This is a genomic window from Gordonia sp. OPL2 (genome assembly GCF_003797825.1).
In the GTDB taxonomy this organism is placed as follows: Bacteria; Actinomycetota; Actinomycetes; order Mycobacteriales; family Mycobacteriaceae; genus Gordonia.
The window spans coordinates 115,343-171,036 of the sequence record NZ_RKME01000009.1 but is presented as its reverse complement, the minus strand read 5'-3'; the positions used below and the strand labels follow the sequence as shown (position 1 = coordinate 171,036).

The following is a 55,694-nucleotide window of genomic DNA, read 5'->3' as shown; positions in this document are numbered from 1 at the left end:
CGCAGACCCTCGCGGACGAGCGCCTGAGCCAGGACGGTTGCGGTGGTGGTGCCGTCGCCCGCGACGTCGTCGGTCTTCTTGGCGACCTCCTTGACGAGCTCGGCACCGATCTTCTCGTACGGGTCCTCCAGCTCGATCTCCTTGGCGATGGACACACCATCGTTGGTGATCGTGGGGGCGCCCCACTTCTTCTCCAGGACGACGTTGCGACCCTTGGGGCCCAACGTGACCTTGACTGCGTCGGCGAGGCTGTTCAGGCCCCGCTCGAGGCCGCGGCGGGCCTCTTCGTCGAACGCGATTTGCTTGGCCATGGGTAAGTGATCCTCCGATAGGGGGTGACACCAGGTATCTATGGCCGGAACTCGGTGCCCGCGACGGACGACCGGTGTGTCATTCGGTACCGGTCTCACCGTCCCGACCTGGCACTCACGGCTCGCGAGTGCCAAACACCGTTTTAGCACTCGGCCAGGTCGAGTGCAAGGTCGGGCGGTGCCCCGGGCAGCGGCCGACCGACCCGACGACCGCTGCCCGACGCACGCATTCCCCGCGCCGCGGGATCCGCGCGTCCGCGTCGGAACGCGCATCCGTCATTCACGGTGCCGACATCACGCCGTCAACGAGTAGGCCGGTGTCCGATTCAGGCGATAGGGTCGCCCGGTGGAGATCCTGCTGATCGTCATCGTCGCGCTGCTTCTCATCATCGCCGTCGTGGTCGTGTTCAACTTCCTGGGCAACCGCAAGCTGCGGCAGGCGGAGGAGGACGCGCTGCGCCATCGCGCCTACCGTCCCGGCGATCCGTTCTCCACCGCCGACGACGACGCGGTCCGTGGCGATCCCCGACAGCTCAAGCCCGGCGACCTGGTCGAGCTGCGCGGCGAGACGTTTGCGGTCCGCGGGACACTGCGGCTGACCCAGGGCGGATATGTGTGGACCGAGAACTTCCTCGACACCGGGACCGGCCGCAAGGCATGGATCTCGGTCGAGGACGACCCCGATCTCGAGGTCGTCCTCTGGCACGAGCTGACCGGGGTCACCCTGACCCCGGGCCCGCAGTCCCTCGAGCTCGACGGCCGACGCTATTCGTCCGACGAATCCGGTGGCGCCGACTACACGTCGGCCGGGACCACCGGCCTCGCTCCGCGCGCCTCGATGCGCTATCACGACTACGAGGCCGGCGACGAACGACTCTCCTTCGAGGACTTCGGTTCCGGATGGGAGTGCGCCCGCGGCGAGGTCGTCGAACGCAGCGAGTACCGCATCTATCCGACCGACCCCACGCCGGGACAGTGACCTCCGCGACGCGTCTGCAGGTCCCCTACGCCGACACGAGCGCACGCCAACTGGCGTTCTCCCTGACCGCGGATCTGCAGGAACCCCTCGCCCGGTGTGATCACCGCCGAGAGGGTCTCACGGTGTCCCTGCGGCTGTTGGGTGCGAGTCATCAGGTCGTCGTCGAGCTCGGTCCGGAAGGCGCCGAGCCTGCCGACCGCGCCCGCTGGTGTGAGACCGTCGCCTGTCTGCCCGGCGCCGACGACCCGCTGCCGTCGTCGGTCGCCGACGGGCCCTACCTGTTCACCTCCTCCGTCCGCGCCTGTGGTCTCGACGAGATGCGAGGCGTCGTCGCCGACGTCACCGCCCGGGGCGAACGACATCTCGCCGCCGGGAGGCCCGCGGTGCTCGGCCACTTTCCCGGGCGGCCGCTCGCGATGACCGCGGTTCTGGCGACCACCGACGACGACGTCATCTCGTGGGACACCTGGCACACGTACCCGCAGACCGCGGAGCTCGTGATCACCTCGACGGTGATCCGGCGTCGCGCGGAGGCCGGCTCATGACCCAGCCGCCCCCGCCACCTCCACCACCCGGCGGTTACGGCCCGCCGGCCGGCTTCGGGAACGATCCGCGGCGCCCCGATCCCCGTCGCGGACTGCACCGCACCCGCAACATCATCATCGGCGTCATCGCGGTCGTCGCACTGCTCGCGATCGTCGGTTCCTGCTCGGTGAAGGCGTTCCGCGGGATGTCCGGCGACGGCAGCAGCGCACGGAACTACATCACGTCGCACTATCAGCGCGACACCGGCAGCGACGAGGGTGACGTCGACGCCTACGTCGCGCAGGGATCGCCGTCGGACGTCGCTGCGCAACTGAGCGACGTCGAGCGGCCCACCGATCAACGCGACGGCGACACCTCGAACAGCGCCAACGTCGCCGGCAGCCGTTTCCTGCAGTATCCGGACTATCTGATCGGATTGTTCCCACTGGCGGCCGGCGCCACCAAGGTGATGCTCAGCCGCGATTACGAGTCCGGCTACCGGCACTATCACCCGTATGTCGGCGGATTCTGGGTGCCCACACCGGGTTACGGCGGGTCGGGCAGCAGCTATCGCGGAGGGGGCAGCGGTGGCGGTGGAAAGTAGTCGGTCCCCGTCATCAGTTCACATGGACATCACGTACACAGGCACCACTCACACGGGAGAGACACTGTGATCCGAGACATCTTCGAGAATGCTTACGCAGCAGGCGCATACAGCCTCGCGGGAGTCGTCCTAATGGCGATCTCCTTCCTCGTCCTCGACCTGCTCACACCGGGAAAGCTGCGCCAGCACCTGTGGGCCGACCGCAATCGCAACGCCGGCATCCTGGTCGCGTCGAATCTGGCGGGCATCGCGATCATCGTCACCGCCGCCATCGTCGCCAGCGAGGGTCGCCTCGTCGAGGGGCTGACCTATACGGCGGTCTACACGATCATCGGCATCGCGGTGATGGCGGTGACGTTCGCGCTCATCGACGTCGCGACACCGGGACGGTTGGGCGAGCTGATGCTGCACCCGGAACCCCACCCGGCGGTGTGGGTCCAGGCGGTGGCGCACGTCGGTGTCTCGCTGATCGTCGCCGCAGCGATCCTGTGATCCGGCGGCCGTCGCCTCCGCCGCGCCCGTCATGGTGACCCGACCCGAGACCGCGGCTCCTGTCCGATCGGACGAGGCGCCCGAATCCCGGTCGCGGCTGTCCCGCGCGGCTTTGCTCGCGGTCGTGTTCGTCTGTGCCGCGTGCGGTCTCGTCTACGAGCTGGCGTTGGTGTCGTTGGGGTCGTTCCTGATCGGGAACACGGCGACGCAGGCGTCGATCGTGCTGGCCGTCATGGTGTTCGCCATGGGCATCGGATCGCTGGCCGCCAAACCGCTGCAGGCACAGGCGGTCACCGCGTTCGCCGCGATCGAGTTGCTGCTCGCACTCGTCGGCGGGCTGTCGGTGATGGGCCTGTACGCCGCGTTCGCTTATCTGTCTCTCTACACGCCGGGACTCGTCGTGGTGGCGTTCGTGCTCGGCCTGCTAATCGGCGCCGAGATCCCGCTGCTGATGGTGTTGCTGCAACGCATCCGCCGTCAGGATGCGGGGACCGCGGTCGCCGACATGTTCGCGGTCGACTACATCGGTGCGCTCGTCGGCGGTCTCTGCTTCCCGTTCCTGTTGCTGCCGTTGTTCGGTCAGCTCGAGGGCGCCCTGATCGTGGGGCTCGTCAACGCGGCCGCGGGATGTTTTCTGGTGTTCGTGGTGTTCCGCCACGATCTGAGCCGCGCACGGCTGGCGGTGTTGGGCGTGTGTGCGGTCGCGGTCGTCGGGGTGCTCGTCGCCGGTCTTGCGCTGGCCGGCCGATTCGAGGTGACCGCGCGCCAGGCCCTGTTCCGCGATCCGATCGTCGCGGCCGAGCGAACGCCGTATCAGGACATCGTGATCACCGAACGCCGCACGCCCCTCGGACCGGACACCCGGCTGTTCCTGAACGGGGACCTGCAGTTCTCGTCGATCGACGAGTACCGGTATCACGAGTCGCTGGTGCATCCGGCGCTGTCCGGCGCCGGGAGCGGAGCGAGCGGGCCGAATGCGTCCGGAGATCGGGACCGCGTGTTGATCCTCGGGGGTGGCGACGGGCTGGCGTTGCGCGAGGTCCTCAGCTATCCGGACGTCGACTCGGCGACGCTGGTCGAACTCGATCCGGAGATGATCCGACTCGCCCGTGAGGACGCCCGGCTGACCCGCCTCAACGGAGGTTCGATGTCGGATCCGCGGAGCACGGTCGTGGCCGCCGACGCCTTCTCCTGGCTGCGCGAGAACCGAGACACCTTCGACGCGATCATCGTCGACATGCCGGACCCGGACGAATCGGCCACGGCGAAGCTGTATTCCACCGAGTTCTACGCGTTGGTGGCCGCGCATCTGGCACCGGGCGGGCGAATGGTTGTGCAGTCCGGTTCCCCCTACTTCGCCCCGAAGTCGTTCTGGTGTATCGGATCGACACTGGCAGCCGCGGGGCTGCAGACCGTGCCGTACCACGTCGACGTCCCGTCGTTCGGTGACTGGGGCTTCTTCCTCGGCGCCGGGAGCGAAGCGAGCGGGCCGAAGGAAACCGGCGCCGGGAGCGAAGCGAGCGGGCCGAATGCAACCAGCGCCGGGAGCGAAGCGAGCGGGCCGAAGGAAACCACGAGACCGGAACTGCGGCTGGAACTTCCACATCCGCTCCGATTCCTGAACGACGACGAGCTGGCGGCGGCCGCGGTGTTCCCGGCCGATCGGGCCCCGCTCGATCTGCCGCCGTCGACCCTCATGGACCCACGCATCCTGCGGTACGCGCAGTCGGAGTGGGCCGCCTACTGAGGTGCGGTGGGTCGCGCTCCCACCAGACCCTCCAGGAAGTCCCACATTTCCCGCTCCCGGTCGGGGTCATAGGATTCGTCCGACGACGCCACCATGCGGGCGCGGTCGACGTAGGCCCCGGACGCCGTCCGCGTCTGTCCGAGCACCACATCGGCCAGTTTCTTGCCGGCCGTGGATATCCGATCGATCGTCGGTGAGATGGCGAGCGCCGGGAGCAGCCAGCGGCTGATGAGTCGATCGCGCAGTCCGGCCGCTCTGACCAGACCGGTTCCGGGGACGAACGACGGGTTGTAGGCGACGATGTCGACCCCCTCGGGCAACCGACGCGCCCATTCGTGAACGAGGTGGATGGCGGCCAGTTTGCTGGTCGAGTAGGCGCGCCGTCCGGCGCGCACGGTGCCGGGCTCGTCGAACGCACGGGGACGGGACAGCACCGATGGTGACGACCAGCGTGGGGCGGGCACCATGCCGAGGTTGTGCCGGAGATCGCCGAAGTGGGTGTCGCTCACCGTGATCACGATTCGGGCGGGTGATGACAGGTGGTCGAGCAGACCTCTGAGGAGCAGATGGTTCGCGACGACATTCACCGCGAACGTACTCTCGAGCCCGTCGACCGTCTCGTGCAGGGCGTCGACGAACTGCAGCCCGGCGTTGCCGACGATGCCCACCAGCGGCGGGAGCGAGCCGTCGTCGAGTCGACGGGTGACCTCGTGGACAGCGGCCCGAATGCTGTCGATGTCCGCGAGATCGGTGTCGATCGTCGTCGTTCGTCCGATCCCCGAATCCAGTTGCCGGGCATCAGTTCCGGGGCTACCTGAGCGCGACATCGCCACGAGATGCAGTTCCGGGTCCGCACGGAGCATCTCGTGCGCGGCGGCGCGTCCGATACCCCGGGTCGCGCCGGTCATCACGATGGTGTGCATGGCCCCTCTTGGTTGAGTTGACACCGTCAACTCAGTCAACTCATTCGAGTGGACAATGTCAACTGATAGGTTGTCGGGATGGCGACCCGAGCGGAGAGTGCCGCGCAGACGCGGCAGGCGTTGCTCGAGGCGGCCGTCGTCCTGCTCGACCGCGGGGGTCCCGAGGCCGTCACCCTGCGGGAGGTCGGCGCAGGCGCAGGAGTCTCGCGGTCAGCCGCGTATCGCCACTTCGTCGACAAGGACGCCCTGCTGACCACGGTGGCGACCGACGCCTGGGCCGCCGTCGCGGTCGGCCTCGACGCCATCACCGGCGATGATTCGTTGTCACCGGAGCAGGCCCTTCGTATGGCTCTCGGCGCATTGTCCGACCTCGGCCACAGCCGGCCACACCTGTACCGACTGATGTTCGCGCAGAAGGCCGACGACTCGGCATCCGTCGCCGAGGCCGCCGGGCGCGCCCAGGACATGTTTCTGGAACTCGTCGGCAGACTCGTCGGCGACGAGCACGCCCGACCCTACGCCGGTGTGTTGATGGCGGCCGCCCACGGCGCGACCGACCTCGACCTCACCGGGCACCTGCCGCGCGAGAAGTGGAACGCCGACCGGCATCAACTCATCGACCTCGTCGTCGGAATGATCCCGACCCGGTCGGACCCTGCGTGAGCATGGGATCGTGGAATCCATGTCCGGTCAGTTGGCGGTCGCGCTGGTGGTGGTGGGCGTCCTCGTCGTCGTCGCCACTGTGGTGCTGATCCGGACACGTCGGGTCGTCACCACGCCGACCGAACGTGCCGTGCACTTCGCCCTGCAGACGGCGTCGCAGGCCGCGCGGTCGCTTCGGTCGGGCCTCTCGGCCGACTCCGCGCGCGACGCACTCCCCCACCTACGCGCGCTGACGACGGCCGAGGCACTCGCGCTGTACGACTCCGCTGGGGTGCTCCTGGCGAACGAACCCGCCGACGACACGAGCCCTACGTCCCTGTGGGACGCGGCGCTCACCACCGCATCCGCCGACGCCGCGGCCACCGCCGAAGCCGATCAGCGGCGAGTCCTCGTCAACGACCCGTGCGGCCCGGAATCGCCAGTGCGCACCCTGATCGCCCAGCCCCTGGTCGCCGACGACACGAGTGTCGGCGTCCTCGTCGTCGCGACCACGCACCGACCCGGCCCCGGCATGCTGGGAGCGGTCGGTGAGGTGGCGCGCTACGTGTCGAGTCAGATCGAGCTGGCCGATCTCGAGGCGTCCCGGGCCCGTCTCGACCGTGCCGAGGTGCTGGCGCTGCGTGCGCAGATCAGCCCGCACTTCATCTACAACGCGCTCAACACGATCGCGTCGTTCGTCCGCACCGATCCCGACCGAGCGCGCGAACTGATCCTGGACTTCGCCGACTTCACCCGCTATTCGTTCCGCGCCGCAGGCGAATACACGCTGCTCGCCGACGAACTGCGCAACATCGACCGCTACCTCACGCTCGAACGCGCGCGATTCGGCCCCGCGCTGAACGTCCGACTCCAGGTCGCGCCGGAGGTCCTCAATGTCGTCGTGCCGTTCCTGGCGCTGCAGCCGCTCGTCGAGAACGCGGTCCGCCACGGACTCGCCGGCAAGGGCGGCGGCACGATCACCATCATCGCCCGCGACGAGGGCACCGACTGCGTGATCACCGTCGAGGACGACGGTGTGGGCATGGACCCGGAACTGCTGCGCTCCGGCGACATCGACGCCCTCACCCCGGGCGAGAACGGCACCGGCAGCGACTCCGACGGCGCGCACGTCGGCCTCACGAATGTGGACCATCGGCTGCGGGCGGCGTTCGGCAACGATTACGGTCTAGTGGTCGACACGGGCGTCGACGCGGGCACCCGTGTCGGTATGCGGGTGCCCAAGTTCCGCGCCGGTATCCGTGCCTGAGCGGTCGCACGAGAGGGCAGGAGGAGTGCGGATGGCGCTGGTGGTCCTCGCCGTCGACGACGAACCCCCCGCCCTCGACGAACTCGCCTATCTCCTCGACCGGCAGGCCGACGTGGCCGAGGTGCACACCGCCGGCGACGCCACGAATGCGCTGCGGGAACTGAACGAACGCCGGATCGATGCGATCTTCCTCGACATCAACATGCCGGGACTGTCAGGCCTCGAACTCGCCGGAGTCCTCACCCGGTACGCCGAACCGCCCGCCGTGGTGTTCGTGACCGCGCACGAGGACAAGGCGGTCGACGCGTTCGAGGTCGGTGCCGTCGACTATCTGCTCAAACCGCTCCGCGAAGAGCGTCTTGCGCAAGCGATCTCACGGGTCATCACCGCAGGCGAGGGCTCACCACGAGCCGCAGAGGCGGCGACGACGCGGCCGACCGGGAGCGGAGACGAGGTCATCCCGGTCGAATTGTCGGGCGTGACCTCGCTCGTGCGGCGCGACAGCATCTCGTGGGTCGAGGCGGTCGGCGACTATGCCCGTCTGCACTCGGCCACCGGGTCGCACCTGGTCCGCATCCCGCTGTCCACGCTGGCCACCCGCTGGGTGGATCACGGATTCCACCGTGTGCACCGGTCCTATCTGGTGGCCCTGCCGATGGTGACCGGCCTGCGCACGAGCGGGTCGTCGACCCTCGTCTGCGTCCGCGCCAACGGCGCCTCAGAGGCCGTCGAACTGCCCGTCAGCCGACGCCAGCTCCGCGAACTGAAGGACCGTCTCGTCCGCGACCCGATGCGTGAGCTGAAGGCCAACACGGAAGACGCGCCCCAGCGGTGACAGGGCAACAGCCGCAACGGGAACGGGTCGTCCTCGCCCGGCGCCGAGGTGCACGGATGGTGCGCACCCGCGTCGAGGTGCAGGAGCAGACCGAGGTCGGCGATGCGCTGGTCCGCGGGCTGATGCGGGCCCAACTCGGCCTCGCCCTGCGACTCGCTGCGACGGTGGTCGCGATCATCGTCGCGATCCCCGTCGTCGGGACCATCTTCCCGTGGCTCACCACCGTGAGCGTGCTCGGCCTCCGGTTGAACTGGCTCGTCCTCGCGTTGGCCCTCTACCCGCTCCTGTACATGACCGGGCGACTCTACGTCCGATTCGCCGAGCAGGCCGAACGCGACTTCCTCGGCGTCGTCGACGACGACACCGAGCCACCGGAACGGGGCACACAAGGCGGGGACACACCGTGAGGCGGACACACCCGTGACGACCGACGTCGACGCACTCACCGCGGCAGCACTGGCACTCGCGGCCATCGCGACGGTCGCCGTCGGCGCCTACGGCGGCCGACTGTCCCGCACGACATCGGACTTCCTGGTCGCCTCACGCAGCGTCGGATCGCGGTGGAACGCGGCCGCCATCTCCGGCGAATATCTCTCGGCGGCTTCGTTTCTCGGTGTCGCCGGCCTGGTCGCGAAGTACGGCGCGGACGCGCTCTGGTACCCGGTCGGGTTCACCGCCGGCTACCTCGGGCTGCTGCTGTTCGTCGCCGCGCCGCTGCGCCGGTCCGGCGCCTACACCGTGCCCGACTTCGCCGAGTTCCGGCTGAACTCCCCGACCGCGCGACTCGCCGCGATGACGGTCGTCGTGGTCGTGTGCGTGCTGTATCTGATCCCGCAGTTCCAGGGCGCCGGCCTCACACTGCACATCCTGCTCGGCGCGCCGGTGTGGATCGGCGTCGTCGCCGTCGGGGCCATCGTCATCGTGAACGTCGTCGGCGGTGGCATGCGATCGATCACCTTCGTCCAGGCGTTCCAGTACTGGCTCAAGCTGACCGCGATCGCGATCCCCGCCCTGGTGTTGCTGGGCGTGTTCGCGACCGACCGTTCGGCTCTCGGCGAGCCGGCCCCGCCTCGCGTCGACGCCGCGACGACCGTCGACATCACCACCGACGTCACCGTCACCGTCGTCGAGACGAACGGACTCACCGTGACCGGCGTCCTCGACGGACGCACCGTCGACGACGCACCAATCCCGTCGACCGGTCCGCACGTCCTGGGTGCCGGCACGATCGTGCACCTCGACGCGGGCGCGGCGACACCCGTCGTCGAGGGAGCGCCGACGACAGGTTCGGACTGGATCGCGTCCGGCGGCGGCCTCGGCGGACGCCATCCGCTGTTCGAGGTGCTGTCGCTGATCGTCGCGACGTTCCTCGGCACCATGGGGCTGCCGCACGTGCTGGTGCGCTTCTACACCAATCCCGACGGACGCTCGGCGCGGCGAACCGCCCTGGCGGTCATCGCTCTGCTGTCGTTGTTCTACCTGTTCCCCACGGTGCTCGGCGTCTTCGCCCGCCTCTACGTCCCCCAGCTGCTCATCACCGGGACGTCGGACGCCGCGGTCCTGCTGCTGCCCAGCGCCGCCGTCGGGGGGATTCCCGGCCAGATCCTCGCCGCACTCGTCGCGGCGGGCGCGATCGCGGCGTTCCTGGCGACGTCGTCGGGCCTGCTCGTCAGCGTCGCGGGGGCGTTGTCGACGGACGTGCTGCGCGGGCGGGTCCGCGACTTCCGACTCGCGGCCGTCATCGGCGGACTGATCCCCATCGGACTGTCGCTGGCGGCAACATCGCTGGAGCTGTCGAGGACCGTCGGGCTGGTGTTCGCGGTCGCCGCATCCACCCTGTGTCCGCTGCTGGTGCTGGGCATCTGGTGGCGGGGGTTGACGGCTCCGGGCGCGGTGGCCGGTCTGCTCGTCGGCGGCCTGTCGTCGGGGGTGGCGACGAGTCTCGCGATCGCCGGTGTCGTCGACAACGACGCATTGGGCGGGTGGCCTGCGGTGATCATCGGCTACCCGGCCGCAGTCACCGTGCCGTTGGCGTTCGCGACGATGATCCTGATCAGCCTGGCCACCCGCGATCGGCTACCTGGCGATCTGTCGCGGACGTTCGCGCGGATGCATGTGCCCGAGCGGCTCGGCATGGGCATCGAGCGGCTGCCCAGCGACTGAGGCGTTCACCGGGTGACCGTTCGTCGGCCACGACCGACCGCCCGGCGCACAGTCGACCGGCTTCGGCGTGTGACCTGCGCCACCACATTCTCCTGTGACGTGCACCTCAATACGCTCAGCGTCAAAGAGGCATCACATCATTGATGGAGGTAGTCGTGTCCACGATCGAACAACCACCCGGTTCGGCGCCGCACCCGCCGACGGGTGAGCAGTTTCTCGAGGTGCAGGCGAGCCCGGAGTTCCAGGACCTGCGGCGGACGCTGCGCAAGTTCGTCTTCCCGATGACGGCGTTCTTCCTGCTCTGGTACGCGCTGTACGTGTTGCTCGGCGCGTTCGCGCACGACTTCATGGCGACCGAGGTCTGGGGCAACATCAACGTCGGCCTGATCCTCGGCCTGCTGCAGTTCGTCTCGACATTCGTCATCACCGGCCTCTATGTCCGGTTCGCCAACCGTGAGCTCGATCCGCGCGCATCGAAGATCCGTGAAGAGATGGAAGGGGAGGCGTGACCATGTCCTTCCAGCAGACCACCGACAGCTCGTATGTCCTCGCCGCCGCCGTCGGCAACCCGGCCGCCAACATCGCCATCTTCGCCGCGTTCGTCGCCGTCACGATGTACGTGGTGATCCGGGCCAGCAAGAACAACAAGTCCGCCGCCGACTTCTTCACCGGCGGTCGCGGCTTCTCCGGACCGCAGAACGGCATCGCCATCGCGGGTGACTATCTCTCGGCCGCGAGCTTCCTCGGTATCGCCGGCGCGATCGCCGTCTACGGCTACGACGGCTTCCTCTACTCCATCGGCTTCCTGGTCGCCTGGCTGGTGGCACTGCTGCTCGTCGCCGAGTTGTTGCGCAACACCGGCAAGTTCACCATGGCCGACGTGCTGAGCTTCCGGCTGCGGCAACGACCGGTCCGTCTGGCCGCCGCCATCTCCACCCTCGCGGTGTCGCTGTTCTACCTGCTGGCGCAGATGGCCGGTGCGGGCGGACTCGTCGCCCTCCTGCTCGACATCGAAGGCCGTGTCGGACAGTCGATCGTGATCGCCGTCGTCGGCGCGCTGATGATCGCCTACGTCCTCATCGGCGGCATGAAGGGCACCACCTGGGTGCAGATCATCAAGGCCGTGCTACTCATCGCGGGCGCCGCGATCATGACCTTCATCGTGCTGGCCAAGTTCGGCATGAACCTGTCGAGCATCCTCGGCTCGGCGCAGGACGCGATCTCCGGCTCGAGCGACGAGAAGATCGCCGCCCGTGACGTTCTCGCCCCCGGCGCACAGTACGGCGGTTCGCTGGAATCGCAGATCAACTTCGTCTCGCTGGCCATCGCACTGGTCCTCGGCACCGCCGGCCTGCCGCACGTACTGATGCGCTTCTACACCGTCCCGACGGCGAAAGAGGCCCGCAAATCGGTGGTCTGGGCGATCGCACTGATCGGCGCGTTCTACCTGTTCACGCTGGTCCTCGGCTACGGCGCCGCGGCGCTCGTCGGACCCGACAAGATCATGGCGGCGGCCGGCAAGCAGAACTCGGCGGCTCCGCTGCTGGCGTTCGAACTCGGCGGCGTGGTGCTCCTCGGCGTCATCTCGGCGGTGGCGTTCGCGACCATCCTCGCCGTCGTCGCCGGGCTCGCCATCACCGCCTCCGCGTCGTTCGCGCACGACATCTACGGCAGTGTCATCAAGCGCGGCAAGGCAAGTGAGGCCGATCAGGTCAAGGTGTCGCGCTACACCGTCGTCGTGCTCGGCATCATGGGCATCATCCTCGGCATCCTCGCGAACGGTCAGAACATCGCGTTCCTGGTGGCGCTGGCGTTCGCGATCGCCGCGGCGGCCAACCTGCCCACCATCGTGTACTCGCTGTACTGGAAGCGGTTCAACACCCGCGGCGCCCTGTGGAGCATCTACGGTGGTCTGATCTCCACCATCGTGTTGATCATCTTCTCCCCGGCCGTCTCCGGCTCGGAGACCGCGATGATCCCGGGTGCCGACTTCGCGTGGTTCCCGCTGGCCAACCCGGGCATCGTGTCCATCCCGATCGGATTCATCCTCGGCATCGTCGGCACGCTGACCTCGCCGCGGGACAACGGGACCCCGGAGCGCAACGCCGAGATGGAGGTCCGCTCCCTCACCGGCGTCGGCGCGGAAAAGGCTGTGTCGCACTAGGTTCGACGCACAACCGCCTGAACGAGGTTGCCGTATGGTCCGGGTTGCGGACCATACGGCAACCTCTGTCTGGTCAGTGCTCCCGAACGGCCTGATCCTGAATCCGCGCGAACGGCCGCGCCGCCTCCAGCTCGAACGCCAACTCCAGCAGGGTGCGTTCACGGCCGAGGTCGGCGGAGAAGTGGAGCCCGAGTGGCAGGCCCTCGGCGGTGCGGGCCAGCGGCAGGCTGATCGCCGGTGTGCCCGTCGCGTTGTTCGCCGGCGTGAACGCAACGTAATGGACCAGCCGCTCGAAGATCTCGTCGAAATCCCCACCGGGATCGAGGTATCCGATCCGGGGCGTCGTGTGCGCCAGCGTCGGCGTGAGGACGAGGTCGTGGCTGTCGAACACGGTACGGAACCTCGCCGTCGACCGTTTGAGTCCGATGATGGTCGACGGTGTGCGCCAGAAGGTCCGCAGGTAGCGACGCGACAGTCCGATGGTGAACGGGTCGAGCGCGTCTCGGTCGAAGTCCTTGCCCACCAACACTCGTCCCAGCCGGTGCATCGAGCAGGCCAGCATCGACCAGTAGTCGACGAACTGGCGGACGAACGCCTCGTCGAGCGGGATGGGGATCGTCTCGACGTCATGACCGAGATCGGTGAGCAGATCCGCGGCAGACGCGAGGGCCGCCGCGGTCTCCGCGTCGATCGGCTGTCCGGTGACCGTCGTGTCGACGAGCCCGATGCGGAGGCGACGTCGGCCCGGTCCCCCGACCAGTCCGACGCGTGGAAGACCCTCCGGCTCCCGGAATGTCTCCGCGTCGGAGATGAAATACGCTGTGTCACGCACGGTTCGGCTGAGGATGCCGTTCGAGATGATGTCGACCGGCAGGACCTGACCGGTCGGCGACGGCGCGACCCGTCCGCGCGTGGGTTTGAGGCCGACCAGACCGCATGCGGCGGCCGGGATCCGGATCGATCCTCCGCCGTCGTTGCCGTGCGCGACGGGAAGTGCACCGGCCGCGACCAGCGCCGCCGACCCGCCCGAGGAGGCGCCCGACGAATAGTCGGTGTCCCACGGATTGCGCGTCGGGTCGCGGTCGACGAACTCGGTGGTCGCGGTCAGACCGAACGCGGGCAGGGTCGAGGCGCCGACGATGTTGACCCCGGTCGAGAGGAACTGCTCGGTGAACGGTTCGTTGCCCTTCGCGGGCAGGTCCGGCATCGCGGCCGACCCGTTACCCACCGGCAATCCCTCGAACAGGGTGTTGTTCTTGATGATCGACGGCACGCCGGCGAACGAACCCGCGCCGAAGTCGGCGTCAGCCGCGCGGGTCAGCGCTCGTTCCCGGTCGTCGACCGCGATCGCATTCACCTGAGGATTGATCGCATCGATCCGGGCGATCGCCGCCAGCACGGCCTCGGTCGCGGAGAACTCACCGGCGCGGATCGCGGCTGCGATCCCCACCCCGTCGCGGTCACCGAGGACGTCGTCGCCGAACGCATGGACGTACTTCATGCGCCGACATTAGCCTGATCGGCCGCTCCGATCGGTCATGCGCATGACATCGGAGGCCAGGTCGTGGGCATACGTGTCGTCGAGGGCGAGCCCGAAGACCGCATGGTGATAGAGCGGCGCGATGACGTGATCGAGGATCTGCCGGACGGTCGGCGCTTCTTGTCCACGGGCGGCTGCGCGCCCGACCATCTCCTCGGCCTGCTCCCGGCGGATCTCCCAGCACGGGCATTCCTCGACGACGTCGTTGCGGGCGAACACCATGGCGCGCAGGTAGGCGCGACGCTTCGGACGGCCGATGTCGGCCGCGATGATGCGCGACCACTCCGCGAGGTCGTCGGCGAGTCCACCGGTGTCGGGCAGTGGCTCCCCTTGTGTCAGCGCCGCGACCGCCACCTCGCCGAGGAGTTGCTCGATGGTGCCCCACCGTCGGTAGATGCTCGTCGGGTTCACCCCCGCCACCTCGGCGACCTCGGGGATCGTCATCGTGTCGCGCTGTCCGGCACCCACCAGATGTCCGACCGCCGCATACACCGCCGATTGCACCCGTGCGCTGCGACCACCCGGGCGCTTCGCGCCGGGGGAATGAACGCTCGCTGACGCGGTTGAACCACTCATGCCGACCATTATTGCAAATCAGTTTGCTTTAGTGTGCGGACCTCGGATACGTTCAATCTAACGCAAACGGCTTTGCTTTAGGAGATGAGATGACCCGACTGCACCCGCATCGCGCGTTCTGGGTGATCACGGCGACGTTCGTCATGGTCCTCTTCGCCTCCGCCGCACCCTCGCCCCTGTATCCCGTGTATCAGGAACTGTGGGGGTTCTCCGCGTTCACGCTGACCGCCGTGTTCGCGATCTACGTCGCGACCATGCTCGTGAGTCTGTTGACCGTCGGCTCCCTCTCCGACCACATCGGCCGGCGCCCCGTGCTCGCGATCGCACTGGTCCTGCTGATCGCGAGCATGATCCTGTTCGTCGCGGCAGACGACGTCGGCCTGCTCATGGCGGCACGCGCGCTGCAAGGGCTGGCCACCGGCGCGGCGATGGGCACGCTGACGGCGACCGTCGTCGACCTGCAACCGACGAAGCGGCTCGGTTCGGCGATCACCGGAGCCGCACCGGCCATCGGCTTGGCCGGCGGTGTCGCCGTCGCCGGACTGTTCGTGCAGTACGCCCCAGCCCCGCGGTTCCTCATCTACGAGGTCATCCTCGGGCTGTTCGCGGTGCTGCTCATCGCGTTGCTGGTGGTCCCGGAGACCTCCGAACGTATCGGGTTCACCTCCCGCCGCCACCTCTTGCACACCATCGCACCGCAGGTACGGCTGCCGATCGAGGTGCGACGCGTGTTCGTGGCCGCCGTCCCGGCGCTCGTCGCCACCTGGTCCCTCGGCGGGCTGTACCTGTCCCTCGGCTCCTCTGTCGTCGCGCGCATCTTCGGCGTCGACAACCACGCCGAGGCCGGCGTCCTGCTGTTCGTGTTCTTCGCCTCCGCCGCGGCGACCTCACTGCTCATCACCGGACGGTCGGCGGCAACCAAGCTCGCATTCGGGTACCCGGCCCTCGCCGGCGGCGCGGTCATCTCGCTCGCCGGGGTACTCGGCGAGACTCTGCCGCTCTACGTCGCCGGCTCGATCATCGCCGGCGCCGGCTTCGCGGCGACCTTCCTGGGCGCGCTCGACAGCATCAGCGCCGCCACACCCCCGCAGCAGCGCGGCCAGGTGTTCTCGTCGGTGTTCGTCGCGAGCTACCTCGCATTCAGCCTGCCCGCCGTGGTGGCCGGAATCATCGTGTCCCACATCGGTTTGCGGGAGACGGTCGTCGGCTATGTGGCCTACGTGCTGGTGCTGGCGGTGGTCGGCGCGCTCACGAACGCACACCTCCGTCGGCGATCGGCGAGGAGCAGCGTCTCGGCACCGACCGTCGCGCCGGAGTCCGCGGATCCGATCTCGGCGCCGCGCTGACCTGTCAGCCCGCGCCGACGATACGCGCGGCCATCTCGGCCTGAAACGCACCTATCTGCTCCGGCGTCAGCGAGCCGGACTCCCGGTACCACCGTGCGACGTCGACACCCATCGAGAGCAACAACGTCGTGGTCGCCTTCGGGTCGTCGACATCGAAGACGCCTCCGGTGATGCCCGCATCGACGATCGCCCCGACACGACGGGCGACCTCTTTGCGCATCACTCCGATGGCCTCGCGATGTTCTGCCGAGAGGGAGTCCAGCTCGTAGTTCACCACTCTGGACCACACGTGATCACGGGCGTGATGGGAGGCCAACGCCCCGATCACCGCCCGCAGCCGCGCGCCGGGCGGTGATGCGGGGTCGTCGGCGTCGTCGATCAGTGTCAGGAACGACCGGTGTCCGGCGTCGGAGAGCTCGTAGAGCACCTCCTCCTTGGACCGGAAGTGCACGTACACAGCCGCCGGACTCATCTGCGCACCGGTTGCGATGTCACGGGTGGTGGTCGCGTCGAATCCCTTGGTCGCAAAAGCCTCCACCGCGGCCCGCAACAGCCGGGACCGCGCTGCGACGGCACGAGACTGCGGTTCCACGACTGACATGTCGCCGGCCTCCGTTTCCGCTGGACCCTGATGACCCCGCCTCTGATGACCCCGCCTCTGCTGACGTTGACATGCGCCGCCGGCAGCGGCATAGTGCACGGTATCACTAAGCAAGCGCTTAGTCAGCGGATGCTTCACTCGGCCCCGCCATGTTTCGCGTCTGCACCCCACGATCCCCTGACCAGGAGTAGGACAGAACTCATGCAGCTGACATTCAGTCCAGAAGAAGAGGCGTTCCGCGAAGAGTTGCGGGCCATCTTCGCGAAGGTCCCCGAGGACCTCCGTCGTCGCTCCGAGGCCGGCAAGCTGAACTACCCCGAAGACCTGATCACCACCACGCGCATCCTCAACGAGCACGGCGTCGCCACGCCGGGCTGGCCCGTCGAGGCGGGTGGCCGCGACTGGACCCCCATCCAGAGCCACATCTACCGCGAGGAGATGAGCCTGATGCACGTCCCGGACATGCTGCCGTTCAACGTCGGCATGATCGGTCCGGTCATCGCGCAGTTCGGTTCGCCCGAGATGAAGGAACGCTTCCTGGCCAAGACGGCCAACCTCGACATCTGGTGGTGCCAGGGCTTCTCCGAGCCCGAGGCGGGTTCGGATCTCGCGTCACTCAAGACCCGTGCGGTCCGCGACGGCGATCACTACGTCGTCAACGGCCAGAAGACGTGGACCACGCTCGGCCAGTTCGCCGACTGGATCTTCTGTCTCGTGCGCACCGATCCCGAGGCCAAGAAGCAGGCCGGCATCAGCATGCTGCTGTTCCCGATGGACACGCCCGGCGTGGAGCTGCGTCCGATCCAGCTCATCGACGGCAGCTTCGAGGTCAACGAGGTCTTCTTCAACGACGTCCGCGTGCCGGTCGAGAATCTCGTCGGCAAGGAGAACGAGGGCTGGACCCAGGCCAAGTTCCTGCTCGGCAACGAGCGCAGCGGCATCGCCCGCGTCGGGTACACCAAGACCAAGCTCGCCAAGGCGAAAGAACTTGCCCGCCAGACCACGACCGCATCCGGTGGCACGCTCCTGGAGGATCCGCTGTTCGCGGCCCGTCTCGCCGAGCTGGAGAACGATCTGCTCGCGCTCGAGATGACCCAGCTGCGCGTCGCCGCATCGTCGGCCGACGGCAAGCCGAACCCGGCGTCGTCGCTCCTCAAGCTTCGCGGTAGCCAGCTACAGCAGGACGCCATGGAGTTGCTCGCCGATATCGCGGGTCCCGATTCGCTGCCGGTCGCCGGCCTCGATGCGTCCGCCGCCAACGGCACCGCCGACGTCGCGTCGCCCGAGTGGGCACAGCTGTCCGCGCCGACCTACCTCAACTACCGCAAGGTGAGCATCTACGGCGGGTCGTCGGAGGTTCAGCGCCAGATCATCGACAAGGCCGTGTTGGGTCTCTGAGACACCGACCGCCTCAACTCTTTTCACGACTCACGAGAACCTGGGAACTGTCATGGATTTCGAACTTTCCGACGAACAGACGATGCTGCGCGACACCGTGCGCGAAGTGCTGACCCGCAAGTACGACGTCGAGACGCTGCGCGCGGTCACCGACACCGAACTCGGTTGGGACAAGGGGGTGTGGAAGTCGTTGGCCGACATCGGCATCCTCGGTCTCACCTTCCCTGAGGACGACGGCGGCATGGGCGCCGGACCGGTCGAGTTCACCAGCGTGATGACCGAGATCGGCCGTTCGCTCGCACCGGAGCCCTACCTCGACTCGGTCCTCGTGCCGGGGTCGCTCGTCGCCGCCACCGCCGATGACGACACCCGCGCCGAGATCCTCGGCGGTCTCGCCTCGGGCGAGCTCCTGGCCGCCTTCGCCCACCTCGAGGCCGGCGACCGCTGGCCTGCCGCCAAGGTCGCCACCACCGCGACCGACGGCAAGCTCAACGGCACCAAGGTCCTTGTCGGACATGGCGACTGCGCAGACAAGCTGGTCGTGTCGGCGCGCACCGACGACGGCATCGGCCTGTTCTTGATCGACGCCAACGCCGACGGCGTCACGCGGACCCCGTACCGCACGCACGACCGCCGTCGAGGTGCGCAGATCGAGTTCTCCGACGCCGCGGCCACCCGACTCGGCAGCGGCGACGCCTCCGAGGTCATCGCCAACGCCGAGGTCGGCATCCAGACCGCGCTGTGCGCCGAGGCGGTCGGAGCGATGGAACGCGCCCTCGACCTCACCGTCGATTACCTCAAGACGCGCAAGCAGTTCGGTGTCACGCTGTCGCAGTTCCAGACACTCACCCAGCGCGCCGCAGACATGTACACCCAGCTGGAGCTGGCACGCAGCATGAGCCTGTACGCCACGACCGCACTCGCCGACGGCATCTGCGATCCGATCATCGCGTCGCGGGCCAAGCTGCAGATCTGCCGGTCCGGGCGCCTCATCGGCCAGGAGGCCATCCAGATGCACGGCGGCATCGGCATGACCGCGGAATACCCTGTGGGCCACTACGCGAGCCGCCTGACGGCCATCAGCCACACGCTCGGCGACGCGCAGGATCATGTCGCGAAGCTGGCCGGGTCCATCAACGATTGGGACATGATCACCGTCGGGTGAGCCTGTGCTGAAAGAGGCTGAAAGAGAAAGCGCCGTCCCTCGGACTCTGAGGAGCGAAGCGTCCCACGGTCCCTGAGGAGCGAAGCGGCCCACGGTCCCTGAGGAACGAAGCGTCACGAAGGGTCGCCCTTCGTGACGCTCGCAAGCTCGCTCCTCAGGGACCGGGTGACGCTCGCAAGCTCGCTCCTCAGGGACCGGTTTACGCCCGCGAGCTCGCACCTCAGGGACCGGTTTACGCCCGCGAGCTCGCACCCCAGGGACCGATTGAAGCTCGCAAGCCCGCACCTCATGGACCGGGCTTCGGGCGCAGACCCCACTCCTGCGCCAGGAGCCGATGCGACTGCTTCCGGTCCTCGAAATCGTGGGTGACGCTGGTGATCACGAGTTCGTCGGCACCGGTCACGCGAGCCAGCGTCTCGAGGCGCTCGGCCACGGTGGCCGGCGATCCGACGAACTGGGTGCGCACGCGGTCGTCGACGACCCGCTTCTGCTGCTCCGTCAGCGGCTGCGCCGTCGCCGGATCCCGATACTCGGATGCACCATGCCCGCTGCGGATGTCGTACACCCAATGGCCGTAGGTGGAGGCGAGATGGGTTGCGGTCGCGTCGTCCTCGGCCACCACGACGTCGGCGGACACCACGACGTGTGGCTGCGTCAGCCGCGCTGTGGGCCGGAACGCCGACCGATAGGCCTCGACCGCTTCGAGCACCGTCGACGGACTCACGTGATAGTTCGCGACGAACGGCAGACCGTTCGCGCCTGCGACGGCCGCGCTCTGACCCTTGCTGCTGCCGAAGATCCACACCTCGATGTCGGCGTTCTCGCCCGGCACTGCACGCACGTCGAGGTCGTCGATCGCGTAGCGCCCGCCGAGCAGGTCGAGCACATCGTCGACGGCATCGGCGAAGTCTTGATGCCGGGCACCCTCGAACTCGAGTGCGCGGGTCATCGTCGCGAGCCGCGGTGACCCCAACAGCTGCTCGATCGGGAAGGGTTCCGGGATCAGCAGCCCGTCCACCCACTGCTCGGGCCGCGGTTCGGTGACCCGACCGCCGGACGCGACCACCGACAGCGCCTCCGCGCGCCGCTGCCCGGAACGTCCGAGACCGAGATCGAGGCGGCCCGGATACAGCGCATCGATCGTGCCGAACGCCTCGACCACCGACGCCGGCCGATGATGGCCCAATTGCACCGCGGCGCTGCCCACCCGGATGCGCTCGGTGGCCGCGGCCACCAGCGCGATGAGGGTCGGCGTCGACGAACTCGCGACCGCGACGAAGTGGTGTTCGGCGAGCCAGTAGCGGCGGTAGCCCCAGTCCTCGGCGGCGCGCGCGAGGTCGACCGCCCGGCGGATCGCCTCGGTCGCCGTCGATCCGTGGGTGATCGGCGCCAGGTCGAGCACCGACAGAGGAACCCGAGACGTCACGAGTCACTCCCGCAACGACATTCGGCTCCGGGACACAGGTCGGTGGCGAACTCGGCCTCGGGCGCGAGCCCCGAGACCGCCCGCAGCAGGTAGCGGTGCTGGGTGTCGAGCACCCGGATCAGCCATGCCATGGCCACACTCCTGGGGTCGGGCCGGTCGCGGTCGGGTCGGTCGCGGCGCCGACGGGACGGCGACGCGGCAAACACCCATTACGGCGGATCACCGGGCCGATGGCGAGGGTTGCGCCCACACTGATCGAGACTGTCCGGATCGGGCTGCGGGCGGGAGTCCCGCGCGTTGATCCGGGCATGACCACCACCGGCAGTCCACATCTGGCCGTCGCACTCAGCGGGGCGGGCTGGCATCCGCTCGCGTGGCGTGAACCCGACGCCAGACCCGCTGACCTGACCCGCCCTGCCTACTGGAGGGACATCGTCGGCGCCGTCGACCGGGCCGGCGTCGACCTCGTCACCATCGCCGACGGCTTTCGGCGCCGCCCACCGACCACCGATGACATCGACCGTCCGATCACGGACCTCGTGGCGGGGCGGCTCGACTCGGTGCTCATCGCCGCCCGCGTGGCGCCGACGACGACTCGCGTCGGGGTGCTGCCGACGCTCATCGCCACGCACACCGAACCCTTCCACGCCGCCAAGGCGATCGCCACCCTCGACTTCGTCGGACGTGGGCGCGCCGGCGCGGTCGTCGACGTCGCGGCCACCGACATCGATGCGCGACTCTTCGGCCGCCGCACACTCCCCGACGAACCGAGCCACCGGGACACCGAGTTGCATTCGGAGGCAACCGACTACGTCGAGGTGCTACGGCGTCTATGGGATTCGTGGGAGCACGACGCCGAGATCCGTGACGTCGCCACCGGGCGATTCATCGACCGGGACAAGCTGCATTACATCGACTTCGAGGGACGGTTCTTCTCCGTACGCGGGCCGTCGATCACCCCGCGCCCGCCGCAGGGACAACCGGTCGTCGCGGCGTCGGCACACGGCTCCGACGGTGCCGTCGACCTTGTCGGGTCCGCCGCCGACATAGGATTCGTCGCCGCCCACGACCGCGCGTCCACCTCGCATGCCGCCGGCGCCATCCGGGACGCCGCGCACCGCGCGGGCCGGGCGTCGGAGACCGTTCACGTGTTCGTCGACCTGCTCGTGTACCTCGACGACACCGACACGGCCGCCGCCGATCGTCGTGCGCGCCTCGACGACCTGCTCGGTACCCCGTACACCGGCGGCACCGCCGCCTTCGCCGGCACACCGGCATCGCTGGCCGATCTGATCGCCGACCTCACCGACCCGTCGACAGGCGCGACCGGAATCCGACTGCGGCCGGCGACCATTCCGCATGACCTGCATCGGATCACCGACGAAGTGGTGCCGGAACTGCGGCGACGCAACGCCTTCCGCGTCGTCGAGGAATCGTCGACGCTGCGCACCCGACTGGGCCTGACCCCGGCCGCGAATCGATACGCCCGCGCCACGGAGATCGTAGGAGCATCCCGATGACCAAATCCGTCCATCTGGCCGCGCACTTCCCGGGCGTCAACAACACCACGGTGTGGAGTGATCCGCAGGCGGGCAGCCACATCGAGTTCGATTCGTTCACGCGATTCGCGCAGACCGCCGAACGCGGTCTTTTCGACTTCCTCTTCCTCGCCGAAGGACTCAGGCTGCGCGAACAACACGGCGAGATCTACGAACTCGACGTCGTCGGTAGACCGGACACGTTCACCGTCCTGGCCGCGATCGCCGCGGTGACCGACCGGCTCGGTCTCGCCGGCACGATCAACTCCACCTTCAACGAACCCTTCGAGGTGGCTCGCCAATTCGCCTCCCTCGATCACCTCTCCGACGGGCGAGCCGCATGGAATGTGGTGACGTCGTGGGATGCGTTCACCGGAGAGAACTTCCGACGGGGCGGCTATCTGCCGGAGGATCAGCGCTATCAGCGCGCCCGTCAGTTCCTGGAAACCGCGCTCGAGCTGTGGGACTCGTGGCGCGACGACGACATCCTCGCCGACCAGAACAGCGGCAGGTTCCTGCGACGCGACGATGCGGGGGCCTTCTCCCACGTCGACGACCAGTTCACCATCTCCGGGCACTTCTCGGTACCCCGAAGCCCGCAGGGACGTCCGGTCATCTTTCAGGCCGGCGACTCCGAGGAGGGTCGCGAGTTCGCGGCCGCCCGCGCCGACGCCATCTTCTCGCGGCACGCCACCCTCGACGCGGGCCGGGCCTTCTACGCCGACGTCAAGGACCGGCTGCCTGCACACGGTCGACGGCCCGAGGACCTGCTGATCCTGCCCGCCGCGACCTTCGTGCTCGGCGACACCGACGCCGAGGCCGCCGACCTCGCTCACGACGTACGGCTGGCACAGGTGAGCGGCCAGACGGCGATCAAGTTCCTCGAACAACTGTGGAATCGCGATCTGTCCGACCACGATCCGGACGGACCGCTGCCGGACATCGATCCGCTGCCCGGCGAGAACACCGTGGCCCGCGGTCGCGCGAGCGTGCGGATCCACCGCGATCCGCGCGACGTCGCCCGTGAGTGGCGCGAGATCGCCGCGGCCAAGAACCTGTCCACGCGGGAACTGATCATCGAGGTGACCGGGCGGCAGTCGTTCGTGGGCGCCGCCGAGACGGTCGCCCGCGAGATCAACGAGCTGGTCCAGGCCGACGCGAGCGACGGATTCATCCTCGTCCCGCACATCACTCCGGGCGGGCTCGACCGTTTCGTCGACGAGGTGGTCCCGGTGCTGCAGGATCTCGGCGTCTACCGCAGCGCGTACTCGGGGACGACGCTGCGGGAGAATCTGGGACTCGGCACGCCACGTCCGGCAAACGCCGCGGTCGGCACCGCCTGATCGCTACTGTTTCTCCTGACAGCCGGCGGCCGACACGCCTCGCCGCGCCACGGACGGGAGATGCTCGATGGACCTTCTGCGCGACAACATCGGCGCTGCCGCCGCATACAGCATCGTGGGTGTGTTGCTGCTCGTCGTCGGGTTCCTCGCACTCGACCTGGTGACACCCGGCCGTCTGCGCAACCTGATCTGGCTCGACCACAACCGGAACGCGGTGATGCTCGCGACCGCGCAGGTGATCGGATTGTCGATCGTGCTCGTCGCAGGCATCCGCGACTCGCTGACGCTCGAACTCTGGCGCGGGATCGTCTACACGATCGCCTACGTGGTGCTGGCGATCGCGGTGATGATGTGGTCGTTCGTGCTGATCGACTGGCTGACCCCCGGCAAGCTGGGCACGCTGCTCCTCGACGACGACGAGCATCCCGCGGGATGGATCTGCGGGGCGGTCTTCATCGGTGTGGGCGCCGTGATCGGCGCCGCGCTGGGCCTGTAGACATCGGCGCAGACGCGGCATCCACTATTGACGGTCAGACAACAAGCCGCTTAGGGTCGTCAGCTAGCAGTCTCGACCTGCTGTTCGGCTGCTGTTCGACGCCGCTGTTTCGACCATCTGAGGGGAATCACCATGGCCGCGCCACTGATCGAGGAATCCGTCGAGATCAACGCCTCCGCGGAGGACGTCTGGGCGGTGATCTCCGACCTGCAGCGCATGGGCGAGTGGAGCCCGCAGTGCAAGAAGATGATCATCCGCGGCGGACCGGTCGGACTCGGGACCCGCACCATCAACATCAACCGTCGCGGCCCGCTCGTGTGGCCGACGACATCGAAGGTCATCCGGTTCTCGCCGAACCAGGAGCTGGCCTTCCGCGTCGCCGAGAACCGCACGGTGTGGAGCTACACCCTCGAGCCGGCGGGGGCCGGTGTGAAGGTGACCGAACGTCGAGAGGTCGCCAACGGCACCACCAAGGTGTCGTCGTTCCTGGTCGACAAGATGATGGGCGGGACCACGAACTTCGAGGCCGAACTCAAGCTCGGCATGGCCGAGACCCTCGCCGAGATCAAGCGGGCCGCAGAGAAGTAGGGGTTCGACGGCGGCTGGTCTGGATAGGCGGCCTGATCTCGATACACCCGGCTCGCTCCGCTCGCGCGGGCACTCGATCAGCGGATGACGGGATCGCCGGGATCAGCGGAACCCGGGATCAGCGGCGGCCTCAGGTCCGGTCCGACACCTTGCGCATGAGTGCGGGGACGTCGGCGAGGGAGTCGACGATGTGGTCGGGCACCGGGCCGAACTCGTCACGCTGCAGGGTCTCGAGCGCTTCCTCGCGGAACTTGCCGGTCCGCACCAGCACTCCGATGAGTGCCGCGGCCTGCGCACCGAGCACGTCGTTGTGCATGTCGTCGCCGACCATGACGACCTGCGTCGGCTCGAGCTGCATGAGGTCGACGGCGGCACGGAAGCCGAGCGGGGACGGCTTGCCGATCGCACGGATCTTGCGGTCGGCGGCCTTCTCCAGCCCTTCGAGGTAGACGCCGGTGTCGATGCTCAGGCCCTTCGCCGTCGACCACGTCATCGAGCGGTGCATCGCGATCACCGGGGTACCGCGCACCATCAGTTCGAGAACCTGAGACAGTGCGCGGTGGTCGAACACCGGTCCGGCACCGCCGAGGACCACCACCTCCGCCCGAGCAGGGTCGTCGGTGAGCTCGACACCGGTCATGTCCTCGGCGATGGGCCCCTCGTTGAGGACCCACACCCGCCTGCCCGGGTGATGAGCGGTCAGATATTCGGCGGTGAGTTTGGCGGCCGTGAGGATCTCATCCGGGGCGACGTCGAACCCGCAGTCGTTGAGCGCCTCAGCGATCTCACCGCGAGATCGGGAGGTCGTGTTGGTCAAGAACATCCGTGGATATCCCTGGTCCTCCAGTTCGGCGACCGCCTCCACGGCCCCCGGCAGCGCCTTCCACGAGGTGACCATCACCCCGTCGATGTCGAGCAGCAACCCCAGCGGCATGGGTGAAAATCTAGTCGCGTCGGCGGCGGCCCGCACGGCGCGCGGAGGCCGATGGCATGCTGAGCGGATGCGATCGGTGTCAGATCACCAGGACGTAGTCGCCGCTCTGTTCTCCGCACCGGAGTCCGAACGGATACCGGCGGCCGACGCGCTCGGGCGTGTCACGACCACCGATGTCGTCGCGTCGATCGCGCTCCCCGGTTTCGACAACTCGGCGATGGACGGATATGCGGTGCGCGCCGCCGACATCGCCTCCGCCACCGACGATTCGCCGGTGCGGCTGCCGGTCGCGCAAGACATCCCCGCCGGACGGACCGACCACCTCACGCTGGACCCGGGAACCGCGCACCGGATCATGACCGGCGCCCCGCTCCCCGACGGCGCGGATGCCGTCATCCCGGTCGAGCGGACCGACGCCGCCGTCGACGTGGTCACCGTCTTCGGTGCGGTCCCGGCCGGACGGCACATCCGGGCGGCCGGATCGGACATCGAGGCCGATCAGCCGGCCATCCCGGCCGGCACCCGGCTCGGCGCCCCGCAGGTGGGACTGCTGGCAGCCCTCGGGATCACCGAGGTGGACGTGACCCGCCGACTGCGGGTGGTGGTGCTCTCGACCGGGTACGAACTCGTCACGCCCGGGACGCCGCTGGAGTACGGCCAGATCTACGAGTCGAACGGACCCATGCTGACCGCCGCCGCCACCGAGGCCGGCGCCGACGCCACGCACCTGCACTACGTCACCGACGACGTCGACGTGTTCCGCGCACGCCTCGACGAGATCAGCGACGACGCCGACCTGATCATCACCTCCGGAGGCGTCAGTGCGGGTGCGTTCGAGGTGGTCAAGGATGCGCTGGGCGACACGGACACCGGGGACGTGCAATTCGTGAAGGTGGCGATGCAGCCGGGTATGCCGCAGGGGTGCGGGCACTACACCGGGCCGGCCGGCCGTCGTGTGCCAATCATCACGTTGCCGGGGAATCCGGTCAGCTCGCTGGTGTCGTTCGAGGTGTTCATCCGGCCACCGCTGCGGGCCGCCATGGGTCTCGGGCCGCACCGGTCGCGGGTGACGGCCCGCCTGCACGCCGACGTCCGCTCCCCCGCAGGCAAACGCCAATTCCTGCGGGGCGTGCTGAGCGAGACCGACGACGGTCTGGTCGTGGACCCGATCGGCCCGCCGGCGTCGCACCATCTGCGTTACCTGTCGCGCGCCGACAGTCTCATCGACATCGATGCGGACACCGAGTCGGTCGCCGCGGGGTCCCTCGTCGACGTGATCACACTCTAAGCTGGCGGGTGTGCCGGCAGACGTCGGCAATCCGTGACAGCAACAGGAGGTCGATGGTGGCCAGGCGCCCGCGTCCCGACGGAACGCGCAGCGGAGCAGGTCATCTCATCGACCTCGCACGCGAGACCATCCCGCCTGTCCACCGGGCGGGCCTGCCGTTCGTCGCCGCACCCGCCGCCGTCGCCCTACTCGGCCGCCGCCACCGGTGGATCGCGCGCCCCGCAGCGCTGACCGCGGGTGCGTGCGCCGCCTTCTTCCGGCATCCCACGCGCGTGCCGCCGACGACGACGGGTGCCGTGGTCGCGCCGGCCGACGGCACCATCGCCCTGGTCGACGAGGCCGTCCCACCACCGGAGGCCGGCCTGGGCGACGCCGTGCGGCCCCGGGTGTCGACGTTCCTGTCGATCTTCGACGTGCACGTCCAGCGCGTCCCCATCACCGGTTCGGTGATCGCGGTGACGCACACGCCGGGACAGTTCGTCTCCGCCGACCTCGCCGAGGCCAGCTCGGTCAACGAGCGCACCACGATGACGTTGCGCTGCCCGGTGGGCACCGCCGGGACCGGCGAGCCGAGCACGCACGACGTCGCGGTCGTCCAGATCGCCGGCCTCATCGCGCGCCGCATCGTCTGTGAACCGGCCGTCGGCGACGAGGTGAGCGTCGGCGACACCTACGGCCTGATCCGCTTCGGGTCCCGGGTGGACGTCTACCTCCCGGTCGGCACGGTTCCCCAGGTCCGAGTCGGCCAGCGGGCCGTCGGCGCCGAAACCCTCTTCGCGACCCTCGGCTGACCGATGACGACACCCCGCCGATCCGAACGGTCGACGTCTCACCGCACCCCGACGACCCACCCCACCCGCCGACCACGCAGCGCCCAAGCGCCCCGACCGGTCAGCCGGCCGTCGCCCGACCGCGCACGATTCTCCAAGCAGGCCGCCGCGGGACGACTGTTCGTGCCGTCGGCGCTGACGATCCTCGCCATCTGCGCCGGGCTGACCGCGGTCCGGGTCACGGGCACCGGCGACATCAACGCGGCGATGGGTCTGGTCGTCGCGGCCGCGCTGCTCGACGGCATCGACGGACGCGTCGCCCGCATGATGGGCGCGACAACCCGCATGGGCGCCGAGATCGACTCGCTGGCCGACGCCATCAACTTCGGCGTGGTACCCGCCCTCATCGTCTATCTGCATCTCATGTCCGATCAGGACCTCGGATGGATGCTCGCGCTCATCTACTGCTGCGCCATCGTGCTGCGGCTGGCCCGCTTCAACACCTTGCTCGACGACGACGGCGCACCCGGTTACACACGGGACTTCTTCGTCGGCGTACCCGCGCCCGCTGCGGCGATCATCGCCCTGCTGCCGATCGGACTGTCGCAACAGTTCGGCAACGGCTGGTGGACGTCGGTGCCCGTCGTCGGCGGCTGGCTGGTGTTCGTCGCGCTGCTCGCGGTGAGCCGGGTGCCCACCGCATCCCTGAAGACCGCGTCGGTGCCGCCGCGTGCGCTGGCCGGGCTGCTCATCGTCGTCGCGATCGGTGCCGCGCTGCTGCTGACCTTCCCGTATGTCCTGATGATGATCGCGATCGGCGGCTACCTGCTGCACATCCCATTCGCCTGGCGGAACAAGCGGTGGGTCGCCGAGCGTCCCGAGCACTGGGAGGATCATCCGTCGGAGCGGCGGGCGCAGCGCCGCGCGATCAACCGCTCGCAACCGCGTCGTCGGCGGCTCGCCACCGCGGCCAAGTCGCAGGCGCGACTCGGACTGCGCCGGCCGACGGGGATCTCGGCGCCAGCCGAACAACGCGCCGAGGTGCCGTCCGACACGGTGACCGATCTGCCGAGTGAGGAGGCCGGCCGATGACCGGGCCGATCCAGTTGACGCTGACCGCACGGGTGAATCCGTCGGCGGCCGAACCCCGCCGTGGGATCGTCCGCGTCCACTCGGAGGTGCTGGCCGCGCTGGGTCTGCGTGAATGGGATGCGGTCTCGATCACCGGTGCCCGAGTCACCGCCGCGGTGGTCGCCGAGGCAGGCCCGGACACTCCCACCGGCACCGCCCTCCTCGACGACATCACGTTCTCCAACGCCGGCGTACGGGAGAACGCGTCGGTGGTGCTCGCGCCGTGCGAGGTGCACGGCGCGGCGCGGGTCACGGTGTCGGGGTCGGCACTGGCCACCGCGTCGGTCGACGAGCCGACGCTGCGGCGGGCACTGCTCGGCAAGGTGCTCTCGGTCGGCGACGCGGTGTCGCTGCTGCCGCGTGACCTCGGCCCCGATCTGGCCGCGGGCGACGCGACCCGTGCGCTCGCCGTCTCGGTCGGCATCACCTGGACCAACGAATTGCTGACGGTCACGGCGACCGAACCCGCCGGCCCCGTCAGCGTGCAGACCAACACCGCGGTCCTGTGGGCCGACGCGAACGGACACGGCGTCACGCCGCGTGCTCGCAGGCAGGCGGGCACGTCGGCGCCGTCCTTCCCACCCCCGTCGACGGCGATGGGATTCGCCGCCACCGATCCGGCGAACCCGGTGTCGGCAGCCCCCGCGGCGCCGACACGGCCGACTCCGGCGCACTCGCCCGGGGTCACCACGAGCGCGTCGTCGGCGGTCGCGGTACGCCCGGTGTCGGCGCTGGTCGGCGTCGACACCCAGGTCGCCAAGCTGACCGAGTGGCTGTCGATCACCCTCGACGAACCCGAGGTGCTGCGCAGGCTGGGAGCGACGCCGCGACTGGGCGTGCTCGTCACCGGACCGGCCGGCGGCGGCAAGGCGACGCTGGTGCGGTCGGTGTGCGCGGACCGGCCGCTCACCGTGATCGACGGACCCACGGTCGGGGCACTCGAGGCGAGCGCTCGGCTCGGCGCGGTGTCGTCGGCGGTGGCCGGACTTCGATCCGGTGGCGGCGTCCTGCTCATCACCGATGTCGACGCACTCCTGCCGGCACCGCGCGAATCCGCTGCGCCGGAACCGGTCTCGGCACTGATCCTCGACGAGCTGCGGTCGGGTATCGCCGACGGTGCGATCGCACTGATCGCGACCACCGCCGAGGCCGTGCGCCTCGACAGCAGGCTGCGAGATCCGTCGCTGTGCGACCGCGAGCTGATCATCGGCCTGCCCGACGCCGCGACCCGCGCTCGCCTGCTGTCGGTGATCCTCACCGATGTCCCCACCGACGGACACCTCGATCTCGACGTGATCGCCTCCCGCACACCGGGTTTCGTCGCGGGAGATCTCGCGGCGCTGACGCGGGAGGCCGCGCTGCGGGCCGCCGCCCGCCTCACCCGGCGCACCGACGGCGACACGGATGCGGAGCGGCCCTCGACGGGACTGCGCACCGACGACCTCCTCGGCGCCCTCGAGGTGATCCGGCCCGTGTCACGGATGGACTCGCCGGAGGTGGCGCTCGGATCCATCACGCTCGACGAGGTCGGCGACATGGTCGAGACCAAGCAGGCGCTGACCGAGGCGGTGCTGTGGCCGCTGCAGCACCCCGACACGTTCACCCGCCTCGGTGTCGATCCTCCGCGGGGCGTGTTGCTGTTCGGTCCGCCCGGCTGCGGCAAGACGTTCGTCGTGCGCGCGCTCGCCGCGTCGGGCCAGTTGTCGGTGCACACGGTCAAGGGCGCCGAACTGATGGACAAATGGGTCGGGTCGTCGGAGAAGGCGGTGCGTGACCTCTTCGACCGCGCGCGGGAATCGGCGCCGTCGCTGATCTTCCTCGACGAGGTCGATGCGCTGGCCCCGCGGCGCGGGCAGTCCAGCGACTCGGGCGTCGCCGACCGCGTCGTCGCATCACTGTTGACCGAACTCGACGGCGTCGAACCCCTGCAGGACGTCGTCGTCCTGGGTGCCACGAACCGGCCCGACCTGATCGACCCGGCGCTGCTGCGTCCGGGGCGGCTCGAGCGACTGGTCTTCGTGCCGCCGCCCGACGCGGACGCCCGCGCCGATATCCTGCGCACGGCGTCGCGCAACGTGCCCCTTGCCGACGATGTCGACCTGCCGGCCCTGGCGGCCGACCTCGACGGCTACTCCGCGGCCGACTGCTCGGCGCTGCTGCGCGAGGCGGCGTTGTCGGCGATGCGCCGCGACATCGATGCGGCCACCGTCGGCCCCGAGGACATCGCCGAGGCCCGGCGACGCGTGCGACCGTCGCTGGACGCCGCGCAGGTGGAGAACCTGCGGGCGTACGCGGAGCGGCGGCTCGACTAGCGCTCGAGAGCGTCCCGGTCGCTTCGCTCGCCTGGCTCAGCCCGAGGGCTCCCGAGGCAGGACGCAGAACGGGTTGCCGTCCGGATCGGCGAGGACGACCCACGGTAGGTCTGTGTCGTCGGAGACGACGACCGCGCCCTCACCGACCAGTCGTCGCACCTCCTCGGACTGCGTCGAACCCGACGGACGCAGGTCGAGGTGAAGGTGTGCGATGTCGGGTGTCGCCTCGTCCGCCGACTGGAACAGCAGGATGCAGCGACCGTCCCGGCTGATCTCGATGAACGCGGTACCGCGGTCATCGGACCACCGGGTGGTCACCTCGACCTCGAGCGCCCGGCACCAGAACGCGGCCAGACGCTCGGGATCGCGACTGTTGACGACGGTGCACACCAGGTCCGAGCTCATCGCGTCGAACTACCCGCTGCGCACCGTCGCCGAAACGTCGCGCCCTCAGGCCCCCGCGCTCTGCCCGGACTGCGTGGACGATCCCGTTCCAGGGGCGGTCTGCCCCTCCTGCTGCCCGGGGGTCTGCCCCTGCTGGCCGGGCATCTGACCCTGCTGGCCGCCCGGCATCTGACCGTTCATCCCGCCCTGGCCGCCCGGCATCTGGCCCATACCGCCCTGGCCACCGGGCATCTGACCCATGCCCCCTTGGCCACCGGGCATCTGGCCGTTCATGCCACCGGGCATGTTCGAGCCGGGTCCCTGAGTCGTCGACGACGACGAGTCACCGACGACGTAGCCGGCACCGAAACCCAATCCGGCGGCCACCACCGCGACACCGATGCCGCCCGCGATGACGGCGTTGCGCATCTTGTCCGACGCCGCGGGCGCCGCGGATCGCGGGCCGGTGCCAGAACGTGGGATCTGATCGGTCGGATGATCGGACGGGTTGTCGTGGGCGACGGTCGCCTCGGTAGGTGTGGACATCGCTGTCTCGCTTTCTGCTGTGGACAAGTGAGGTCCACGGTCCCGACGACGACTGACGATGACCTGCCGCGCGACTGGCAGTTGGCTGTGAAGCCCTTCGTGACGCTCGTTCCTCGCGGCCTCCTCAGGGCCCAGGTGGGGAGGGAACCGTGTTCCGATCCCTGAGGAATCCCGGAGCCTGCGGAGGGATGTCACGAAGGGCGATCAGCCTGCGCTCACCTGATAGAACACCGACTGACCGCCCCCGGCGGCACCGGTGGCCGTGCCGACCTGCACCCAGTAGGTGGTGCCATCCTTGGTCGCGGAGAGGATCACGACGCGCTGTCCGCCGTCGGAGCTGCGCGAGGATTCGGTGAACCCGGCGTCGGTGAGCTGCTTCACAGCGGCGTCGAGGACGTTGCCCGCCTCTCGACTGCCCTGGACGGTCGCCGACCACCCGTCGGCGCGGGTGCCGTCGGCCGACAACACGGTCCCCTCGATGAGCGGGACCTGCGCGACGGGAAAGTCTTTCGGTAGCGCGGCACCGTCCTGGCGGTCCTCGTCACCGCCGCCGCAGCCGGCGAGCAGCGCGATCCCCGCGAGTACGGCCACGCAGAGCGTTGACAGCCTGACGAAGCGGTTCATGACCGCAACGGTAAGGTAGACACCGCGGGCGGTGCCCGTGACACCCCGCCCGAACTCCCGAAAGACGGTGTGCCCACTTGATCTCTGTGCTGGCTGCGCTCGCGCTCTGCGCGCTGTTCGCGCCCCCGGTGATCAGGTGGCTGGGAACTCGCGGATTCTATGTCCTGGCCTTGGCGCCGGCCGGCGCCCTCGTCTGGGTCATCGCGAACTGGCCGCAGGACGGCCAACCTCCTCTCGTCGAGACCGTCGAGTGGGTGCCGGTCCTGCAGATGGACATCGTCACGCGTTTCGACACCCTGAGCGCAATCCTGTCGGTGCTCATCCTCGGCGTCGGCTCGCTCGTGCTCTGTTACTGCGCCCACTATTTCGACGACGCGCGACCTCGTGTCGCCGTCTTCGGCGGCGAGATGATCGCCTTCGCCGCCGCCATGTTCGGCCTTGTCGTCAGCGACAACATGCTGGTCCTCTACGTGTTCTGGGAACTGACCACGGTGCTGTCGTTCATGCTGGTCGGCTTCTACGGCGTCCGCGCGACGGCCCGGCGCGCGGCCACCCAGGCGTTGCTGGTCACCACCGCGGGCGGACTGGCGATGCTGGTCGGCATCATCATGCTGGGCGAGCGGTCGGGCACCTATCTGCTCTCGGAGATCATCTCGAACCCGCCGTCGGCCGGCGTCTACGTCGACTGCGCGGTCGTGCTGCTCCTGATCGGCGCGCTCAGCAAATCAGCGATCGTCCCGTTCCACTTCTGGCTTCCCGGCGCGATGGCCGCACCGACCCCGGTCAGCGCCTACCTGCACGCCGCCGCCATGGTGAAGGCTGGCATCTATCTGATCGCACGTTTGGCACCGGCGTTCTCGACCACCCCGAGCTGGCACATCGCCGTGGTGGTGCTGGGCATGATCACGATGGTGATCGGCGGGTGGCGTTCGCTGCGGGAGCTGGATCTCAAACTCGTCCTGGCGTTCGGTACCGTCTCGCAACTCGGATTCATGGCGGTGCTCGTCGGCATCGGCGACGCCAACGTGGCGATGGCCGGCATCACGATGCTCGTCGCGCACGCCCTGTTCAAGGCCTGCCTGTTCATGGTCGTCGGCATCATCGACCACTCGACCGGTACTCGTGACATCCGCAAGCTGGCCCGCCTGGGCGAGCGGCTGCCGGTGCTCGCGCTGGTCGCCGCCGTTGCCGGTGCCAGCATGGCCGGGCTGCCGTTCACCATCGGGTTCGTCGGCAAGGAGACGGCATTCGGGTCGGTGTGGGACACCGGCGCCTACCGCCCGTGGCAGGCCGAGACGATCGACATCGTGCTGCTGATCGGATCGGTCATCACCTTCGCCTACACCTGCCGGTTCCTGTGGGGTGCGTTCGGACGCAAGGTCCGCTCGACCCCGAGTCCGGCGGTCGCGAAGATGCATCGGCCGTCGCCGCTGTTCCTGCTGTCGCCGATCCTGCTGGCGATCGGCGGGGTCGTGGCCGGCATCCTCAGTCCGCAGGTGGGCGACCTGTTCGAGCCGTACGCGGAGACCCTTCCCGACTACGGTCACGAACTCGAACATCTCGCGATGTGGCACGGGTTCGGCCTGCCGGTGGTGTTCTCGGTCATCGTCATCGTCGCCGGTGCGATCCTGTTCCTGGTGATCCGGCAGATGCGCGGCCGACTGTTCAACTACCGTCCGCTCCTCAACGCCGACCGCATCTACGACGCGACCCTGCGCGGTGCCGACACCCTGTCGCTGATGCTGACCCGCAACACCCAGCGCGGCTCGCTGCCGATCACGCAGGGCGTCATCCTGTCGACGGCGATCGTGGTGCCCATCGCGGCCCTCGCGTGGGGTTCGCGGAACCGGCTGGAGATCGCCGGGTTCGACACCGCCGTGCAACTCGTGATCGGCGGCATCATCACCGTCGCGGCGATGGCGGCGGTCGTGCTGCGCAACCGTCTGGCCGCGACACTCGTGGTCGGCCTCACCGGTTATGGCTCGGGCATGTTGTTCGCGCTCTACGGCGCCCCTGACCTCGCGCTCACCCAGTTCCTGGTCGAGACGCTGACCCTGGTCATCTTCGTGCTGGTGCTGCGCAAGCTGCCTGCGGAACCGGAACCGCGTCACGCGACCGGTTTCAAGCCGCTGCGCGCGCTGATCGGTCTCGCGTTCGGTGCATCGCTGGTCCTCATCGGGCTGTTCGCCGCCGCCGCACGATCCGAGCAGCCACTCCACGTCGACATCCCGGCCGCCGCCTACGAGTTCGGTCACGGGGCGAACGCCGTGAACGTGCTGCTGGTCGACATCCGCGCCTGGGACACCCTCGGCGAGGTGTCGGTCCTGATCGTCGCGGCCACGGGTGTCGCGTCGATGGTGTTCCGCAACCGCCGCTTCGGTGCCGCACCGCGCGTGGCCGACGCCGCCCGACTGCAGGCCGGGATCAACGGCGAGGACGCCGACGACCCGATCCCGCCCGACCGCACCCGCTGGCTGCTGGGCAGCGACTTCCGCGATCCGCGCCACCGCTCGATGGTCCTGGAGGCGACGACGCGACTCATCTTCCCGACGATGGTCGTGCTGTCGGTCTACTTCTTCTACGCGGGACACAACGCGCCGGGCGGCGGGTTCGCCGGGGGCCTGACGATGGGTCTCGCGCTGGTCCTGCGATACCTCGCGGGCGGGCGGTACGAGCTCGGTGAGGCGCTGCCGATCGAGCCGGGCCGCATCCTGGGCGCCGGCCTGGCGATCTCGAGTCTGACCGCGGTCACCTCGATGTTCCTGGGTGCGCCCGCGCTGTCGTCGGCGGTGTTCGAGGTGACGCTGCCGGTACTCGGCGACGTCAAGCTGGTCACCGCCCTGTTCTTCGACCTCGGCATCTACCTGATCGTCGTCGGCCTGGTGCTCGACGTCCTGCGCAGCCTCGGCGCTCGCCTCGACGTCGAGGCAAGCGACGTCGACAACACACCTGCGCCCGTGCGCCCGACCGTCGGGGACGTGCCGCGATGAGCATCAATCTCGGACTGTTGATCGTCATCGGCATCACCGCCGCCTGCGGCGCCTACCTGCTGATGGAACGCAGCCTGATCCGCATGCTGTTCGGGCTGCTGCTGTGCGGCAACGCAATCAACCTGCTGATCCTCGTGGTCTCGGGCGGCATGGGCAATCCGCCGATCCTCGGCCGCGCCTCCGACAACCGGGCCGCCGACGCCGATCCCCTCGCCCAGGCGATGATCCTCACCGCCATCGTCATCACGATGGGCGTCGCCGCCTTCGTGCTGTCGCTGGTCTACCGGCTGTTCGTGATCAACCGCGACGACGACGACCTCGAGGACGACACCGAGGACGTGAAGATCCTGTCCGGGTCGCTGGACACCGCGCCCGACCGTGACCGCACCGACGACCCGGTCACCCTCGCCGACACCGCTGCCGGCGACCTCTACGACGACGAGGGCAACCCGATCACGCCAGAAGAATTCGCCAAGCGGCACGAGGAGCTCATCGAGACCGACCTCATGCCGGAGGACTCCGACGTCATCGACGAGGTGGGCGAGGACGGCCGGGAAGCGCCGGCCGACGGCGACGGGCCGGGGGTGAGCCGATGATCCCCCAGCCCTCCTGGGTGCCCGTGCTCATCACCCTGCCCACCCTCGTGCCCATGGTCGCCGCCGCACTGTCGCTGCTGGGCGGTCGCAGTCCACGCTTCCAACGCGCGATCGCCGTCGGCGCCATCGCGGTCGCGTTCATCGCCTCGTGCATGCTGCTGTACCTGACCAACGAACACGGCACGTTCGCGGTGGCCATCGGCGGATGGGGTGATCGCGGTTTCCCGAACGGCCCGCTCGGCATCACCCTCGTCGTCGATCAGCTGGCCGCGCTGATGCTGGTGGTCTCCACGATCGTGCTGCTGTGCGTCGTGCTCTACGCGATCGGTCAGGGTATACGCGACGGGACATCGCAACAGCCGGTGTCGATCTTCCTGCCGACCTATCTGATCCTCACCGCCGGCGTCTGCAACGCCTTCCTCGCCGGCGACCTGTTCAACCTGTACGTCTCGTTCGAGGTGCTGCTGGCCGCGAGCTTCGTGCTGCTCACGCTCGGCGCGAGTCCCGACCGGGTGCGTGCCGGCGCGTCGTACGTGATGGTCTCGATGGTGTCGTCGCTGATCTTCTTGTCCGGCATCGCGTTCGCCTATGCGACGACGGGCACGCTCAACCTCGCCGAGATGGCCGCCCGCCTCGATCACGTGCCCGACGGCACCCGCAACGCCCTGTATGCGGTGCTGTTGGTGGCCTTCGGCATCAAGGCTGCGGTGTTCCCGCTGTCGACGTGGCTGCCCGACTCGTATCCGACCGCGCCCGCCCCGGTCACCGCCGTCTTCGCCGGCTTGCTCACCAAAGTCGGCGTCTACGCGATCGTCCGGGCACACACGCTGCTGTTCCCCGGCGGGACTATGGACAACATGCTGTTGATCGCCGGGTTGCTCACCATGCTCATCGGCATCTTCGGTGCGATCGCGCAGTCCGACATCAAACGACTGCTGTCGTTCACCCTCGTCAGCCACATCGGCTACATGGTCTTCGGCATCGCGCTGTCGTCGAAGTTCGGGTTGTCGGCGGCGATCTACTACGTCGCCCACCACATCCTCGTGCAGACCACGCTGTTCCTCGTCGTCGGCCTGATCGAACGGCAGGCCGGGTCCGCCTCGCTGCGCCGGCTGGGCGGGTTGATCGTGAGCCCGGTCCTGGCCGCACTGTTCCTGATCCCTGCCCTCAATCTGGGCGGTATCCCACCGTTCTCCGGGTTCATCGGCAAGGTGGCGCTGCTCGAGGCCGGCGTCCAGGACGGCTCGGTACTCGCCTGGATTCTCGTCGCCGGCTCGGTCGTCACGAGTCTGCTGACGCTCTACGTCGTGGCCCGCGTGTGGACCAAGGGGTTCTGGCGTCCGCGCGCCGATGCCCCCGAGGGCGACCTCGCCGACAAGGCACCGTCCGCGCTGATCGACGAGAGCACCGACATCGCCTTCGACGACCGCGCCGACGTCGGCCGCATGCCGATCGGCATGGTCATCCCGACGGCGATCATGGTGGCCGCCGGACTGGTCCTCACGTTCTGGGCGGGACCGATCATCGGGTTCACCGATCGTGCCGCGACCGACATCACCGACCGCGGCATCTACATCGAAGCCGTCCTCGGAGGTGAGGGCCGATGAAGGCACGCATCATCACCGCCTGGCGGGTCTCGCTGCTGTTCATCTTCTGGCACGTCGTCAGCGGATACGTCTGGCTGCGCGAGCATGTACGAATTCCCCGGTGGCTGGGCAGCGACTCCCGCGAGGTGGCCGTCCGGCTGTGGACGCTCGCCTTCCTGACCTTCGTCTGGGTGTTGTTGTGGGGCACCATCTCCTGGGCCAACATCCTCGGCGGCCTCGTCCTCGCCGTGGCCATCGTGACCCTCCTGCCCCTGCCGCGGGTGCCGGTCGAGGGTCGTATCCATCCGCTGACCGTGCTGCTCCTCGTGTTCCGGCTGATCGTCGACTTCTTCGTCTCGAGCGCCCAGGTGGCCTGGGCCGCGATCCGGCCCGGCAAACCGCCGCTCGGCGCGGTCGTCCGGGTGCGGGTCGCGATCAAGTCCGACCTGGTGCTCACGCTGGCGGTCGACTACTTGAACCTGGTGCCCGGCACCATGGTCCTCGAGATCGACCATCGTCGCCGGATGCTCTACATCCACGTCTTCGACGTGCGCAGCGAGAAACGGGTGCGGGCCTTCTACAAACAAGTCGCCTTCGTCGAGCGGTCGTTCATCAAGGCGTTCGAGCGGGACAGCGAATGGCATCCGAGTCCGTACCACGGCATCGACGAGGAATACCACCGCGTGCGCCGCTCGGATCGGACCCACGGAGTCGCCGGAGCCACCGATCCCGCCGTCGAGGAGCTGGAACGATGACCATCGTCTGGGCCGTCGTCAGCGCCATGCTGATGCTCGCCGCCGTCCTCACGACCATCCGCGTGCTGCGCGGACCCACCAGCCTCGACCGGCTCGTCGCCCTCGACACGATCATCGCGCTCTGCATGTGTGGTCTCGCCGCGTGGGCGGCGTTCAGCCGCGACTCGACGGTCGTGCCGGCCATCGTCGCGCTGTCGCTGGTGAGTTTCGTCGGGTCCATCGCGATCGCCCGTTTCCGGGTGAGGGATGACGAAGCATGATCGGTGACATCATCTCGTCGGTCCTGCTCATCCTGGGTGCCACCATGGCGTTGACCACCTCCATCGGCATCCTCCGCTTCCCGGACACGTTGAGCCGCATGCACGCATCGACGAAACCGCAGACCTTCGGACTCCTGCTGATGCTCATCGGCGCCATGATCCGGCTCGGCGACAACGTCGACAACGGAATGCTGGTGCTGGCCGGCCTCTTCGCGCTGATGACCGCCCCCGTCATCGCCCACCGCATCGGCCGCCTCGTCTACCAGGAGCAGCGTGCGCGCGACGGCCTGATGGACCGCGACGACATGGAGTCAGGTACGCGGGACTAGCCCAGGCTCCACAGGCGAGCGACGGAGGCCGAGTCCGCCCACTCCAAGGCGAGCGCCGCCAGGCGACCCGCCCACTCAAGGCGAGCGCCCCCGGGCGACCCGCCCACTCAAAGCGAGCGACGGAGGCCGAGTGTGCCCTGAATTTTGCCGACCGTGCCCACACCACCCTCCCCGCCGCCCCGCCGACGAAACCGTGGGCACGGTCGGCAAAATTCTGGGCACACTCGGCGCGAAAGGCGAGCGCGAGCCCTCGACGGCCCGGCGCGAAAGGCGAGCGCGAGCCCTCGACGGCCCGGCGCGAAAGGCGAGCGCGAGCCCTCGACGGCCCGGCGCGAAAGGCGAGCGCGAGCCCTCGACGGCCCGGCGCGAAAGGCGAGCGCGAGCCTTCGACGGCGACGAGGTCACCTGAGCTCGTCGACCACCGAACTCACCACCGCACGGAGGTCACCGGTCTGGCGGTAGACCTCGCGCTGGCGTTGATAACTCGCCCCCGCTGAGACGATGTCGGCGACCCGGGACAGTTCGTCGACGCAATTGAGTTCGCGCGCAATCGGTTCGAGCCGCTCGAGTAGTTCGGCGAGGTCGTCGGTGACGAGGCGTTCGCGGCACTGGGCGTCGAGGATGACGATGGCATCGAGTCCGTATCGCGCGGCACGCCACTTGTTCTCCTGCACCAGCCACGGCGCCATCTGCGGCAGCTCTTCGCCGGCGGAGAAGCGACGATCGAGGTCGACGACGAGACAGTGGATGAACGCCACCAGCGCCGACAACTCGGTGAGGTTGGTCAGCCCGTCGCACACCCGCACCTCGATGGTGCCCAGATGCGGTGACGGCCTGATGTCCCAACGGATCTCGTTGAGGTGATCGATGATGCCGGTGGTCTTCTGATCGGTGACGAACGACTCGAACTCGGCCCAGGTGGCGAACTGGAAGGGCAGTCCGGCCGTCGGCAACTGCTGGAACATCATCGCGCGGTTGCTGGCGTAATTGGTGTCCTGGCCCGCCCACATCGGTGACGACGCCGACAGCGCCAGCAGGTGCGGATAGTAGTTCAGCAGCGACCCGAGGATGGGAAGCACCTTGTCGCGGTGGCTGATCCCCACGTGCACATGCACACCCCAGATCAGCATCTGCCGTCCCCACCACTGGGTGCGCTCGATCAGCTCCGCGTAGCGGTGCCCCTCGGTGAGCAGCTGCGTCGACCACTGCGCGAACGGGTGCGTGCCCGCCCCGTACAGGTCGACGCCCAACTCCTCGGTGAGTCCGCGCACCGCGTCGAGGGTCGCCGACAGATCCGCCATCGCCTCGGGCGTGTCCCGGCAGATGCCGGTGACGATCTCGACGGTGTTGCGCAGCAACTCCTTGTGGACCTTGTCGCGGCGGGCCGGCACGTGCTCGGAGACCAGCGCGAAGAGGTCGGCCGCCGAATTCGACAGATCACCAGTGACCTTGTCGGTGAGGGCGAATTCCCATTCGACACCCAGCGACGGGGTCGGCGAGCCGTCGAACTCGATCGGCTGGATCACGACCTACTCGTGCGCCTCGATGACGCCGCATGCGAGACGGCTGCCCGCATCGCCGGTCTTCATCGTCTGCTCGTCGGGTGCCGGGGCATACCGCGTCGGGATGTTGGCGAAGTTGTCGGCCTTCTCGTGGATGACGATGGCCTTGCCGACGATCTGCTCGAGGTTCACCGCGTCGGTCGTGGTGACGGTCTCGCCCGTGCCGTCCTTCAGAACGTTGATCGACACCAGATCACCGCTGGACGGGTGGCTGGTGCGGCCGTTGACCTGCAGGTGACTGCCAGCGCTGCTGAAGGCCTCGCTGCCGCCGGTCTGGCAGACGCCGTTCTGATGGATGTGCATGCCGTGGAAGCCGGCAGGGATGCCGCTCTCCGCGTTGACCCGGACGTCGACCTTGACCGACGACCCGCTCGGCGTGAAGACGGCCTCGCCCACGGTCTTGCCGTCGTCGTCGATGAGGTTGGCGGTGGCGTTGCCCTTCGGCGACGAACCGATACCGTCGGCGTCATCGACCTCCCCCGGAGGTGCCTGGTTGCCGGTGACCACCGACGGTGTGGTGCCGGGGGCGTCGGTCGGCGGCTCGTCCGGGGTGCAGGCCGCCAGCGCACCGCCGACGATGCCGGCTGAGGCGAGCACGGCGAGCGTGCGACGGATTCGGATCGAACTGGCGGTCATGTCACTCCTTGTGATCATTCAACGGGCCGAGCTGCTGTCGGGGTCTGTGCGCCGGGCGCGGTCGCCGGTAGAGACGGCGGTCATCGGGTGACCACGATGACGGGGATGCCGTCGGAACACTGGGTGAACGACGACGGGCGCGGGTCGACGCTGGCGTCGCCGAGTGCGGCGGCCACTTCGTCGGCGGCCGACTTCTGGCCCTCGTCGTAGAACACCGTGTTCTCGGTGACCGACGATGTGGTCAGGTTGCTGGGCTCCGCCGTCTGGAAACCCTTGCCCTTCAACGAGTCGGTCACCTCGCCGGCCAGTCCGGAGACCGAGCCGGCATTGAAGACACACAGTTCGGGCGTGTCCGCCGACGCCGACGCCGACGACGAGGTGGCGCTGCTGGTGGGTGCCGCCGTCGTCGTCACCTGGGTCTGCGCGGCCTCGAGATCCTTCTCCGGATCGTCGCCGCTGGTGGCGGCCGAATGCCAGCCCAGTCCCACGAAGACGATGGCGACCGCCAGCAGGAGCATGGCTCCTGCCCGCAACGGCAGGCGACTCGGTTCGCGATCAGGATTCATCACCGAGAACCTTACTTGACTTCCGGCGGGCGGCCCGGCGCGGTCGGCGGTGTCGCAGGCACCGACGGATCAGGTGATCTCGAACCCGAGCCGACGTGCCGCACGGGCCTTCTGTCGCGAGGCCCGCAGGCGGCGCAGACGCTTGACCAGCATCGGATCGGCGGCGAGCGCCTCCGGGCGGTCGACGAGTGCGTTGAGAACCTGGTAGTAGCGGGTGGCCGACAATCCGAAGAGTTCCTTGATCGCCTCTTCTTTGGCGCCGGCGTATTTCCACCACTGCCGCTCGAACGACAGGATGTCGTGTTCGCGGCGGGACAGGCCGTCTGCCCCGACCTCATGGGGGTCGGCGGCGTTCGTCGTCGGCTCGGCGGAATCGTTGGTGGATGTGGGTTGATCGCCCTGCTTCTGGCTTCGCGCAGCTGCGCCGTCCATCTCGCTCCCTCAAGATCGCCTCGTGCACATCACACCGCCGAATCGTCGGCGCCCCACCCCGGTCCACTGGGCCGGTCCGGATCACCGTCACCGAACCGGTTGATTCAGGTCGCCGAACAAATCACAGCAATGTGGTTCGGTGCTCATCTAACCACGATCGGCGAGCCGGTTCGCGGTGTGACTCGCCACGAGTGAACGGTCGGTGTGAGCCCGTCGGTAATCTGTCCCGCATGGCAATTCTCCCGATCTGCATCATCGGTGAACCGGTGTTGCACCACCCGACGGAACTCGTCGAACTCGACGCCGACCGCCGGCCGGCCGCGGACCTCGTGACCCTCCTCGACGACATGTACCAGACGATGGACGCCGCCCACGGTGTCGGACTGGCCGCCAACCAGGTCGGCGTGAGCAAACGGATGTTCGTCTACGACTGCCCCGATGGGGAACGGGCCGCGGTCCGCCGTCGCCGCGGCGAGGTGATCAACCCGGTGCTGGAGACCTCCGAGATCCCGGAGACGATGCCCGACCCGGACGACAACGACGAGGGCTGCCTGTCCGTTCCGGGCGAGCAGTTCCCCACCGGTCGCGCCGACTGGGCGCGGGTCACCGGCGTCGACCGCAACGGCGAGGAGGTCGTCGTCGAGGGCACCGGGTTCTTCGCCCGGATGTTGCAGCACGAGGTCGGTCACCTCGACGGATACCTGTACGTCGATGTGCTGGTCGGGCGCAATGCGCGGGCCGCGAAGAAAGCCGTCAAGCGTCAGGGCTGGGGTGTGCCCGGGCTGACGTGGACGCCGGGCACGGTCTCCGACCCGTTCGGCCACGACGACGACGAAGACGACGACTGACACCGCCGCCGTGACACCGAGTGGCGGCGCGGGCGGTTCCGGGGCCCGCAGTTCCGGGGCCGACAGTTCCGGGGCCGGCGGTACGGACCCCTTCGTCGGCGACCGGATCGTGGTGCGGTACCGCCTCGGTGATGCCACCCCCGACGACTGGCGAGGCGACCGGGCGGCCGCGCTGTCCGACGTGACCGGCATCCTGCTCGACGACGGTGATCCGCTGGTCGTCGAGCGCGACGGCGCCCCGGAGTCGATTCCGCGGTCGGCGGTCACGTCGGTCCGCCTGCTGTCGCGGGTCACGGTGCGCAACTCCGAGATCCGATCCGCCGAGGTCGCCGCCGCAGCCGCATGGCCGGGCGCCGAGTCGGCAATGCTGTCGGGGTGGTTGCTGCGCGCCGGACACGGGTTCACGAGGCGCGCCAATTCCGCAGTACCCGTCGAGTTCGGCGCCGGCACCGATGCGGACACGCTCGCCGCGCTGCGCGAGTGGTATGCCGCCCGCGGGCTGCCGGCCCTCGTCGTGGTCGCCGACCGACTGATCCCCGCCGGACAGATCGACGGGACCGAGCGCAGCGGCGACGTCCAGTTCCTCACCCGCGAGATCGCCGATTTCCCGGCAGCGGGGTCCGACGCCGTCCGTCTCGACGACGCCCCGACCGCGGCCTGGCTACGGGCCTATCGGGGTGACGACGTCGACCTCGACTCCGCCGCGGCAGTGGTGGGGGCATCGAGAGGTCCGCTGACGGCGGCCACCGTCGGCGACGACACGCCGGTCTCCATCGGCCGAGCGACGGTCACCGAATCCGCCGACGGCACACCATGGCTGGGAATCACCGCGTTGTGGACCGCACCCGATCACCGTCGGCGAGGTCTCGCATCCGACGTCATGGCGTCCCTCGTCGGCTGGGGTGCCGATCACGGCGCGCAGCGGATCTACGTGCAGGTGGAAGCCGACAACCGAGTGGCCGGGACATGGTACCGGACACTGGGTTTCGGACTGCACCACAGCTACCGTTACGTGGAGGTGTGATGGCCGACGGCACACCCCGCACCCGACGACAGGTGATCGTGTCCGCAGTCGCGGTGGTCCTCGTCGCGATCGTCGGGGCACTCCTCTGGCTCATCGACACCGAGGCCGACACCGACTCGGCCGACGCGGACACCGCATCCGCCACCTCGTCGACGACGACCCCGGCAACCTCGTCCGCAGGGGCAACGTCCGCAGGGGACGCAGGGGACGCAGGAACATCGACCCGCACGTCGTCGTCGACCACCGCAGTACCCGCCCACGTGCTCGCGACACTGACACTGATCGACTCCGGCGACTGGCCCGAGGCCGCGAACGCCCCGGGAACACGCGGCGGCACCGTCTTTCGCAACAACGAGCGCAACCTCCCGGTCACCGGAACCGACGGCCGGCGGATCACCTACCGCGAGTGGGACGTCAACGCCAAGGAGCCGGGCCGCAGCCGCGACGCCGAACGGATCGTCACCGGCAGCGACGGAACCGCCTGGTACACCGACGATCACTACCGCACCTTCGTCCGGATACGAGGACCGAACCGATGAGCCGACCCGAGCACACCCCCATCCCGCTGTCCGAGTTCGTCTCTGCCGCCGGACGATTCGGTCCGGTCGCCGGTGTCCTCGCCGGATCGCGGCTGTCCTGGGTACCGCAGAACATGGTCGTCCGATCGGTCGACGCCGACCGGATGGGGACCCTCGGCGACCTGTTCGACGAGTTCGCGCGGGCATGGCGTTTCCCGGATCACTTCGGACACAACAAGGACGCCTTCGACGACTGCATGCGCGACCTCGACGCAGACGTCCCGGCCGACGTAGCGTCCCCGACCGCCTACCTCACGATCATCGAGGACTCCGCGCGGCTCCTGCGCGCCCAACCCGACGAATTGTCCTGGTTTGCCGAGTCTCTCGGGTTCTATCGCGACCACTACCGCGACATCGCCGATCCGCCGGCCGCTTTCGCGGTGCTGTTGCTGACCCCACCCACCCTCGCGCGACGGGTCGAGACCCGCTGGCACGACGCCGGTTCCCCCGTCGCCCGGATCGAGAGCTGACATGCGCTTCGCCACCTGGAACGTGAACTCCATCCGCGCACGGTCCGAGGCCGTCGTCGGCTGGATGGAGCGTTCCGACATCGACGTCCTGGCCATGCAGGAGACCAAGTGCCGCGACGACGAGTTCCCGCTGATGAGTTTCCTCGCCGCCGGCTACGACGTGGCCCACGTCGGCACGGGCGGATTCAACGGGGTGGCGATCGCCTCCCGCGTCGGACTCGACGAGGTGGAGATCGGATTCGAGGGCCAGCCGACCTATGGCAGCGGCGGCGTCACGCCCGCCCAGGAGGCACGCGCGATCTCCGCACGCTGTGACGGGGTGCGGGTCTGGAGTCTGTATGTGCCGAACGGCCGCGCCCTCGACGACCCGCACTACCGCTACAAACTCGACTGGCTGCGGCAACTCCGTGACATCGGCGCGCTCTGGCTGGCGCACGACCCGGCGTCACAGATCGTCCTCGCGGGTGACTGGAACGTCATCCCGACCGACGACGACGTCTGGGACCCCGCGGTGTTCGACGGCAAGACCCACGTGTCCGAGCCCGAACGCAGCGCGCTGAACGCGATCCGTGACACCGGCTTCCGTGATTCCGCACTGCCGTACACCGACGGCTACACCTTCTGGGACTACACGCAGTTGCGGTTCCCCCGCGATGAGGGGATGCGCATCGACTTCATGCTGTGTTCCCCCGCTTTCGATGACCGGGTGCGTACCGCCTTCGTCGACCGTGACGCCCGGAAGGGCAAGGGTGCGAGCGACCACGCACCGGTCGTCGTCGAGGTGTGACGACTTTGCGGAGACCTGGAACTAGATGACGGAGTATCCGAGTCGTCTTGCGGCGCCCGCGATCCGGACGGCGAGATCAGGGTGCGTCAGGGGTAGAGACAGCTCCGGCCGATCCGGCATCGCGCTCCCAGCTGGAGTGAACAGTGCCAGGCAGGGCGCGCCGGCGAAGCGACTGTTGTAGCGCAAGCCGTCGATGTCGGGGTGGGCCTCGACGATGTGTCGGGCCCAACGTTGGCTGATGTGGTGCTGCCCGGTCGACAGGGCGTAGGTGCCACCTACGCGGGTGGCCCAGGCTCCTTTGCTGTCGATGGCAACGTCGATCACGGTGACCGGGCGGGCGAACGACAGTCCGGTGAGGTAAGGCCGATCGCGGTCGCGATCGATTGTCCGGTCGGTCTGGAAGGCCTCGGCGAGTGCGCCGTCCGGGGTCGACGCCCCGTACCAGACACCACGGCCGACGGGATCCTCGCCAGCAGGTAGATGATGGGGATCGAACCGCAGAACCGGCCCGTAGGTGCGGAGCGCATTCCACGCGAGTACGTGGACGCCGAGTGTGCGGTGGACCCGCCACCACACCTCTCCGACATCGATGACGCGCACTTCTTCGTCGCGAATGCCCAGCGCCCGCAATGCTTCCGGCCCTGGCGGATCGGGCAACATCGGAGTGGAAGCCATCAGGCGGCCCAATCACCGACCTCGAGCAGACGAAGTACCGGCTCCACGGGTTGTCTGCCGCGCAACCATTCGCGCACCGCCTGCGGCCGCCCAGCGATCTGCAACTCCGGCTGAGGGGACTCGAGGAAGCCGGCAACAGAGAGAGGGTGCAGTCCTCGTGTCAGGAGGTGCGGAAACACCTTGTCCAGCCCACGGAGCTGTGCGAACTCGCTGACTTCACGGCCAGATGGGTCTGTCCGATGGATCAGTTCGAACTGCAGAACCGGGAACACCCACGACCCGCCATCGTCGATCGCCCACAATGTATGCGCGAGACGAAGTTGACGTACACGCGAATCAGATACGCCGAGCCCGGCCGCAACCTCGGCGGCAGGGTAGGCGGTGCTGTAGAGCCGCGCCATCCGCGCCGTCGTGCTGGCTGCGACCTCTGCGCGATCATCCGGATCCTCGGTGAATCCCGCGTCATCGAGCAGGCGGGCCTCCGCGTCGGTCAATCGTGCCGCCCACGACCGATGCACCGGCAAGGTCCGCAACGCATGCACGAGCTCATCGCGCCCGAAACCGAACCGGTCCCGGATCAAGCGATCGAGGTCTTCATCGAGGTCCGACACTGACCCACCTCCAATTAACGGCAATTCTACCATGTCTACTACCGTTAGCATCGCAGGTCCACGGGCCGACGCCGGTGTCGCGGACCCTCGGCCTTAGGTTAGGCTGCACGCATGACCCGTGCGCTCCGCGTTCTGTTCCTGTCGCTCGCCACGCTCATGATCGCCACCCTGGCCGTCAGCGGATGCAGTTCCCCTGACGAATCCGAGAACGACGGCGCGCCCATCCAGGTCAACACGTCCAAGGGATCGGTCACGATCAATGGCACGCCGAAGCGGATCGTCGCGCTCGGCGCCCAGTGGATCGACGTGACCTTGGCGTTCGGCGTCACCCCGGTCGCCTACCTCGACAACATCCAGGTGCTCACAGGTAGCCCGTCGCCGTGGTCGAGAGAAGGCCTGAAGGACTCGACCGCGATCAGCACCGAGGACGTCGTCGGACAGGTCGCGAAGGCGAAGCCGGATCTCATCCTCGCAACGTCGTACATGGCCGACGGGCAACCCGAGATCTACGACAGTGTCTCGAAACTCGCGCCCACCATTCCCGGTATCACCGGTAAGCAGATCGATCCGTGGCAGGACATGGTGTCTTTCCTGGGCACCGCGCTGCGTCAGCCGGACAAGGCGAAGGAGATCACCGCCGGGGTCGACGGGAAGATCAACGCCACCAAGGATCGCCTGCCCGGCCTGAACGGCAAGACGTACACGATGGCCTACATGTACTCGGCGGACCAGATCCAGGTGCTCGGTGACCCCGACGACGGCGCCACGTATCTGTTCCGTTCGCTCGGCATGAACATCGCACCGGCGCTGGTGGCCGAGTTCCGCAAGAACGGTCAGCCGCGCTTCCCCATCTCCACGGAGAACGTTCCTTTGCTCAACTCCGACCTGCTCGTGATCACCGCGAACACCGATCAGCTGATGTCCTCGTTGGAGAAGTTGCCCGGCTATCAGAATCTGAGATCGGTGCGCACCGGCGCCGTCAGCCGGATGTCGGTCGCCGAGATCGGCGGACTCAACGAACCGACCCCGCTGTCCATCCCGTACCTGCTGGACAAGATGAACCCCGCGCTCGAGCGGGCGGCGCGCTGAGCGCATGTCGATGACCCCATGCCGACGATGACCTCGACAGTGCAGTTCACCTACGCCCTCACCGAGGGGGCGCGGTTCCTGCTCGGCGGTGGTGGGGTCGCCGTCGTGCTCCCCGCCAAGCAACGTCTCGACGGGCTCGACCGCGAGCAGGTCGCCTTCCTTCGTCGTCTCAACGCCGGTCCCGTCGAGGTCGACGAGTCGGACGCGGCCATCGCCACGGTGCGCGATCGGCTCGTCGACGCGGGCGCGATCGCCATGACCGCAAGCCTCGACGACCGAGAGCTGTACTCCATCAAGCCCTTTCGTCGCCCTCCCGCCCGTTCCGACGAGGCGCAGACCGACGTCAGAATCTCCCGGTTCACCGTCATCCGGCGCTCCGGCGACGACGTCGTGGCCGAGAACCCGCGCGCGTGGTGCGACATCGCAGTCCTCGACCCCGCCGTCCTCGCCGTCCTCACGGGCATGGCCGTCGGCCCGGATACGCTCGACCCGGCCGCCCGGGAACGTCTGCTCACCGATCTGGTGTGGTCGGGTCACGCCGTCGTCGGCGATGAGGAGGAGCAGCACTTCGCGACGCGCAGCTGGAGCCCCCACGAACTCTGGTTCCACCGGCGCAGCACCGTCGGCGACCGCGGCACGAGCTGGGCGCACTTCGGCCCGACCCGGTGGGCCGACGGATCGTTCGAACCCGTTCCCGCCCGGCGAGATTCGTACCCGGGTGAGCCGATACCCCTGCCCACCCCCAACCTGGCAGCGCTTCGCACCGACGATCGGCCGCTGGCCGCCGTCGTTGAGGACCGGACGTCGGTGCGCGACTTCGACGACGACCGCCCGGTGAGCGTCGATCAACTCGGCGAACTGCTGTACCGCTGCGCGCGGACTCGCGGCGTCCGCACCATCAACGCCGACCGGCCGGTGCCCGAAGAACTTCCCTCGCGCCCGTTTCCCTCAGGCGGATCGCTCTACGAACTCGAGATCTATCCGGTGATCCGCATCGCCGACGGCGTGGAACCCGGTATGTACCACTACGATTCCTACGACCACGTGCTGCGCCCGGTCGCACCCTACGACGACCCCGCGGTGACTCGCCTGATCGCGCCGGCAGCGCTCACCCTGGCCGACGGCCGACTCCCCCAGGTCCTGTTCGTCCTCGCCGCACGTGCCGGCCGGATCATGTGGACCTACGAGCAGATGCCGTACGCGGTCATCCTCAAACACGTCGGCGTGCTCACCCAGACCCTCTACCTCACCGCGACCGCCATGGGTCTGGGCGGCGTCGCGCAAGGCTACGGTGACACCGCCGCCTTCGCCGCGGCAACCGGCACCGACGAACTCGTCGAATGCAACGTCGGGAGCTTCGTCGTCGGAACGCCCCGCCGGTGACCTCGGCGGCGCAACCGGGCTACGACGCACTCGCCGAGTTGTACGACGAAACATTCCCCACGGCATATGGATCGGCGTGGGAGCGGCACGCCGTCGCGGCCTTCGCCGACGAGGTGCACGCCCTGGGCACCGGCGGCACAGTACTCGACGTCGGTTGCGGGACAGGACATGTCACAGCTGACCTGGCTGGGTTCGGTCTGACGGTGATCGGGATCGATCCGAGTCGGGAGATGGTGCGGATCGCCCGCGGCCATCACCCCGACCTGCGCTTCGTCGTCGACGATGCGCACCTGAACTCTGCCGAGCTCACGGACGTCACGATCACCGCAATCCTGGCCCGTTTCAGCCTGATTCACGTCCCGCCCGACGAAGTATCCGTGATCCTCCGAGAATGGGCGACGCGGATGGCACCCGGTTCGATGATCAGTGTGGCCACCCAGAGCACCGACAACGATGATGTGGCGGAGTTCGACCACGTCGTCGCGCGGGCCTGGCGATGGCCTGCGGATCGGTTATCGGAGGCGCTGGCCGACGCCGGGTTCGACGAGGTGTGGCGGATCGTGAGTCGTCCGGATGATCAGCATCGGTTCCCGGCGGTGGTGGTGACGGCGCGACGCGCACACTGGGGATGATGCCCGTGACGGACTATCCGAGAGCACCCGCGATCGCATCTGCGACACGGTCCACAGCGTCGCGTGCTGCGCGGCTGATCCGTGTCAGGGAGATGTAGCCGTGGACCAGGCCACCCTCACGCATCAGTCGGGTCGGAACGCCCGCTGCGGCCAGCCGCTGGGCGTACGCGATCGCCTCATCACGCAGCGGGTCGAATCCGGCAACCGTGATGAGTGTCGGAGGTGCGCCGGACAGATCGACGGCGTGTAGTGGGGAGACGCGTGGGTCCCATTCGGAATGGCCCTCGGGTAAATACAGCCCCGACAGCCAGGCGATCTGCTTGGCCGTCAGCGCCGGGTTGTCCGCGAACTCGGTGCGGGACGAATGGGTGCCGACGGCGTCGACCACCGGGTACATCAGCACCTGCATCAGCGGACGACGCTCCTCGCCGGCCAGGTCATTGGCCAGTACCGCACAGAGATTCGCCCCCGCGCTGTCGCCGAGCAGAATGATCCGTTGCGGATCGATCCCCCACTCGGATGCGTGCTCGACCGCGAATCGCCATGCCTCGGCCGCATCGTCGACCGGACCGGGGAACCGCGCCTCCGGCGCCAGGCGATACTCGACCGACAACACGGCGACACCGGCTCGGTCGGCGATGAGGCGCACCGGGGCGTCGTACCCCGCTCGGCTGCCCAACACGAATCCTCCGCCGTGCAGAAACACGACCAGTCCGTCGGACCGCCTGGCCGGACGATACAGACTCGCGCGGATCCCGCTCGGGAGAGCGATGTCGGCGACGTCCATCGCCGGAGCATCGTCGGCGAAGACTCGGCAGTCGTTGTCCATCGACGCGCGCGCCTCGGCCAGCGTGCCATCGCTGAAATCCGGTCCGGCCGCTGCCGCTTTCATGAGCAGCGCGATCTCCGGCGCCATGGCGTCTCTGTCGGAGTTGACCACCGGCGGCACAACCCGGCGCAGAATCGCGTCGGGCACCCGCCCGATGGCCGTGAACAGCGTGCGCTGCATCCACTCTGCGGCCGTCAGCGTGCCGGCGATCTCCACCGGGGTCGGCCGATCGATGACCGTCACCGTCCTGCGCCTTCCACTGTGGCACGGCCGCTGTCGAACTCACGATCGAGGCGAGAACTGAATTCAAGGGCATCGGTGACCACACTGCCGCGGAACATCTTCCGGTCCTCGAGGAACACATTCTTGATCTGCCACGGCATCTCGTCGCCTTGGCGGGGCAGGGCGTGCTTGGCGCGCAGCATGTAGCCCGCGTCGAGGTCGATGATCGGCCGAGTGCCGGTGCCGTCAGGGGCAACGGCTGTCGCGGTGTCGTACCCGCGAGCGTCCATGTGGCGGAGCAGTTCGATGAAGCTCTTGCCGAGGAGACCGATCTTCAGCGTCCAGGACGACTTGGTGTAGCCGACTGCCATCACCCAGTTCGGGACGCCGGAGAGCATCATCCCGCGGTATACGACAGAGGTGGAGAGGTCGACGGGGCGTCCGTCGACGGTGATGTCGACCCCACCGAACAGACGCATGTTCAGGCCGGTCGCGGTGACGATCACGTCGGCCTCGAGCCTCTCACCGGACTCCAGCTCGATGCCGTCGGTGGTGAATCGTCGGATGCGATCTGTGACGACCGACGCATCGCCACGCCGGATCGAGTCGAAGAAGTCACCATCCGGCGCGAGACAGAGGCGTTGATCCCACGGGTCGTACGGTGGGTTGAAGTGCCGGTCGACGTCGAAACCGGGGGGCAGCAGCTTCGTGGTGATGTGGCGGATGAGGCGGCGCGAGGCCTTCGGGAACTTGGTGAGGGTCGTCACCACCGCCCAGTCCATCCACACGTTCTTCCACCGGGTCGCGAGGTAGCCGCGACGTTCGCCGAGCAGTCTCGTCAACAGCTGTCCGATACCATCGATTCGCGGCATGGTCAGGATGTAGCTCGGTGTGCGCTGGAGCATGGTGACGTGCGATGCAGCCCCCTCCCCAGTGCGTCCGTCGCCCTTCAGCATTGATGGGATCAACGTGATCGCAGTGGCGCCGCTGCCGATCACCACCACCTTCTTGCCGGAGTAGTCGTAGTTCTCCGGCCAGTGCTGGGGATGGATGATGTCGCCGGTGAAGTCGTCGCGCCCGTCGAACTCCGGGGTGAATCCCTCGTCGTATCGGTAGTAGCCGGTGGCGCCGAACACCCAGCCGGCCTTGATGACGCTGTGGCGGAGGGTGCCGTCGGCCTCCGTGATGTCGACCGACAACAACCACTGTGCGTCGTCGCTGGACCACGCCGCAGAGGTGACCGTGTGGCGATACCGGATGATCTCGTCGAGACCGTAGTCGTCGACGGTCTCCTTGAGGTAGTCGAGGATCAACGGAGCATCGGCGATGGCAGTCTCGTGTCGCCAGCTCTTGAACTCATAGGCGAAGGTGTGCAGATCCGAGTCCGATCGGATACCTGGGTAGCGGAACAGATCCCAAGTCCCGCCGACAGAATCGCGGCCTTCGAGCAGGGCCACCCTCTTCTGGGGGAACTCCTGCGTGATGTAGACGGCCGCGCCGATGCCCGAGATTCCGCCACCGATGACGACGACGTCGAAGTACTCCGGCTGCTGTGCCGAGTTGCTGCTCATGGTTCTCTGCCTCCATTTCGCGCCGGAACCGACGGTGTGGGTGAATGCGACTCCTGCGATGGATGTCAGCGTGCCGAACGCGGTGTAACGCACACCACATCGAATCTCAACGTCTTGCCCGGTTCGAGTGTGAAAACCTCACACACTTCATTGCTCCGCGGTTCACCGTCGCCGGCCTGCAGCGTCGTGACCTGCGGCGAGTGTGCATTCCGCACCGAAGTCGGTTCCGAGACGCTGAAACCTGCGGATGGGCAAGATGGGTTCGGCTGTCGATAGTGAGACCTGCGCCACATCACATCCCACAGATCGGAAAAGCCATGACCAGTGTCGACACGACCATCCAACGACTCCCGAGCACGACGCCCGCGGCCGACATCCTCGCGATCGTCGCGCGTGACGGCGGTGTCATCATCGAAGGACTGCTCTCCCAGGATCAGGTCGCACGCTTCAACACCGAGATCGATCCTGCCGTCGCTGCGCTCGCGGCCGGCAGCACCCACGAGAACGAGATCGTGCAGGAGTTCCACGGCGCCAACACAAAACGCCTGACCAATCTGGTCAACCACAGCGACGTGTTCCGCGAGGAGATCATCGATCTCGATCTGGTCCACGACCTGTGCGACGCACGCTTCCTCGAGGAGTCGGGTACCTATTGGATGACCACCGCGCAGGTGATCGAGATCGGACCCGGCAACCGTCCTCAGATGCTGCACCGCGATCTGGAGAACTGGTATCCGTTCGTCGGCATGGGCCCGGCCGGACCCGAGATCACCCTGAACTTCCTCATCGCGCTGACCGAGTTCACCGAGGAGAACGGGGCCACGCGGGTGATCCCGGGAAGTCACCTCTGGCCGGACTTCGAGGACCGCGGCACACCGGAGCAGACGATCCCGGCAACCATGAAGGCCGGCGATGCGTTGTTCATCAGCGGAAAGACCGTCCACGGCGGCGGCGCCAATGTCACGGCCGACCAGTACCGGCGCGCGGTGTCGTTCGCGTTCAACCCCGGTTACCTCGTCGGCGAAGAGGCCTACCCGTTCCTCGTGTCCCGCGACGTGGCGGCCACCCTGCCCGAGCGCGTCCAACGTATCCTCGGCTTCCGGTCGCAGTACCCGCTGGGATCGCCCGGTCTCTGGCAGGTCGACTACGCCGAACTGGCCGACTACCTGGGTCTCTGATCGAAGTCTGCCGGTTCGCTGACGTAGGCCGCCGACGCGAGAAGACTGATGAGCATGACGAGGTTGACTCAACTGTGGCCCGACCCCTCCGAGTCGGTGGCACGACTGATTCGCGATCTGGCGAAGGATCTCCTCGCGCGGTTGGACGAGGTCATCATCGAGCTGACCGCGGCGTCGACGGAGGACCCGCGATACCAGATGATCGCCGACGACCCGGTGCTCGCCGACGCCGACGCCCAGCTGGTCGCCTCGCTCATCAAACACTGGTTGACGTCCAACATCGCCAACCCGGGACGTCGGGTACCGCCGTTCGGCGGCAGTGAGATGCGGACGTACGCCCGCGATGTGGTGTTGCGCGGCATCGTCATCGACGACATCGGCGCCTGGCGACGGGTCGAACGTGTCTTCTGGAAGTGGTGGCTGACCGCGTGCTTCACGGTCACCGACGACCTCGAGGAACTTCGTGAGTTGTGCGAGGTATCCGGGAACACGCTCACTGCCCTCTCCGACGACGCGATGGCCGAACTGGTCGAGTACGTGCAGCAGACGCGGACGGAACTCGCCGGCGGATCACAGCTGCAGCGGTACGCCACGGTGGAGTTGTTGCTGCAGGGCGCAGAGGTTGCCACGGCGCGCGCCGAGGAACAGCTGGGGTATGCCCTCACCGGATCTCACATCGGCGTGGTGATCTGGGTCGAGTCCGAGGACGATGTCGTGTTGCTCGAGCGTGCCGCCGAACAGGTGATGTGTTCGTGCGGCGCCGATCGTCGTCTCACGGTGGTCGCGGGAACAACAGCGATGTGGCTGTGGATTCCGGCGGCGGCGACTCCACCGCCTGCGGTTCTCGCAGACCGCCTCCGCGGTCTGCGACGCGTGCGCGTGGCACTGGGTCGTCCGGCGAAGAGTGTCGCCGGATTCCGGCGAACTCATTTGGATGCAGCTGCGGCACAACGCCTCCTGGCCCGGTTGGACTCTGCGCTGCCCATCGTGCGCTACGAGGACGTCCAGCTGGTCGACCTACTCTCCGCCGACGTCACCGCTGCCGATCGGTTCGTCGCCGACGTCCTCGGCGAACTCCTCGACGCCAGTCCCGTACTTCACCAAACAGTGCTCACCTACGTCGAGGAAGGACTCAACCGGACGAGCACCGCTGAGCGGTTGTACACCCACCGCAACACCATCGACCGTCGCCTGGCCCGAGTCGACGAGCTTCTCCCGAAGCCCTTCGGGCACAACCCCACCGAGGTGACGGCCGCTCTCACCCTGCTACGCGTCCGCCGAAGCAGCACATGACCTGACGCATCGTCGTCTGATCATCGTCGTGGCACGACGTCGCGACGACCCCGTCACGGACACCGCGCCCGTTCTGCGCGGCCGGCCTCGCAACCCTGCATCACGAGGCCTCCCTTCTCTCCTCAAGGAGAATT

58 protein-coding genes (1 of these 58 cut by a window edge) are annotated in these 55,694 nt (G+C 68.2%); 39 read left to right on the top strand and 19 right to left on the bottom strand.

What is annotated here, in order from left to right; genetic code table 11:
* Positions 1–311: the beginning of a chaperonin GroEL gene (gene groL, locus EEB19_RS11930; protein WP_187586449.1), read on the bottom strand. The gene continues 1,315 nt to the left of window position 1, outside the view; 311 of the gene's 1,626 nt are visible here — the first part of the coding sequence; it begins with the start codon at positions 309–311; its stop codon lies off the left edge, out of view.
* Positions 312–657: 346 nt separating this feature from the next.
* Between groL and EEB19_RS11925 the strand changes: the two genes are divergently transcribed.
* The 5 genes from EEB19_RS11925 to EEB19_RS11905 all read left to right on the top strand — a co-directional run bounded on the left by EEB19_RS11925 (position 658) and on the right by EEB19_RS11905 (position 4,658).
* Entirely contained in the window at positions 658–1,290 is a 633-nt protein-coding gene (locus tag EEB19_RS11925; protein ID WP_187586447.1) for a DUF4178 domain-containing protein, read from the top strand.
* Positions 1,287–1,835, top strand: coding sequence for a DUF2617 family protein (locus EEB19_RS11920; protein ID WP_262365606.1), 549 nt, complete (start codon positions 1,287–1,289; stop codon positions 1,833–1,835). The genes EEB19_RS11925 and EEB19_RS11920 overlap by 4 nt, the downstream gene beginning before the upstream one ends.
* Positions 1,832–2,419: a DUF4247 domain-containing protein gene (locus EEB19_RS11915; RefSeq protein ID WP_187586443.1), complete on the top strand. Its 588-nt coding sequence runs from the start codon at positions 1,832–1,834 to the stop codon at positions 2,417–2,419. The genes EEB19_RS11920 and EEB19_RS11915 overlap by 4 nt, the downstream gene beginning before the upstream one ends.
* A 66-nt stretch (positions 2,420–2,485) precedes the next feature.
* On the top strand, positions 2,486–2,911 hold the full coding sequence (locus EEB19_RS11910) for a DUF350 domain-containing protein (protein ID WP_187586441.1): 426 nt from the start codon (positions 2,486–2,488) through the stop codon (positions 2,909–2,911).
* A 31-nt stretch (positions 2,912–2,942) separates the two neighbouring features.
* The gene (locus tag EEB19_RS11905) at positions 2,943–4,658 is read left to right on the top strand and encodes a polyamine aminopropyltransferase (RefSeq protein ID WP_187586439.1); all 1,716 of its coding nucleotides are present in this window, start codon (positions 2,943–2,945) and stop codon (positions 4,656–4,658) included.
* On the opposite strand, the gene EEB19_RS11900 is transcribed toward EEB19_RS11905, so the two are convergent.
* A complete protein-coding gene (locus EEB19_RS11900; RefSeq protein WP_187586437.1) occupies positions 4,652–5,581 on the bottom strand; it encodes an SDR family NAD(P)-dependent oxidoreductase in 930 nt (309 codons plus the stop codon). The genes EEB19_RS11905 and EEB19_RS11900 overlap by 7 nt on opposite strands.
* Before the next feature lie 78 nt (positions 5,582–5,659).
* Here EEB19_RS11900 and EEB19_RS11895 point away from each other — a divergent pair, with 78 nt between their 5' ends.
* The 7 genes from EEB19_RS11895 (at position 5,660) to EEB19_RS11865 (ending at position 12,652) form a co-directional block, all read left to right on the top strand.
* Positions 5,660–6,244, top strand: a complete 585-nt coding sequence (locus EEB19_RS11895) for a TetR/AcrR family transcriptional regulator (RefSeq protein WP_187586435.1) — start codon at positions 5,660–5,662, stop codon at positions 6,242–6,244.
* A 19-nt stretch (positions 6,245–6,263) separates the two neighbouring features.
* Positions 6,264–7,490 carry a sensor histidine kinase gene (locus EEB19_RS11890; protein WP_187586433.1) on the top strand — a complete coding sequence of 409 codons (1,227 nt, stop codon included), beginning with the start codon at positions 6,264–6,266 and terminating at the stop codon, positions 7,488–7,490.
* Between the two features lie 31 nt (positions 7,491–7,521).
* Entirely contained in the window at positions 7,522–8,325 is an 804-nt protein-coding gene (locus tag EEB19_RS11885) for a LytTR family DNA-binding domain-containing protein (protein WP_187586431.1), read from the top strand.
* Positions 8,326–8,381: 56 nt separating this feature from the next.
* Positions 8,382–8,732 (top strand): hypothetical protein, encoded by a 351-nt coding sequence (locus tag EEB19_RS11880; RefSeq protein ID WP_262365605.1) that lies wholly within the window; start codon positions 8,382–8,384, stop codon positions 8,730–8,732.
* Between the two features lie 13 nt (positions 8,733–8,745).
* The gene (locus EEB19_RS11875; protein ID WP_187586427.1) at positions 8,746–10,488 is read left to right on the top strand and encodes a cation acetate symporter; all 1,743 of its coding nucleotides are present in this window, start codon (positions 8,746–8,748) and stop codon (positions 10,486–10,488) included.
* A gap of 155 nt (positions 10,489–10,643) precedes the next feature.
* The gene (locus tag EEB19_RS11870) at positions 10,644–10,997 is read left to right on the top strand and encodes a DUF485 domain-containing protein (RefSeq protein ID WP_187586425.1); all 354 of its coding nucleotides are present in this window, start codon (positions 10,644–10,646) and stop codon (positions 10,995–10,997) included.
* Between the two features lie 2 nt (positions 10,998–10,999).
* Positions 11,000–12,652, top strand: coding sequence for a cation acetate symporter (locus EEB19_RS11865; RefSeq protein ID WP_187586487.1), 1,653 nt, complete (start codon positions 11,000–11,002; stop codon positions 12,650–12,652).
* Between the two features lie 73 nt (positions 12,653–12,725).
* Here the strand turns inward: EEB19_RS11865 and EEB19_RS11860 are convergent, their stop codons facing one another.
* Positions 12,726–14,153, bottom strand: a complete 1,428-nt coding sequence (locus tag EEB19_RS11860) for an amidase (RefSeq protein WP_187586423.1) — start codon at positions 14,151–14,153, stop codon at positions 12,726–12,728.
* 9 nt (positions 14,154–14,162) lie between these two features.
* Positions 14,163–14,777, bottom strand: coding sequence for a TetR/AcrR family transcriptional regulator (locus EEB19_RS11855; protein WP_187586421.1), 615 nt, complete (start codon positions 14,775–14,777; stop codon positions 14,163–14,165).
* An 80-nt stretch (positions 14,778–14,857) separates the two neighbouring features.
* On the opposite strand from EEB19_RS11855, the gene EEB19_RS11850 reads away from it, so the two are divergent.
* Positions 14,858–16,114, top strand: a complete 1,257-nt coding sequence (locus EEB19_RS11850; RefSeq protein ID WP_187586419.1) for an MFS transporter — start codon at positions 14,858–14,860, stop codon at positions 16,112–16,114.
* 4 nt (positions 16,115–16,118) lie between these two features.
* Here the strand turns inward: EEB19_RS11850 and EEB19_RS11845 are convergent, their stop codons facing one another.
* Positions 16,119–16,715 carry a TetR/AcrR family transcriptional regulator gene (locus tag EEB19_RS11845; RefSeq protein WP_187586418.1) on the bottom strand — a complete coding sequence of 199 codons (597 nt, stop codon included), beginning with the start codon at positions 16,713–16,715 and terminating at the stop codon, positions 16,119–16,121.
* Positions 16,716–16,916: 201 nt separating this feature from the next.
* On the opposite strand from EEB19_RS11845, the gene EEB19_RS11840 reads away from it, so the two are divergent.
* Entirely contained in the window at positions 16,917–18,113 is a 1,197-nt protein-coding gene (locus EEB19_RS11840; RefSeq protein ID WP_187586416.1) for an acyl-CoA dehydrogenase family protein, read from the top strand.
* A gap of 52 nt (positions 18,114–18,165) precedes the next feature.
* Positions 18,166–19,278 carry an acyl-CoA dehydrogenase family protein gene (locus EEB19_RS11835; RefSeq protein ID WP_187586414.1) on the top strand — a complete coding sequence of 371 codons (1,113 nt, stop codon included), beginning with the start codon at positions 18,166–18,168 and terminating at the stop codon, positions 19,276–19,278.
* 286 nt (positions 19,279–19,564) lie between these two features.
* Here EEB19_RS11835 and EEB19_RS11830 read toward each other — a convergent pair whose 3' ends face one another.
* Both EEB19_RS11830 and EEB19_RS26925 read right to left on the bottom strand, forming a co-directional pair.
* A complete protein-coding gene (locus EEB19_RS11830) occupies positions 19,565–20,704 on the bottom strand; it encodes an LLM class flavin-dependent oxidoreductase (protein ID WP_187586412.1) in 1,140 nt (379 codons plus the stop codon).
* Positions 20,701–20,835, bottom strand: a complete 135-nt coding sequence (locus EEB19_RS26925) for a hypothetical protein (RefSeq protein ID WP_262365604.1) — start codon at positions 20,833–20,835, stop codon at positions 20,701–20,703. Before EEB19_RS26925 ends, EEB19_RS11830 begins: the two co-directional genes overlap by 4 nt.
* A 177-nt stretch (positions 20,836–21,012) precedes the next feature.
* On the opposite strand from EEB19_RS26925, the gene EEB19_RS11825 reads away from it, so the two are divergent.
* The 4 genes from EEB19_RS11825 to EEB19_RS11810 all read left to right on the top strand — a co-directional run bounded on the left by EEB19_RS11825 (position 21,013) and on the right by EEB19_RS11810 (position 24,669).
* Complete coding sequence (locus tag EEB19_RS11825) at positions 21,013–22,224, top strand: LLM class flavin-dependent oxidoreductase (RefSeq protein ID WP_187586410.1); 1,212 nt, start codon at positions 21,013–21,015, stop codon at positions 22,222–22,224.
* A complete protein-coding gene (locus EEB19_RS11820) occupies positions 22,221–23,585 on the top strand; it encodes an NtaA/DmoA family FMN-dependent monooxygenase (RefSeq protein ID WP_187586408.1) in 1,365 nt (454 codons plus the stop codon). The genes EEB19_RS11825 and EEB19_RS11820 overlap by 4 nt, the downstream gene beginning before the upstream one ends.
* Before the next feature lie 67 nt (positions 23,586–23,652).
* Positions 23,653–24,081, top strand: a complete 429-nt coding sequence (locus EEB19_RS11815; protein ID WP_187586406.1) for a DUF350 domain-containing protein — start codon at positions 23,653–23,655, stop codon at positions 24,079–24,081.
* 132 nt (positions 24,082–24,213) lie between these two features.
* On the top strand, positions 24,214–24,669 hold the full coding sequence (locus EEB19_RS11810) for an SRPBCC family protein (protein WP_187586404.1): 456 nt from the start codon (positions 24,214–24,216) through the stop codon (positions 24,667–24,669).
* A 130-nt stretch (positions 24,670–24,799) separates the two neighbouring features.
* On the opposite strand, the gene EEB19_RS11805 is transcribed toward EEB19_RS11810, so the two are convergent.
* The gene (locus tag EEB19_RS11805) at positions 24,800–25,603 is read right to left on the bottom strand and encodes an HAD-IIA family hydrolase (RefSeq protein ID WP_187586402.1); all 804 of its coding nucleotides are present in this window, start codon (positions 25,601–25,603) and stop codon (positions 24,800–24,802) included.
* Between the two features lie 67 nt (positions 25,604–25,670).
* Here EEB19_RS11805 and glp point away from each other — a divergent pair, with 67 nt between their 5' ends.
* Genes glp through EEB19_RS11785 form a run of 4 tightly spaced genes read left to right on the top strand, consistent with a single transcriptional unit; the run spans position 25,671 to position 31,104 of the window.
* Positions 25,671–26,891 carry a gephyrin-like molybdotransferase Glp gene (gene glp, locus EEB19_RS11800; RefSeq protein ID WP_187586400.1) on the top strand — a complete coding sequence of 407 codons (1,221 nt, stop codon included), beginning with the start codon at positions 25,671–25,673 and terminating at the stop codon, positions 26,889–26,891.
* A gap of 56 nt (positions 26,892–26,947) precedes the next feature.
* Positions 26,948–27,682, top strand: a complete 735-nt coding sequence (locus tag EEB19_RS11795) for a phosphatidylserine decarboxylase (protein ID WP_187586398.1) — start codon at positions 26,948–26,950, stop codon at positions 27,680–27,682.
* Positions 27,683–27,685: 3 nt separating this feature from the next.
* Positions 27,686–28,753, top strand: coding sequence for a phosphatidylcholine/phosphatidylserine synthase (locus EEB19_RS11790; protein WP_187586396.1), 1,068 nt, complete (start codon positions 27,686–27,688; stop codon positions 28,751–28,753).
* Positions 28,750–31,104, top strand: coding sequence for an AAA family ATPase (locus tag EEB19_RS11785; protein WP_187586394.1), 2,355 nt, complete (start codon positions 28,750–28,752; stop codon positions 31,102–31,104). Before EEB19_RS11790 ends, EEB19_RS11785 begins: the two co-directional genes overlap by 4 nt.
* Positions 31,105–31,140: 36 nt before the next feature.
* Here EEB19_RS11785 and EEB19_RS11780 read toward each other — a convergent pair whose 3' ends face one another.
* The 3 genes from EEB19_RS11780 to EEB19_RS11770 all read right to left on the bottom strand — a co-directional run bounded on the left by EEB19_RS11780 (position 31,141) and on the right by EEB19_RS11770 (position 32,658).
* A complete protein-coding gene (locus tag EEB19_RS11780) occupies positions 31,141–31,509 on the bottom strand; it encodes a VOC family protein (protein ID WP_187586392.1) in 369 nt (122 codons plus the stop codon).
* A gap of 45 nt (positions 31,510–31,554) precedes the next feature.
* Entirely contained in the window at positions 31,555–32,034 is a 480-nt protein-coding gene (locus EEB19_RS11775; RefSeq protein ID WP_262365603.1) for a hypothetical protein, read from the bottom strand.
* A gap of 204 nt (positions 32,035–32,238) precedes the next feature.
* The gene (locus tag EEB19_RS11770) at positions 32,239–32,658 is read right to left on the bottom strand and encodes a hypothetical protein (protein WP_187586390.1); all 420 of its coding nucleotides are present in this window, start codon (positions 32,656–32,658) and stop codon (positions 32,239–32,241) included.
* A gap of 77 nt (positions 32,659–32,735) precedes the next feature.
* Between EEB19_RS11770 and EEB19_RS11765 the strand changes: the two genes are divergently transcribed.
* From EEB19_RS11765 to mnhG, 6 genes are read left to right on the top strand one after another with little or no spacing between them, the layout of a single operon-like run.
* Positions 32,736–35,648, top strand: coding sequence for a Na+/H+ antiporter subunit A (locus EEB19_RS11765; protein WP_187586388.1), 2,913 nt, complete (start codon positions 32,736–32,738; stop codon positions 35,646–35,648).
* A complete protein-coding gene (locus tag EEB19_RS11760) occupies positions 35,645–36,244 on the top strand; it encodes a Na(+)/H(+) antiporter subunit C (RefSeq protein WP_187586386.1) in 600 nt (199 codons plus the stop codon). Before EEB19_RS11765 ends, EEB19_RS11760 begins: the two co-directional genes overlap by 4 nt.
* On the top strand, positions 36,241–37,851 hold the full coding sequence (locus EEB19_RS11755) for a Na+/H+ antiporter subunit D (protein ID WP_187586384.1): 1,611 nt from the start codon (positions 36,241–36,243) through the stop codon (positions 37,849–37,851). The genes EEB19_RS11760 and EEB19_RS11755 overlap by 4 nt, the downstream gene beginning before the upstream one ends.
* Entirely contained in the window at positions 37,848–38,585 is a 738-nt protein-coding gene (locus EEB19_RS11750) for a Na+/H+ antiporter subunit E (RefSeq protein WP_187586382.1), read from the top strand. The genes EEB19_RS11755 and EEB19_RS11750 overlap by 4 nt, the downstream gene beginning before the upstream one ends.
* Positions 38,582–38,845 (top strand): monovalent cation/H+ antiporter complex subunit F, encoded by a 264-nt coding sequence (locus tag EEB19_RS11745; RefSeq protein WP_187586380.1) that lies wholly within the window; start codon positions 38,582–38,584, stop codon positions 38,843–38,845. The genes EEB19_RS11750 and EEB19_RS11745 overlap by 4 nt, the downstream gene beginning before the upstream one ends.
* Positions 38,842–39,174, top strand: a complete 333-nt coding sequence (gene mnhG / locus EEB19_RS11740; RefSeq protein WP_187586378.1) for a monovalent cation/H(+) antiporter subunit G — start codon at positions 38,842–38,844, stop codon at positions 39,172–39,174. Before EEB19_RS11745 ends, mnhG begins: the two co-directional genes overlap by 4 nt.
* Before the next feature lie 401 nt (positions 39,175–39,575).
* Here the strand turns inward: mnhG and EEB19_RS11735 are convergent, their stop codons facing one another.
* From EEB19_RS11735 to EEB19_RS11720, 4 genes are all read right to left on the bottom strand, one after another.
* Positions 39,576–40,697, bottom strand: a complete 1,122-nt coding sequence (locus EEB19_RS11735) for a glutamate--cysteine ligase (protein ID WP_187586486.1) — start codon at positions 40,695–40,697, stop codon at positions 39,576–39,578.
* Positions 40,698–40,703: 6 nt separating this feature from the next.
* Positions 40,704–41,372, bottom strand: coding sequence for a superoxide dismutase family protein (locus EEB19_RS11730; RefSeq protein ID WP_262365602.1), 669 nt, complete (start codon positions 41,370–41,372; stop codon positions 40,704–40,706).
* A gap of 80 nt (positions 41,373–41,452) precedes the next feature.
* Positions 41,453–41,938 carry a LytR C-terminal domain-containing protein gene (locus EEB19_RS11725; RefSeq protein ID WP_187586374.1) on the bottom strand — a complete coding sequence of 162 codons (486 nt, stop codon included), beginning with the start codon at positions 41,936–41,938 and terminating at the stop codon, positions 41,453–41,455.
* Between the two features lie 69 nt (positions 41,939–42,007).
* Positions 42,008–42,370: a DUF3263 domain-containing protein gene (locus EEB19_RS11720; RefSeq protein ID WP_187586372.1), complete on the bottom strand. Its 363-nt coding sequence runs from the start codon at positions 42,368–42,370 to the stop codon at positions 42,008–42,010.
* Positions 42,371–42,600: 230 nt separating this feature from the next.
* On the opposite strand from EEB19_RS11720, the gene EEB19_RS11715 reads away from it, so the two are divergent.
* Genes EEB19_RS11715 through EEB19_RS11695 form a run of 5 tightly spaced genes read left to right on the top strand, consistent with a single transcriptional unit; the run spans position 42,601 to position 46,077 of the window.
* The gene (locus tag EEB19_RS11715) at positions 42,601–43,218 is read left to right on the top strand and encodes a peptide deformylase (RefSeq protein ID WP_187586370.1); all 618 of its coding nucleotides are present in this window, start codon (positions 42,601–42,603) and stop codon (positions 43,216–43,218) included.
* A 10-nt stretch (positions 43,219–43,228) separates the two neighbouring features.
* Positions 43,229–44,242 carry a GNAT family N-acetyltransferase gene (locus EEB19_RS11710; protein WP_187586368.1) on the top strand — a complete coding sequence of 338 codons (1,014 nt, stop codon included), beginning with the start codon at positions 43,229–43,231 and terminating at the stop codon, positions 44,240–44,242.
* Positions 44,242–44,781, top strand: coding sequence for a ribonuclease domain-containing protein (locus EEB19_RS11705; protein WP_187586366.1), 540 nt, complete (start codon positions 44,242–44,244; stop codon positions 44,779–44,781). The genes EEB19_RS11710 and EEB19_RS11705 overlap by 1 nt, the downstream gene beginning before the upstream one ends.
* Positions 44,778–45,290 carry a barstar family protein gene (locus EEB19_RS11700; protein ID WP_187586364.1) on the top strand — a complete coding sequence of 171 codons (513 nt, stop codon included), beginning with the start codon at positions 44,778–44,780 and terminating at the stop codon, positions 45,288–45,290. The genes EEB19_RS11705 and EEB19_RS11700 overlap by 4 nt, the downstream gene beginning before the upstream one ends.
* Before the next feature lies 1 nt (position 45,291).
* A complete protein-coding gene (locus EEB19_RS11695) occupies positions 45,292–46,077 on the top strand; it encodes an exodeoxyribonuclease III (RefSeq protein WP_187586362.1) in 786 nt (261 codons plus the stop codon).
* A 21-nt stretch (positions 46,078–46,098) separates the two neighbouring features.
* Here EEB19_RS11695 and EEB19_RS11690 read toward each other — a convergent pair whose 3' ends face one another.
* Positions 46,099–46,752: an RES family NAD+ phosphorylase gene (locus tag EEB19_RS11690; protein WP_262365601.1), complete on the bottom strand. Its 654-nt coding sequence runs from the start codon at positions 46,750–46,752 to the stop codon at positions 46,099–46,101.
* A complete protein-coding gene (locus EEB19_RS11685; protein WP_187586360.1) occupies positions 46,752–47,396 on the bottom strand; it encodes a DNA-binding protein in 645 nt (214 codons plus the stop codon). The genes EEB19_RS11690 and EEB19_RS11685 overlap by 1 nt, the downstream gene beginning before the upstream one ends.
* A gap of 78 nt (positions 47,397–47,474) precedes the next feature.
* On the opposite strand from EEB19_RS11685, the gene EEB19_RS11680 reads away from it, so the two are divergent.
* Genes EEB19_RS11680 through EEB19_RS11670 form a run of 3 tightly spaced genes read left to right on the top strand, consistent with a single transcriptional unit; the run spans position 47,475 to position 50,467 of the window.
* Positions 47,475–48,452, top strand: coding sequence for an ABC transporter substrate-binding protein (locus EEB19_RS11680; RefSeq protein ID WP_187586358.1), 978 nt, complete (start codon positions 47,475–47,477; stop codon positions 48,450–48,452).
* An 18-nt stretch (positions 48,453–48,470) separates the two neighbouring features.
* On the top strand, positions 48,471–49,835 hold the full coding sequence (locus tag EEB19_RS11675) for a SagB family peptide dehydrogenase (RefSeq protein ID WP_187586356.1): 1,365 nt from the start codon (positions 48,471–48,473) through the stop codon (positions 49,833–49,835).
* On the top strand, positions 49,832–50,467 hold the full coding sequence (locus EEB19_RS11670; RefSeq protein ID WP_262365600.1) for a class I SAM-dependent methyltransferase: 636 nt from the start codon (positions 49,832–49,834) through the stop codon (positions 50,465–50,467). Before EEB19_RS11675 ends, EEB19_RS11670 begins: the two co-directional genes overlap by 4 nt.
* 13 nt (positions 50,468–50,480) lie before the next feature.
* On the opposite strand, the gene EEB19_RS11665 is transcribed toward EEB19_RS11670, so the two are convergent.
* Both EEB19_RS11665 and EEB19_RS11660 read right to left on the bottom strand, forming a co-directional pair.
* Positions 50,481–51,539, bottom strand: coding sequence for an alpha/beta hydrolase (locus EEB19_RS11665; protein ID WP_262365599.1), 1,059 nt, complete (start codon positions 51,537–51,539; stop codon positions 50,481–50,483).
* Positions 51,536–53,089: an NAD(P)/FAD-dependent oxidoreductase gene (locus EEB19_RS11660; RefSeq protein WP_187586352.1), complete on the bottom strand. Its 1,554-nt coding sequence runs from the start codon at positions 53,087–53,089 to the stop codon at positions 51,536–51,538. The genes EEB19_RS11665 and EEB19_RS11660 overlap by 4 nt, the downstream gene beginning before the upstream one ends.
* 317 nt (positions 53,090–53,406) lie before the next feature.
* Here EEB19_RS11660 and EEB19_RS11655 point away from each other — a divergent pair, with 317 nt between their 5' ends.
* Positions 53,407–54,267, top strand: coding sequence for a phytanoyl-CoA dioxygenase family protein (locus tag EEB19_RS11655; protein ID WP_187586350.1), 861 nt, complete (start codon positions 53,407–53,409; stop codon positions 54,265–54,267).
* Between the two features lie 54 nt (positions 54,268–54,321).
* Positions 54,322–55,560, top strand: a complete 1,239-nt coding sequence (locus EEB19_RS11650; protein ID WP_187586348.1) for a CdaR family transcriptional regulator — start codon at positions 54,322–54,324, stop codon at positions 55,558–55,560.
* Positions 55,561–55,694: the final 134 nt, after the last annotated feature.

Excerpts from the sequence above, each read along its gene's own strand:
- EEB19_RS11915 (WP_187586443.1), top strand. The coding sequence starts at position 1,832 with ATGACCCAGCCGCCCCCGCCACCTCCACCACCCGGCGGTTACGGCCCG.
- EEB19_RS11905 (WP_187586439.1), top strand. The coding sequence starts at position 2,943 with ATGGTGACCCGACCCGAGACCGCGGCTCCTGTCCGATCGGACGAGGCG.
- EEB19_RS11900 (WP_187586437.1), bottom strand. The coding sequence starts at position 5,581 with ATGCACACCATCGTGATGACCGGCGCGACCCGGGGTATCGGACGCGCC.
- EEB19_RS11895 (WP_187586435.1), top strand. The coding sequence starts at position 5,660 with ATGGCGACCCGAGCGGAGAGTGCCGCGCAGACGCGGCAGGCGTTGCTC.
- EEB19_RS11890 (WP_187586433.1), top strand. The coding sequence starts at position 6,264 with ATGTCCGGTCAGTTGGCGGTCGCGCTGGTGGTGGTGGGCGTCCTCGTC.
- EEB19_RS11885 (WP_187586431.1), top strand. The coding sequence starts at position 7,522 with ATGGCGCTGGTGGTCCTCGCCGTCGACGACGAACCCCCCGCCCTCGAC.
- EEB19_RS11880 (WP_262365605.1), top strand. The coding sequence starts at position 8,382 with ATGGTGCGCACCCGCGTCGAGGTGCAGGAGCAGACCGAGGTCGGCGAT.
- EEB19_RS11865 (WP_187586487.1), top strand. The coding sequence starts at position 11,000 with ATGTCCTTCCAGCAGACCACCGACAGCTCGTATGTCCTCGCCGCCGCC.
- EEB19_RS11860 (WP_187586423.1), bottom strand. The coding sequence starts at position 14,153 with ATGAAGTACGTCCATGCGTTCGGCGACGACGTCCTCGGTGACCGCGAC.
- EEB19_RS11855 (WP_187586421.1), bottom strand. The coding sequence starts at position 14,777 with ATGGTCGGCATGAGTGGTTCAACCGCGTCAGCGAGCGTTCATTCCCCC.
- EEB19_RS11850 (WP_187586419.1), top strand. The coding sequence starts at position 14,858 with ATGACCCGACTGCACCCGCATCGCGCGTTCTGGGTGATCACGGCGACG.
- EEB19_RS11845 (WP_187586418.1), bottom strand. The coding sequence starts at position 16,715 with ATGTCAGTCGTGGAACCGCAGTCTCGTGCCGTCGCAGCGCGGTCCCGG.
- EEB19_RS11840 (WP_187586416.1), top strand. The coding sequence starts at position 16,917 with ATGCAGCTGACATTCAGTCCAGAAGAAGAGGCGTTCCGCGAAGAGTTG.
- EEB19_RS11835 (WP_187586414.1), top strand. The coding sequence starts at position 18,166 with ATGGATTTCGAACTTTCCGACGAACAGACGATGCTGCGCGACACCGTG.
- EEB19_RS26925 (WP_262365604.1), bottom strand. The coding sequence starts at position 20,835 with ATGGCATGGCTGATCCGGGTGCTCGACACCCAGCACCGCTACCTGCTG.
- EEB19_RS11825 (WP_187586410.1), top strand. The coding sequence starts at position 21,013 with ATGACCACCACCGGCAGTCCACATCTGGCCGTCGCACTCAGCGGGGCG.
- EEB19_RS11820 (WP_187586408.1), top strand. The coding sequence starts at position 22,221 with ATGACCAAATCCGTCCATCTGGCCGCGCACTTCCCGGGCGTCAACAAC.
- EEB19_RS11815 (WP_187586406.1), top strand. The coding sequence starts at position 23,653 with ATGGACCTTCTGCGCGACAACATCGGCGCTGCCGCCGCATACAGCATC.
- EEB19_RS11810 (WP_187586404.1), top strand. The coding sequence starts at position 24,214 with ATGGCCGCGCCACTGATCGAGGAATCCGTCGAGATCAACGCCTCCGCG.
- EEB19_RS11805 (WP_187586402.1), bottom strand. The coding sequence starts at position 25,603 with ATGCCGCTGGGGTTGCTGCTCGACATCGACGGGGTGATGGTCACCTCG.
- glp (WP_187586400.1), top strand. The coding sequence starts at position 25,671 with ATGCGATCGGTGTCAGATCACCAGGACGTAGTCGCCGCTCTGTTCTCC.
- EEB19_RS11790 (WP_187586396.1), top strand. The coding sequence starts at position 27,686 with ATGACGACACCCCGCCGATCCGAACGGTCGACGTCTCACCGCACCCCG.
- EEB19_RS11785 (WP_187586394.1), top strand. The coding sequence starts at position 28,750 with ATGACCGGGCCGATCCAGTTGACGCTGACCGCACGGGTGAATCCGTCG.
- EEB19_RS11780 (WP_187586392.1), bottom strand. The coding sequence starts at position 31,509 with ATGAGCTCGGACCTGGTGTGCACCGTCGTCAACAGTCGCGATCCCGAG.
- EEB19_RS11775 (WP_262365603.1), bottom strand. The coding sequence starts at position 32,034 with ATGTCCACACCTACCGAGGCGACCGTCGCCCACGACAACCCGTCCGAT.
- EEB19_RS11770 (WP_187586390.1), bottom strand. The coding sequence starts at position 32,658 with ATGAACCGCTTCGTCAGGCTGTCAACGCTCTGCGTGGCCGTACTCGCG.
- EEB19_RS11760 (WP_187586386.1), top strand. The coding sequence starts at position 35,645 with ATGAGCATCAATCTCGGACTGTTGATCGTCATCGGCATCACCGCCGCC.
- EEB19_RS11755 (WP_187586384.1), top strand. The coding sequence starts at position 36,241 with ATGATCCCCCAGCCCTCCTGGGTGCCCGTGCTCATCACCCTGCCCACC.
- EEB19_RS11750 (WP_187586382.1), top strand. The coding sequence starts at position 37,848 with ATGAAGGCACGCATCATCACCGCCTGGCGGGTCTCGCTGCTGTTCATC.
- EEB19_RS11745 (WP_187586380.1), top strand. The coding sequence starts at position 38,582 with ATGACCATCGTCTGGGCCGTCGTCAGCGCCATGCTGATGCTCGCCGCC.
- mnhG (WP_187586378.1), top strand. The coding sequence starts at position 38,842 with ATGATCGGTGACATCATCTCGTCGGTCCTGCTCATCCTGGGTGCCACC.
- EEB19_RS11730 (WP_262365602.1), bottom strand. The coding sequence starts at position 41,372 with ATGACCGCCAGTTCGATCCGAATCCGTCGCACGCTCGCCGTGCTCGCC.
- EEB19_RS11725 (WP_187586374.1), bottom strand. The coding sequence starts at position 41,938 with ATGAATCCTGATCGCGAACCGAGTCGCCTGCCGTTGCGGGCAGGAGCC.
- EEB19_RS11720 (WP_187586372.1), bottom strand. The coding sequence starts at position 42,370 with ATGGACGGCGCAGCTGCGCGAAGCCAGAAGCAGGGCGATCAACCCACA.
- EEB19_RS11715 (WP_187586370.1), top strand. The coding sequence starts at position 42,601 with ATGGCAATTCTCCCGATCTGCATCATCGGTGAACCGGTGTTGCACCAC.
- EEB19_RS11705 (WP_187586366.1), top strand. The coding sequence starts at position 44,242 with ATGGCCGACGGCACACCCCGCACCCGACGACAGGTGATCGTGTCCGCA.
- EEB19_RS11700 (WP_187586364.1), top strand. The coding sequence starts at position 44,778 with ATGAGCCGACCCGAGCACACCCCCATCCCGCTGTCCGAGTTCGTCTCT.
- EEB19_RS11695 (WP_187586362.1), top strand. The coding sequence starts at position 45,292 with ATGCGCTTCGCCACCTGGAACGTGAACTCCATCCGCGCACGGTCCGAG.
- EEB19_RS11690 (WP_262365601.1), bottom strand. The coding sequence starts at position 46,752 with ATGGCTTCCACTCCGATGTTGCCCGATCCGCCAGGGCCGGAAGCATTG.
- EEB19_RS11685 (WP_187586360.1), bottom strand. The coding sequence starts at position 47,396 with ATGGTAGAATTGCCGTTAATTGGAGGTGGGTCAGTGTCGGACCTCGAT.
- EEB19_RS11680 (WP_187586358.1), top strand. The coding sequence starts at position 47,475 with ATGACCCGTGCGCTCCGCGTTCTGTTCCTGTCGCTCGCCACGCTCATG.
- EEB19_RS11675 (WP_187586356.1), top strand. The coding sequence starts at position 48,471 with ATGCCGACGATGACCTCGACAGTGCAGTTCACCTACGCCCTCACCGAG.
- EEB19_RS11660 (WP_187586352.1), bottom strand. The coding sequence starts at position 53,089 with ATGAGCAGCAACTCGGCACAGCAGCCGGAGTACTTCGACGTCGTCGTC.
- EEB19_RS11655 (WP_187586350.1), top strand. The coding sequence starts at position 53,407 with ATGACCAGTGTCGACACGACCATCCAACGACTCCCGAGCACGACGCCC.
- EEB19_RS11650 (WP_187586348.1), top strand. The coding sequence starts at position 54,322 with ATGACGAGGTTGACTCAACTGTGGCCCGACCCCTCCGAGTCGGTGGCA.